The following is a 57,671-nucleotide window of genomic DNA, read 5'->3' as shown; positions in this document are numbered from 1 at the left end:
GGCGCGATTGCCGACCACCCAGAACAGCCCATCGGCAAGGCTGACCGTTCCCGATACCAACAGCAAGCTACAAGCAAAGATCAAACGCATCATGGCTGTGCTCCCTGCCATGCAGGTAGACCTGCGGCGGCGCCGGCAATAGTCCTTGCGACATTGCGCTTTTGATCGTGGTTAATCTCCACGCGCCGCAACCGCTCGAAAGATGATCGAAATATCCGTTACTGTTTGAGCACGATCTCGTCGGAAAACCGCTGCACACTTTTCCGGATCGTGCTCTAGATGTCGCGGCCTTCGACCTTCTCGGTCAAGGCCTTCACCTGCTCGGGGATCTTCTCGAGGTGCGGATTGACGGCGAGCGCCTTGCGATAGGCCTCGAGCGCGCGCTTCTCGTCGCCGACGTCCTGCATGATCATGCCGAGCCCTGCGAGCGCGCCGAAATGACGCGGCTCGCGGATCAGCACCTCGCGGATGTCGGCGAGCGAGCGGGCGTAGTCGTTCTGCATGTAATAGAGCGTGGCGCGCCGGTTCCAGGCTTCGATGTAGTCGGGCCGGAGCTTGATCACGGCATCGAGCAGCTTGATCGCGACGTCGATCTTCTGCGCATCGACCGCCGCCTTGGCCCGCGCCATCAGGAGTGCCGCGGTGTCGCTCGGGGTCTGCAGCCAGATCGCCCAAATCCGCGCCTCGACATGCCTGGCGCTGACGTCATCGGGGGCGGCCTTCAGCGCACCGAACAGGAAATCGAGATTCTTGGTGCGGTCGGCCTTGGGCAGCTTGGCCGGCGCCTCGGGCAGCTTCTTCTGCTGCTTCGCCGGCGGGGCCGGATCACCCTGCGCCAGCGCCGGCGCGAGGCCGGCAGCGCCTAAAGCCAAAGCCAGGCACAGCGTGCGGGCAAAAGGGAATCTCATGGTCATGGTGAAAGTGTAAACGCGCAAAGCCGCCCTTGCAAAGCAAAGGCGGCGTCAAACTCGTGTGAGACCGTGGTCTTGCGGGGCGCGCGAAGGCAGCCGCGAGGGCAATCAGCCTTTAGCTGATCAGCCCTGGCGCGCCTTGAAGCGGCGCTGCACCTTGTTGATCACATAGACCCGGCCCTTGCGGCGGACCAGGCGGTTGGCGCGATGGCGACCGCGCAGCGACTTCAGCGAGTTACGGACCTTCATGGCAGAATCCTGAACGTTCGAAAGGCCGTGTTCGGCACTACCGTTTCGGCACGCGCGAATGTGGCAAAATGAGATCTTTCCCGCTGGCGGACCGGCCGCCCGGGACGGGGCGGTTCTTAAGGCATGGCGGGAGGTCATGTCAATGTTAACTGCCGGGTTCCATCAAGGCAATTCAGCGAAAACAACCCCATGCACAGTAGAAGCGGCCGGATCGGACCGATTCCAGCTGCCCATGGCCGAGCCAGGCAAAGACTTTCGCAGGTTGCGGTTTTGCCAGCCGTAACGCCTTGCCAAATTCGTTATATCATATAATCAATTTGGCAACCCGTCGGGAGGAAACCAATGCCCAAGCTGAAGCTGCCTGATATCGACAAGGTCGTCGCCATCGACATCCACACCCACGCCGAGGAGCCCTGCGGCACCCATCCCGACGACGGCTATGACGATTTCCAGGCCCAGATGGCCGAGTATTTCAAGTCGCCACACAAGCATCCGCCGACCGTGCCGGAGACCGCGGCCTACTACCGCTCCAAGAACATTGCCGCGGTGATCTTCCCGGTCGATGCCGAGCGCGAGACCGGCTTCCGCCGTTACAAGAACGAGGAGATGCTGGAGATCGCCTCCGACCATCTCGACGTCCTCATCCCCTTCGTCTCGATCGACCCGCACAAGGGCAAGTTGGGGGTGCGCGAGGCGCGCAAGCTGATCGAAGAGTACGGCGTCCGCGGCTTCAAATTCCACCCGACCATGCAGGGCTTCTACGCCAACGACCGCATGGCCTATCCGCTCTACGAAGAGATCAACAATGGCGGCGCGATCGCGCTGTTCCACACCGGCCAGACCGGCGTCGGCTCCGGCATGCCCGGCGGCATGGGCATGCGGCTGAAATATTCCAACCCGATGTACATGGACGACGTCGCGGCCGACTTCCCCGACCTCAAGATCATCCTCGCCCATCCCTCCTTCCCCTGGCAGGAAGAGGCGCTGTCGGTCGCGACCCACAAGCCGAACGTCTATATCGACCTCTCCGGCTGGTCGCCGAAATATTTCCCGCCGATCCTGGTGCGCTACATCAACTCGATCCTGCAGGACAAGATGCTGTTCGGCTCGGACTGGCCCGTCATCACGCCGGACCGCTGGCTGTCGGATTTTTCCAAGATCGACATCCGCGACGAGATCCGGCCGAAGGTGCTGAAGGCCAACGCAAGGAAGATCCTGGGGATCTGAGGCGCGGACTGATCAACGCAATGAGGGCTCCGATCCCTTCGATCGAAGCCCTCACATTCAGATGCTCAAACCTCAGACCTGCGCCAGGCCGCCATCGAGGTGAGGCTTAGATGCCCGACCGGCCTAACCGCCGATGCCGGTGTTGATGGCCCCCGTGTAGGTGAGCGGATAAGCACCGCCAGCAGAGATGTCGAGTTGATCATCCGGCAACGCGTCGGTCATCGTAGCGACCGGCGTCTTCGCCTTGGCAGGCTCGCCGGACTGGGTGGTTTCCGGAAGCGCCCCATTTGCCTCAGACTTCTGTTCGACCATTTACAGCTCCTGGATCTGATCTCGATTGCTGCGACGAATGTCGGCCGCCGCCTTGGATGGGTCTGAGCAGGGACCTGAAGGTTCAAGGTCCTGCCCGGCACGTCGACATCTTTCCGAGCGGATCGGCCCCGAAAGCGGTCACGTTCCAGTGAAGGAATTTAGCCCTATTTGCCCCTCAACCACAAGGAAAGTCGGTCGATAGCTTCGATGGGATTGCTTGCGCTGGATACCGGCTTGAAAACGCAGGTCCTTTGAGGCCAAATCGGATGGGGCGGTCTGGGTCCGCTGGGGGGGCTGCATGAGGGGCGGGATCAATCGGATCTTCCGGGAGGCCGCGATCGAGCGGTTGTCCCATCCCGAGCAGCTCGATCATGTGGTCAGCATCACGCGTCCCTACGACTGGGTGGCTAGCCTGGCGCTCGCTGTTGGCGTCGCCGTGCTGCTGGCCTGGAGCGTGCTGGGCCGCATTCCGACGCGGGTATCCGGCGAGGGCATCCTGCTCAGCAGCGGGGGCCGATTGGTAGACGCCGTATCGGCTGTCAGGGGACGGCTCGCTTCGATCGATGTCCAGATCGGCGACGAGGTTCGACGAGACCAGGAAATCGCGCGTGTCGTGCAGCCGGACGTCGAGCTGCGGCTGCAGCAGGCGCGGGACGTGCTGAAGGAGCGCGAGCGCGAACATACCGACCTGATTGCGGCGATCTCGCGCGAGATCGAGGCCAAGCAAGGCAATTACGCAGCGCAGGAGGCCGGGCTGCAAGAGATCACCGCCGTTGCCGAGCGGCGTGCGGCCTATCTGGTCGATGAGGTCGCCAAGCTCGAGCCCGCCGCAGCCGGCGGCTATGTCACGCGGAAGTACCTCGAGGATCGCCGCGTCGAGCTCAACGCGGCCCGCGAACGCATCACCGATTCCAAGAACGAGATCCTGAAACTGAATGCGCAGCGGCTCGAGCTGCAGAGCCAGCGCGAGCGCGATCGGTTGCAATCGGAATTCAGGGTGAACGACGCCAGACGCACGGTCGAGCAGCTTGTCGGCGAACTCGAACGCGGATCACGCATCCTCAGCCCTGCAGACGGCCGGGTGGTGGAGGTCAAGGTATCCGATGCCATCGTGCTGGCCGTGGGCACGCCGGTCGTCCAGATCGAGACCGCGAGTCCGACGCTGGAGGCGACGATCTATATGCCGCCGGACTGGGGCAAGTCGATCCAACCGGGAATGGAGGTCCGGATTGAGCCGAATCCCGTCAAGCGCGAGGAGTACGGGGCCATTGTGGGGCGCGTCGCCGCGGTCTCCGACTTCCCGGTTACGCCCGAGGGAATGGCTGCCGACCTCCACAACGATACGCTGGTGAAACGCTTCTCCGAGAAGGGTGCACCCTATGCCATGCGCGTGGCGCTGGAGCGCGACGGCTCTACGTCGAGCGGCTATCGATGGACCTCGGGCAAGGGCCCGCCGCTGCTCCTGTCCAGCGGCACCTTGGCGCGTGCCGAGGTCACGACGCGGGAGCAGCCCCCCATCAATCTCCTATTCCCGACGGTCAAGCGGTTGACCGGGATCGGCGGCTAGGACTGCGCATGAGCGCATCATCCTCACCATCGCACCGATCCGACCAAGGCGCGTGGCTTGGCTTGGGCAACCTGCTCAACAGCTTGGCTCCCCGGATACGCCGGCGCTGGATCACGCCGACCGTTCTGCAGATGGAGGCCCTGGAATGTGGAGCAGCATCGCTGGCGATGGTGCTGGCACATTACGGCCGCTGGGTGCCACTCGAAACCCTGCGGGTCGCGTGCGGCGTAACCCGCGACGGCAGCAAAGCCAACAACGTCTTGAAAGCGGCGCGGAGTTTCGGGCTCTCGGCGAAGGGCTTTCGCAAGGAGCCGGAAACGCTCAACGAACTGCCGATGCCGGCGATCCTGTTCTGGAACTTCAATCATTTCGTGGTGCTGGAGCGGATCGACTCCAAGTTTGCTTACATCAACGATCCCGCGGCCGGGCGCTGCAGGGTCGATCGCGCGGAGTTCAATCTCGCTTTCACCGGCGTCGTGCTGGCGATGGAGCCAGGCCCGGATTTTCGCAAAGGTGGCGCGAAGCCGAATTTTCTTGCGATGCTTTGGGACAGGCTGAGGGGATCCCAGCGTGCTGTGATCCTGCTGGTCGGCCTCAGCATGAGCTTGGTGATCCCGACGATCCTGATCCCCACCTTCGCCAAGATATTCGTCGACCACGTTCTGATCATGCATGTGGAAGGATGGTTCAGGCCGCTTCTGATCGGCCTCGCCCTGACGGCGCTTGGCCGCGCTCTGATCACGGCCTTCCAACAGTCGCTGCTGCTGAGACTCCAGACCAAGCTGACCGTGACCATGGTGGGAAAGCTGCTATGGCACCTGTTGAATCTTCCCATGGAATTCTTCAATCAGCGCCATGCGGGGGAGATCGGCAGCCGCGTCGGAGCGAGTGAAGAGATCGCGGAGCTGGTCTCGGGCGGGCTCGCAACCAGCGCGCTCAACCTGGTCTCCGCGGTCTTCATCGCAGCCGCTATGGCGCTGTACGACCCGATTCTGGCAGCAATCAGCATCGCCATAGCGCTCGTGAACGTGCTGGTGCTTGCGCTGGTTGGGCGCGAGCGTGAAAGGCTCAACCGCAAACTGACGATCGACAAGGCGAAGTTGACCGCGAACACGATCGAGATGGTTCGCTCGATCGAAACGATCAAGGCCGGCGGCCTCGAGAACGATGCATTCGCCCGCTGGACCGGCTTCCAGGCCAAGGTCCTCAATTCCGAACGCGACCTTGGTCTTTATTCCAATCTTCTGGAGATCTGCCCCGCCTTTCTGACTGGCTTGTCCAGCGCGATCGTGCTCGGGATCGGCGGTCTTCGCATCATGGATGGCGCCCTGACGATCGGCGGGTTGGTCGCCCTGCAAGCCCTGCTGCTGAGCCTGGTCGAGCCGATCAATGCGTTGGTGCAACAGACCTCCGCCTTCCTGGCGATCAAGGCCAACCTGTTCCGGGTTGACGATGTCTTCAACTATGCGGCGCAGCCGATCGTGGCGATGGACCTCAAGCCACCGGACAGGCCAGCCAAGCTTTCCGGGCAAATCAGGCTGGTCGACGTGTCGTTTGGCTATTCCCCGCTGGAGCCGCCGCTGATCGATGCGCTCTCGCTTCAGCTCGAACCCGGCCGCCGAATTGCGTTTGTCGGTGCATCAGGCAGCGGTAAATCCACGATCGGCCGCCTGATCGGCGGCCTTTATCGGCCCTGGACGGGTGAAATCCTCATCGACGGCTGGCCGATTGATCGCATTCCCCAACAAGTGTTTGCCGGCTCGGTGGCTTATGTGGACCAGGATATCCTGCTGTTCGAGGGCACCGCGCGCAGCAATCTGACGCTGTGGGACGACACCATTGCGCAGGCGAGCCTGTCGCGCGCCGTCAAGGATGCCTCCATCCACGAGGAGCTCTCGGTGCGGCCCGGCAATTACGACTGTCAGGTGGCCGAGGATGGCCGCAATTTCAGCGGCGGCCAGCGCCAGCGGCTCGAGATCGCACGAGCCCTCGCGGGTAATCCGTCCATCCTCGTGCTTGACGAGGCGACTTCAGCACTCGATCCGAGTGTCGAGAGAATGATCGACGACAATCTGCGCCGGCGCGCGTGCACGTGCATCATCATCGCGCACCGGCTCAGCACGATCCGCGACTGCGACGAGATTCTCGTGATGAGCGGGGGTCGTGTGGTGCAGCGTGGTACGCACCGGGATCTGCTTGCCGAGGGCGGCGAATATGTTCGTCTGCTGGCTGCCGAATGACCAGCGCCTTCCGACCATCGCATCTGGAAGGCGCGGAGATCGACGCAGCCCGGGCGGACCGGTTGGCCCTCGATAGTCACCAGCCGTTGTCGATCGGCCAGTCTGATCAAGCCTTTCTGGTCGCGCGGGGTCACGTCGATCTTTTTGCGGTGATGCCGGTGGGTGACGGTTCGCCGCCGCGCCGCTGGCACTTGCTTCGAGTCGCCGGCGGCGGTCTCATCCTAGGGCTGCCTGCTTCAGCCCATGCGGCGCGCCGGCTCGAGATCGTTGCGATCGGCGGCGCCGACACGGAGGTGATCCCGTGCTCTCGTGGCGACATCACCGACCGAACGATGCTCGAAGAATGGTCGGCGCTGCTGCTGGCGACGGTCGCGACGCTCCCCGACAATGTCGCCGCCACCCACGTCGATGTCAGCGTCACAAGCGAGCTGGCAGGCGGCGAGACGCTGCGTATGTCGGGCCGGCAAGTCGGATGGATCAGCATCGAAGAAGGCGCTGTCCGGGTCATCGGCCTGCAACAAGCGATCACCCCGCTCGACCCGCCCTCTCCGCTATCTCCTGGTACGTGGCTGGTGGCCGAGGCCCCGACGAAATTGCGCGTGAGAGACGGAGCATCACTCGCACTTGCAGAGATGCAAGCCGGGATCGATACCTTGCACAGGCTGGTCGTGGCCGAACTCGCTCGCAAATTCGATAACGAATGGGCGGCCGATATGGCGCGGCTGGAGCGGCGAGCCGTCGAGCAGGAATCGCGCGCCGAAACCGCGATGGGCCGCCTGGTCGGCCTGGTCGATCCCGACGCCGTACCGCCCGAGGACCTCGCCGACCGGGGCGATCGCGTGCTGTTGGCCTGCCGAGCCGTGGCAGACGCGCTGGGGGTGGAGCTTGCACCCGGTGTCAAGCGCCTTCCTGGCGCCGACGATCTCACGACTGTGCTCAAACTCGCTGAGGCGTCGGGGCTTCGTAGCCGGCGCCTGCTGCTTCGGGCCGACTGGTGGACCAACAGCGCCGGACCGTTTATCGCATTTCTCGGCGAAGAGCGCCGCGCGGTGGTGATCCTGCCGGGCTATCGAGGCGGTCATCTCCTGGTCGATCCCACGTCCGGGACGCGCAAGCCGCTAACGGGGAACATGATTGCAGACCTCGCGCCGGAGGCGGTGATGTTCTACCCGTCACTGCCGGCGCGCTCGCTCGCCCTCCGCGATCTCGTGTTCCTGGTGGCGCCCTTGGCTCGGGCCGACCTGTCGCGAATTGTCATGGCGGCGGTCGGCCTTGGACTGCTTGCGATGGCAGCTCCGATGGTAACCAAGGTCCTGGTCGACTCCGTGCTGCCGCGCGCCGAGGCCGACCAGTTGCTGGTCTGCGCGGCAGCGCTCCTTGTCGTGACGCTGGTGAGCGCGGGCTTCCAATTCATGCAGGGGGCTGCAGTGCAGCGGCTCGAGAGCCGGTTCGACTGGATGATGCAGGCGGCCATTGCCGACCGGCTGTTGCGGATGCCACTCGCGTTCTTCCGGAGCTATTCGGCCGGCGACCTTGCAGATCGTGCGCTGGGAATCGAAGCGATCAGGGCGATCGTCACCTCCCGATCCATACGTGCATTGTTGGCACTGGCTTCGTTTGTGTTCGGCTTCTCCGTGATGCTCTACCTCGATGCGCCACTCGGCTTGTTCGCCGCGGCGCTCGTCCTGGTTCGTCTCGCCGTTATCGCGGGCTTCAGCTATGCCCGACTGAAACACGAGAGGGCGAGCTTCGGCCACAGGGGCTGGCTGGGGGGCGCGATCGTGCAATTCGTGACGGGCATCGCCAAGCTGCGGATCGCCAATGCAACGACCAATGCCTTGAATGTCTGGGTCGAACGCTTCAGTCTCCACAAACGGCATTTCATGGCATCCCAGCGTGCAGCAAACGCGCTCAGGAGTATTGAAGCCGGCTTTCCTGCCGTCGCAACGCTGCTGATTTTTGCGGGGTCCGAGCAGCTTGCGGCGAACAGCCCGATGCATGAGCTCGGCACTTTCCTTGCGTTCTACGCCGCATTCGGAATTGCACTCGGTTCTGTCGGCGAATGGGGACAGGCCGTGGCCCAATTCGTCACCGTCATTCCCCGCATCGAGCGGTTGCGCCCGATCCTCGCAACACCGATCGAAGTATCTGAAGACGCAACGGCTCCGGGCGAGATCGAGGGCGCAATCGAATTCGCCGACGTGTCCTTCCGCTACGGTTCAGCTGGGCCACCCGTCCTGGATGGCATCAGCCTGAGCGTCGCGCGTGGCGAATATGTCGCCATCGTAGGTCCTTCGGGGAGCGGGAAGTCGACCCTGTTCCGGCTTCTGCTCGGGTTCGAAAAGCCCCATTCGGGGGTGATCTTCGTGGACGGTAAGTCGATCGAGACCATCGACCTCAGTTCATTGCGGCGCCAGGTCGGCGTCGTGCTTCAGAATTCCAAGCTGTCCTCAGGCAATCTCTACGAGAACATCTGCGGTGGCATCCACCTGCCGATCGACCGGGTCTGGGATATTGCGCGGTCCGCGGGGCTCGACCGCGATATCGAAGCCATGCCGATGGGCATGCATACCTTCGTCGCCGAAGGCATCAACACGCTGTCCGGCGGCCAGCGCCAGCGCCTGCTGATCGCGCGGGCGCTGGCTCACAATCCGCGCCTGTTGCTGATGGACGAGGCGACCAGCGCGCTGGACAACCGCAGCCAAGCCATCGTGACTGCTTCCATCGAGCGCCTCAACATCACGAGAATCGTCATCGCGCACCGGCTCAGCACGGTGCAGTCTGCCGATCGCATCGTCGTGCTGGACAAGGGCAGGATCGTGCAGTCCGGCAGCTTCGATGAACTGATGGGCAAGCCTGGCCTGTTTGCCGAATTCGCCCGCCGCCAGCTGCTGCAGGAGGACTGATCATGCGCAAGGTCCTTTTCATGTTTGGGGTGCTGAACGATTCCGACGTCGAATGGATGGTGCGGTCCGGCCAGCGGCGGACGATCCGCGGCGGAGAGGTGGTCATTCAGGAAGGCGTGCCGGTCGGATCGATCATCCTCGTGCTCCAGGGACGCATGGGGGTCGAGATTCAGGGGGGCGGTGAAATTGCCCAGATCGAGGCGGGAGACATCGTTGGAGAAATGTCGCTGGTCGATTCCGCGCCACCCTCGGCGACGGTCCTCGCGAAGGTCGACGCTCTGACGTTGTTTATCGACAAGGCAATATTGCAGCAGAAGCTGGCCAGCGATGCTTCCTTCGCAAGCCGCTTCTATCGTGCTCTCGCCATACTGCTCTCCGACCGGCTGCGCGCAACCGAACGCCGGATGGCGTACGGCAAGGACGTGGATCTTGCGAACGAGAACGCCCGCCTGCAGGACGAGCTGGACCCTGAGGTGCTGGATCGCCTTGCGATGGCGGGCGAACGGTTCGATCGCCTTCGCAAGCTGGTCGAGGAAGGCGAGATCAGAAAGCCCCATCGCTAAGAAGCAGCAGGCGGAGCGATCGAAGCCCTCACGTTCATGCGCTCAGGGCCTCAGACTTGCGCCAGGCCTCCGTCGACGAATGGGTCCCGGATCGGCGCGCCCCTGGGGGCGCTTGTCCGGGGCGACAGCGGAGTACGAGGCGACCGCGGAGCTCGACGCCGCGCGGGTGTTCGCCATGAGGCTCCAGCCGTCAGGCGATGGGTTTCGCCCTAGCCTTGGGATACAACCAGGCGAATTCTTCACCGTTGCTGCATCGGCTTCTGTCTCGCGCAGACGAATTGATCGCAAATGTCCAGGACCAGAGCATCATCCGCCATGTCGAGGCTGAGTAGCTAAGGTCGCGGCGATGGCTGCGGCGACGGTGTCACGGCAGGTTGCGGCGCGGCTGGAGCGGAAGGTTGCTGCTGCGGTGACGTGACCGGCAACGAATCGCCGCCGCCGTGCGGCACGCACGTCCCAACGTTGCTGAGCAGCCGTTTGGCTTCGATATCGCGGGCCTTCCTGTAATCGCTGCGCCGGTCGATCCTTGCCGCAGCCGTGCGATCCCACGCTTCGAACGCGTCGGCATAGTGCTGCCGCATCTGCTCCTCGGCGGACAGGCAGTCGCTGAACTTGTCGAACACCAGATCGGTGTTGACGGGTGAGACGCCGCCGACCAAGACGACCAACATCCATTTCATCGCGCCAGCCTAGGTTCGTGCCCGCCAAGGGGAACGGAGAGGCGTCGGCAAAGTTCCGAGCCGGGCCAGGTGCTTTCCGTTCAGAAGCAGATGCCAGCCCGCTCACAAGCCGCCAATCATTCCTGCAGCGACCTCCGCTGCTCTTTGGTAAGCTGATGATATACGCGCTCCCGCAAGCGGGGGTCTTGTGATGGCAAAGCCCGGAAGGACAGCCCATGCCCACCAAAACCGTCGTGTTTGACGCCTACGGGACGCTCTACGACATCCAGTCGGTCGCTGAGATCACCGAGGATGCGTTTCCCGGCTATGGCGAGATCATCACGCAGGTCTGGCGGATCAAGCAGCTCGAATACACCTGGCTGCGCTCGCTGATGCGGCGCTACCAGGATTTTTCTGCCGTCACGCGCGACTCGCTGGCCTATACGCTGCGCGTGATGGGGCTGTCCTACGAGGGCGAGGCGTTCGAGCGCATCATCGACAAATATCTGCATCTCGATCTCTATGCCGATGCGACCGACGCGCTCACGGCGCTGAAACCGCGAAAGCTGGCCATCCTCTCCAATGGCAGTCCGGACATGCTGAACGCGCTGGTGCGCAACACCGGGCTCGACCGCCTGCTCGACGCCACCATCAGCGTCGATGCCAAGAAGAACTTCAAGCCGAGCCCGGAGGCCTATGAGCTGATCGGCGAGGCGCTCGGCACTGCGCCTGGCGAGGTGCTGTTCGTCTCCTCCAATCCCTGGGACGTCGCCGGCGCGAAGGCGTTCGGGCTCAATGTGGCCTGGATCGAGCGGGTGACGCCGGAGGCGATGGCCCTGACTTGCGTCGAGACCGAACTCGTGGCACCGCTGACCATGTTCAAGGCGATCCGCACCCAGATGGACGAGCTCGGCTTTGCGCCGGATCATCGCGTCCGCTCCCTCTCGGAGCTGGCTGGGATCATCCAAGGATGACCCCGGGGATCGCCTAGGCATCGCCGCCCGCCCCCTTAAGTCTGGAATGAGCTGACTGGAATGAGCCTTCAATCCGTTCGTGCCTTCTTCGCTGAGAAAGCCCCCGACATCTCCGTCATGGAATCCCCGATCAGCTCGGCGACGGTGCAGCTGGCCGCCGAAGCCTATGGCGTCGAGCCCGGCATGATCGCCAAGACGCTGTCCTTGCGCGTCGGCGAGCGCGTCATCCTGATCGTGGCCGCCGGCACCTCGCGGATGGACAACAAGAAGGTGAAGGCGCAGTTCGGCGGCAAGCCCAAGATGCTGGGGCTGGAAGAGGTCGCCGACATCACCGGGCACGAGGTCGGCGGCGTCTGTCCGTTCGGGCTGAAATCGCCGCTGCCGGTCTATTGTGACATTTCGCTGAAGGCGTTCGACGTGGTGGTGCCGGCCGCAGGCTCGACCCACAGCGCCGTGCGCATCACGCCGGACCGATTGGCCGAGCTGACTGCGGCCGAATGGGTCGATGTCTGCGAGCACAGGCCGTAAGGCGCCGGCTGCGATGCCTGATGCTTTTGCCGGTCAGGGAGGCTAGTGTAAGGACCATGCCCGACGAGAAGGTGAAACGACGACTGACCACCGTGCTGTGCGCTGACGTGTACGGCTATTCCCGCCTCATGGAAGCGGACGAGAGGGGCACGCTGGAGACGCTCCGCCGCTACCGCACGGCGATTGCGCGATTGGTCGAGCGCCATGACGGCCGCATCGTCAACACCTGGGGCGATGCCGTGATCGCCGAGTTCGCCAGCGTCGTCGAGGCCGTGCAATGCGCGATCGAGATCCAGCAGGAGATTTCCCATCAGGAATCAACCCCGCCGCCGTTGAACCCGATGCAGTTTCGCATCGGCATCAATCTCGGCGATGTGATGGTGGATGGCACTGACATCTATGGCGACGGGGTCAATATCGCGTCGCGCCTGCAAGAGCTCGCCGAACCCGGCGGCGTCGTGATCTCGAGCTCCGTCTACGATCAGGTGCACAACAAATTATCTGTCGGCTTCGACTGTCTCGGCCAGCGACCCCTGAAGAACATTGCACCCCTGACCAGCTATCGGTTGACCATCGGCAGCCATACCGCCGGGCAAGCGAGCTATCCGATCAAGGACAGTCCGCTACCCGGGGGGACCGCCGGTGCCCCGCTGATGGGCCGCGAACGCGAGCCATCCTCATCGAGGAACGCCGTTTCGGACTGGCTAGCAAGGCTGCCCCGTCCGGTCGCAGCGGCGCTCACGGTCTCGGCCTTCCTGATTGCAATCAATCTATTCACCGGCGCGCACAAGATCTGGTTCCATTGGCCAGTCACGGTCATCCTCTTCGGCGCGGCCTTGCGGATGGCGCTCGGACCTCGACCTCAATCGGACAGACGGGAAGAGCGCTGAACGCGACGATGCGATGCGCATCGTCGCGCGTAACCGCTAACCTGCGCTAGTCGTCGTCATCGTCATAGGGCCGCGGCTGCACCTGCTGAGGGGGCGGCGGCGCATTGTTGTAGCGCGGCGCAGGCGCGACGCGATTGCGCGGAACGGGCTGTTGCGACGGCATCTGGTTATTGGATTCGAACACGGCACGGCAGCCATTGGAGAGCTGTGGCGTGTTCTGTCGTAAGCACGCGGTGATACGGCTTACATCCGGAATCTGGTCGCTGCACAGGCGCCAGACGTCAGGCGTGCAGGCCATCTGCTGCTCCATGGTTCCACGATATTCTTCGGCGGATGCTGCGCTCTGCGCGACGATGCCGCCGATCGCAAGCGCCACACCCAGCGCAATCCGCTGTGTTCGCATGGTTCCGATCCTTCCAACTCGCTCGATTTGTCTTCAATCAATGAGGCGCGGACAGGTTCTGGACCAACAACAAAATGTGAAAACGCGGCAGGAACCTATTCCACCCTGCCGATCTTCTTCACCGCCGCGATCAGCCGTGCGCTGTCGCTCGCCACGAAGTCGGCGAACGCAGGCGCATCCTGATAGGCGACGAGGCTGCCCGACGCCTCGAATGTCCTGAGCACGTCAGGGTTCGTCATCACCTGCGCCATGGCTTCGCGCAGGCGCGTCGCGGCCGGCGCCGGCAGCGCGCTCTGTGCAAACAGCCCGGCCCAGATGTACATCTCGACATCGGTGTAGCCGAGCTCCTGGAAGGTCGGCACATCGGGGAAGCTCGCGATGCGCTGCGCGCCGCAATTGGCGAGCACACGCAGCTTGCCGTCGTCGACCTGCGGCTTCAGCGTGCCCGGCGCCGCCGCGATCGCCTGCACGGTGCCGCTGAGCAGCGCGGTCAGCGCGGGGCCCGCACCGCGGAACGGCACGTGCAGCAATTTGATGTCGGCGCTGTTTGCGAACATCTCCATTGCGACATGCAGCGTGCCATAGGGACCGGACGAACCGTAGGTGATCTGGCCGGGGCGTTTCTTCGCGTCCTCGACGAACTCCTGCGCCGTCTTCCAAGGTGCCGAGGTCGGCACCGCGAGCAGCGTCGGATCGGCCAGCACGCGCGCGATCGGCATGAACTGCGACATCTCGTAGGCGACGGGCCGGTCGAACAGCCTGTCGGCCTCGGGCAGCACCGCGAGCGAGGACAATGTCATCAGCAGCGTGTAGCCATCGGGCTCGGCGCGCGCGGCCGCGGCATTGCCGACCGATCCGCCGGCGCCTCCGGCGCGGTTGTCGACGATCACGGACTTGCCGAGAATCCGCTCCAGCGCCTGCGCGACGGGGCGGGCCGCAAGATCGGCCTGGCCACCGGCGGGAAACGGGACGATCATGGTGATGTTGCGGACAGGGTAGGTTTGCGCAAAGGCCGCTTCCGGTAATGCGATCCGCAACAACGGCAATGCGGCAGCGGCACGCAAGACGTCACGTCGATCCATACGTCGATTCATGCGTCGATTCATGGCAGCCCCCCTGTTTTCTTGTTTCGCTGCCAGCCTAGCGTGATGGTCCGCAAGAACAAGCCGTTTACGAAGTGTTAGCCATGTTCGGCCCCGTCAGGAACACATCCCCCGACCCTCCGTTTCCTTTGGAGACGATCTTGCCAAGGAGTGCGCCATGGGAAAACTCGCGACCATCGACGTCGCCCTCGACGAGATGCTGGTGAATCTGGCGGCGATCGTGCTGCGGCTTTCAAAGCCCGAGATGACGCGAACGCCGGAAGCGCGCCGCGCCCTGACGCAATCCGTGCATCAATACGCCGTGTGCGCCGCGCGCTCGACCGACCCGCGCGTGCATGAGATGAAGACGGAGCTCGAGAAGACGCTGAAGCCAAGCCTGCGGATCGTGGCGATCGACGGGGTGAAGGTGTCTTGATTGGGCCCGGTCATTGCGAGCGCAGCGAAGCAATCCAGAGTGTCTCCGCGGAGGTATCCTGGATTGCTTCGTCGCTTCGCTCCTCGCAATGACGGAGATCGTTGAAGCGGTTCGCTCTAAACCTTCACCTTCCCGCGCGGCCGGCGCTTGCACGTGCCCGGCAGGTTGGCCGCAAGGAAATCGCCGAGCGCTTCGACGCGGGCGGGGCGCGGGCCGCCGGGTGGGGTGACGAGGTGCACGGCGCCTTCGGCCTGCTTCCAGTCCTTCAGGATCACTTCGACGGCGCCGGACGAAATCGCTTCACCGACGATGAATTCGGGCAGCTCTGCGATGCCGAGGCCGGCGATGAGCGAGGGCATCACCGCTTCGCCATTATTGACGCGCAGCAGGCCGCCGGGGCGCACGCTGGCCTGCTCGCCGGCGGAATTGGTGTAGTGCCAGATATTGGGCGTGGAGAGATAAGCGTAAGCGAAGCATTTGTGCTGGGCGAGATGCATCGGATGCGTCGGCCGGCCGTGTTTCTTCAGATAGGACGGCGCCGCCACAGTGAAGCGCGGCATGGTGAAGAGCCGCCGCGCGATCAGCGAGGAATCCGGCAGACGCGCGATCCGCACCGCCATGTCGAAGCCTTCGCCGATCAGATCGACCGTCGCATCGCTCAGGTGAAGATCGACCGAGACCTCAGGATAAGTCTCGAAGAACTCCGGCAACAACGGCGCCACCGCCTTGATGCCGAACGTCATGGGCACCGCGAGCCGCACCAGGCCGCGCGGCGCGACCGATTGCGCCAGCGCCTCGTTCTCCGCCGCTTCACCATCGGCCAGCAGCCGCGTGGCGCGATCGGCGAGCTTGTGGCCGGCATCGGTCAGCGCCAGGCGCCGCGAGGTACGGTTGAACAGGCGGGCCCCTAGCCGCTCCTCCAGGCGGGTGACCGCCTTGGACACCGTGGCCTTGGACGTCGAAAGCTCGCTCGCCGCCCCGGCAAACGACCGTAATTCCACGACTTTTGCGAAAATCGCGAGCGCCTCGAAATCGGGGAGTTTGGCCATGGCAGGGTCCGTCTGGGATATTAATGGAAACAATGTGTTTCGACAGTTTCTATTTCTATACCACAGGCGGAGGCTTATCCAAGGGTCATCAGAAATTCAGGACTGGAGAAATCCAATGACCAAGAAGCTTTCAGGCAAGGTTGCCCTCGTCACCGGCGGTTCGCGCGGCATCGGCGCGGCCTCGGCCCGCGCTCTCGCCGATGAAGGCGCTGACGTCGCGATCAGCTATGTCGCTTCGCCGGAGAAGGCCGAGGCCGTCGTCACCGAGCTGAAGGCCCGCGGCGTCAAGGCCCGCGCCTTCAAGGCCGATCAAGCCTCGGCCAAGGACGTGACGAAGCTCGTCAACGACGTCGCAAAGGAGTTCGGCCATCTCGACATCCTCGTCAACAATGCAGGCGTTGCCGCCGGCGGCGCGACCGACGATGCGAAGGCCGACACCGGCGCTCTGGAGCGGCAGGACCAGGTCAACGTTCACGGCGTGATCGCGGCGATCCGCGCCGCCTCGCAATTGATGGGTGAAGGCGGCCGCATCGTCACCGTCGGCTCCATGCTCGCCGACCGTGCTACATTCCCGGGTCTTGCCGACTACGTTGCCACCAAGGCTGCCGTGGTTGGCTACACCAAGGGTGCGGCACGCGACCTCGGCCCGCGCGGCATTACCGTCAACGTGGTGCAGCCCGGCTCGATCAACACCGACATGAACCCTGATGACGACCGCGATTTCGCGGAAGCCCAGCGCAAGCAGCACGCGCTGCAGCGCTTCGGCCGCCCCGAGGAAGTCGCCGCCGGCATCGTCTTCCTCGCAAGCCCCGAAGCCTCCTTCGTCACCGGCACGGTGCTCAATGTCGACGGCGGATTTGGCGCATAGCGCCAAACCCCGTCCATCAAAGGAAACACTCCCATGATCGAACTCAGACCTTTCAACAAACTTGGCGGCGCCGATCACGGCTGGCTGAAAGCCAAACATCATTTCTCCTTCGCCAGTCACTATGACCCGAACAACATGGGCCACGGCGCCTTGCGGGTGTGGAACGACGACGAGATCGCGCCGAACACCGGCTTTCCCGCCCATCCGCACGCCAACATGGAGATCATCACCTATGTCCGCGAAGGCGCGATCACCCATCAGGACAGCCTCGGCAACGAGGGCCGCACTGAAGCGGGCGACGTGCAGGTGATGAGCGCCGGCAGCGGCATCCGCCACTCCGAGTACAATCTCGAGCCGACCAGGACGCGGATCTTCCAGATCTGGATCGAGCCGACGTCGCGCGGCGGACAGCCGACCTGGGGCTCGAAGCCGTTTCCTAGGGCGGATCGCTCCGGCAAGCTCGTCACCATCGCGAGCGGCGTCGCAGGCGACACTGATGCGCTGCCGATCCGCGCCGATGCGCGGGTGCTCGCCACCACGCTGAAGGCCGGCGAGAGCGCGGAGTACGAACCGCAGCAGGCGCGGCATCTCTATCTCGTGCCCGCCGCAGGTGCGGTCGAGATCAACGGCGTGCGCGTCAACGCCCGCGACGGCGCCGCGATCCGCGACGAAAGCAAGCTGACGATCACGGCGCTCGAAGATTCCGAGCTCGTGCTCGTCGACGCCGCGTAACCACATCGCTTGCCGTCATTCCGGGATGGCGCAAAGCGCCAGACCCGGAATCTCGAGGTTCCGGGTTCGATGCTTTGCATCGCCCCGGAACGACGGAGAGATCAAAAACACCTCAAAGGAGACCACCATGACCAAAGTTCTCGTCCTGTATTATTCCGCCTATGGCCATATCGAAGCGATGGCCAATGCCGTCGCGGAGGGCGCGCGCGAGGCCGGCGCCACCGTCGACATCAAGCGCGTACCTGAGCTCGTGCCGGCCGAGGTCGCGAAGGCCTCGTACTACAAGGTCGACCAGGCCGCGCCCGTCGCCAAGATCGAAGATCTTGCCAACTATGATGCGATCATCATCGGCACCGGCACCCGCTTCGGTCGCATGACCTCGCAGATGGCGAACTTCCTCGACCAGGCCGGCGGGCTCTGGGCCAAGGGCGCGCTGCACGGCAAGGTCGGCGGCGCCTTCACGTCGTCAGCGACCCAGCATGGCGGCCAGGAGACGACGCTGTTCTCTATCATCACCAACCTGCTGCATTTCGGCATGGTGATCGTCGGCATGAACTACGGCTTTGCCGGCCAGATGAAGCTCGACGAAGTCACCGGCGGCGCGCCCTACGGCGCCACCACGATCACCGGCGGCGACGGCAGCCGCCAGCCCAGCGCCAACGAGCTCGCCGGCGCGCGTTATCAGGGCCGCCAGATCGCGGACACCGCAAAAAAGCTGCACGGTTAAGCTTAAACGCACCGACCGGCTGCATGGCAGATGCGACGCGGGCGGCATTCTCCAGGGAGAATGCCGCCCCATCTATGTGCGTAGAAACGACAGCGCTTACGACACGCAGGATTTACGAGACGCAGGATTTACGAAAGACATGGCTTTCGAACTTCTCCTGATTGCACAAATGATCCGCAGACCGGCCCAGGCGCTCGCGCGCCGCTGGTATTGCCGCAGCCTGTTCCGCGCCTCGCGCGGCCGCTTTCACTGCGCGGAGTGCGCGGGATCGTGAGACGCGATCACTGTTTCGTTGCAGACGACGATACGGTGACGCCATAGACCCAAACGCTATCGTCGGCTCCATTTTTAAAACGTCTCATCACCCGTTGAACGGGCCACAGCAGAGCTCCGTCCTTCAATCGAACGGCAATATTGATTTCAGCTTGGGGATCATTGTCGTCACCCTGCCATTGGCCATCATTCAGACGGCGAATGACCTCGCCAACATACGCGCCAACTGCAAACAGGCGCGCTCCCAGTTGCTGTGACAGGAGACCCCGGGGCCGGGGCTGCCCATTGACCGCTTGCTCTTCAAAGAACCGGTCAACTTGCTTGAGGCTTTCGAGGGAGAAATCCGCTGTATAGCCCGACTGTGAGAGTGCTCTTGAAATCTGTTCGGCCGACGCAAGAGCATCGTTCACGATTTTCGATTCGTTGGCCATGGTCGTTGCCTTGCGATTTTCAGGTACCTGCTGTCCTAAAGATACGGTGGATAGCGTCATTGCAATCGACACCATCGCTAACAGGCGCCCATGAAGTCTGTTGATTCGTTTGCTTCATTTCACGTGCCACCAACATCCAGACACTTGCAGGTGCGTTTCCTAAGCCCGCGTGATGTCGCCGTGCGGCGGGATGCTGACCGCCGGCGCAGATGCTGGCGCCGTTGAGAGCCACCAGCCGTCGCCGGCGAACCAGCAGGTGTCGTCGGGCGCATCTTCTCGCCGCAACGACTGCACGCCTTCCCAGCCTTTCGCGAAGGCCTCGGCCAGCCGCCGTGCGATCTCCGCATCCTGAAGCCCCGCGCAGCCGATGAACTGGGCCCGGCTCAGGAATTTGGCGGGCCAGGCCGCGCCCTGCTCCGGGCGTGTGATCATCAGCATGCCGCCGAGCACGCCGGCCGGGGCTAGCGGAAACACCAGCCGGCCGCCAGGCCGCAACGCCTCCAGCCATTCCACGGCCGGCTGCGCCGCGCCGGCGCAGACATAGACCACGTCAACATCTGGCAGATCGGCGGCAACGCCCGAACGCTCGCGCAGCTCGACATTGGCGATGTCCTTCAAATTCTCACGCGCGAGCGCCGCCAAGCGTTCGTCGATCTCATAGGCATAGACGCGGCCATTGGGGCCGGCGAGTTCGGCGAGGATCGCCGTGTAATAACCCGTGCCCGCGCCGATCTGGAGCACAGTCTCGCCTTCCCTGACCGCGCAGCCGCTCAGCCAATGCGCGTGCGCGCCGGGCATGCCGATGTTGATGCCCCGCGCCGGATCCAGTGCCAGCAGCGTGTTCTGATAGAGGAAGACCGGATCGTCATCGGGCGTCACGACATAGGGATGACCGCCCAATGCGATCGACCACGGGCCGGGCCCGGCGAAGGGTTCGCGCCTCACATTGCGAAAGGCCTGTTCGAGGCGAGGATCCGTGGCCTTGGCCGCGCTGCAGATCAATTGTGCAAAGAACGCGCGATATTTGGTCGAACGATCGTCCATGTCGCCTCCTCGCTGAGGCGGTCACGATAGCACAACGAATGCGATATACGAGTGACCGCTGCAACCAGAGACGGTTCATCGCGTCTTTCTCAGCGCGTCTTTTTCAGCGCGTCTTGCCCATGGCCCGCGCCACCAAGGCTGCGAGCCTTGGATGACGGCGCACTCCCTGCGCGGCATGGTCGCGAAAGACAAAGGGCAGTCCGCGCCATGACAGCGCGACACTGACATTGGTCAGCGGCACCGGCTCGGCGCCGAAGCGGCGCTTGTAGTCGTGATTACCGATGCTGAGATCGAAGCGCCGCACGCCCTGCGCATGCAGCGCCGCCATGGTGCGCTCGGTCACGAGCAGCCCCGGTGAGCAATTCGCCCATTGCTTGCCGGCATGGCCGATGCGCAGCAAATAATAGGTCGCGCCGTATCTGACGCCGAACGTCGTCGCCACGATGCCCTCGTCGCAGACCAGCGCCGAAACCACCGCAAAACCTTCCGCAACGCCTTGCCGCGCGACATCACGGTAGAAGCGGGCATGGACCGCATCGTTGAGAACGAACCGCGAGCCGAGCTGCTGCATCCGCTCCTGCTGCTGCACATCGATGACGTCGAGCAGTTCGTGCGCGCGCGCAACGTCGGTGGCGATCTCGAAGCGGGCGCCGGCATGGCGGCTGAACACGCGCCAGCAGCGCGGCATCTGCATGCGCTTGATCGAGGCCTGATAGTCCGCATAATCGTCGCCGGTCAGCACGAGATTGCCGTTGAGCGAGCAGGAGCCGGAGCGGCCGAGCGACACCAGCGGGTTCGGCTTGGCGCCGACATAGGACGGCATCTTCTTGAAGCGAAGCAGGTCGAAACGATCAGGCAGGGCGCGCAAGCCATCGACCAGCGCCGCGCTGATCGCCTCTGCGCCGGCCGCATCGAAACTCGCATCGCAAGCAATGATCGGAGCGTTGTTGTCGGAAACATCGAGATCGGCAAACTCGACGACACGGATGCCGCGCCTGGTGTGGCTGAACATCGGCACCAGCGCGATGTCCCTGCCGGTCGCCGTGTCGGTGATGACGGCGATCAGCGGCGCGACGCCGTGAAACGCCCCGTACCAGGCGCCCAGCCAGTAACCATGCTGAAACGCGGTGCGATGGCCGGCGTTCAGGCGCAATGCAGCCTGTCGCCAGTCACGCAGGAAATCGACCGAGATTCCCGACACGCTGGATAGCCGACCGTCTAGTTGCTCGACGCTGAGGAACGCCATTTGCGGGGCATACAATTACTGAACACAACCAGATAGATTATGTTTTGTCGCAGACCACAAGTTACGTCGCTGCTTATCGTTAAGCCGATACCGTCAGTTGCGCCGGCGCCGTCGCGCGTGTGCCGATATGGAACGTGCAGCTGCGACAAGTTGTCAGCGTTCGGGTTCCCCTTGCGTGATGCATTGGAACCGGGCCAGGAAGTGCAGCCCTGCGACCGCGAGCGCGAACATGAACCAGACCGGATTCTGCCGCTCGACCAGGAAGGTTTCAGTCACCCCGAAATACAGGCCGAACATCCAGATGGTCAGGAACAGCTTGCCCAGTGCGGTGCTGCGATTGTGGGCCTGGACCTCCTGGAAATTGCGCAGCGGCGCAAGCACGAAGATGAGGATGACGAGCACCAGGCCCGGCAGGCCGATGGTGACGGCCAGATCGAGATAGCTGTTATGGCTGTGCGCCGCGGTCACCGCCCATTCCGAGCCCTGGACGGTCTTCCCCTCCGCCGCGCCGTCCCAGAACGCCGCATAGCCATGACCGGTGATCGGCTTTTCCGCAACGGCTGCGAGTGCAAACTCCCAGACCTCGGCACGGCCGGTGAAGCTGGGATCGATCGGAAGCACCCGTGTGATGCTGCCCAGCACCGGGCTCACGACGCTGCCGACGGTCAGCAGGTTCATCACGATCAGCGGCGCAAAGCAGATGATCCGCTTCAGCCACAGGCTCCTGGTGACATAAACCAGCGACGCCAGGGCGTAGATGGCAAGGCAGAGCACCGTGGACGTCTTGCCGCCGGTGAAGATCAGGAAGATGCCGGCCAGCAGCGCGATCGCCGGCCCCAGCACGAAAGACCCCACGGCCGACAGGTAAATGCCGACATAGACCAGAATGGACATCACCGGCGAGGCGATGTTCTTGTGGCCGAAGCTGCCGCGCCAGTCGCCGGCAAGCTGCGGCTCGGTGATGTCGAGCGCGGTGTGGATCGCATAGTGCGGGGCAAGGATGACGCCGAGATAGCACGTCACCAGCAGCGCCAGCGCAGCACCACCGATGCACAGATTGAAGCTCCGCTGCGTCGGTGGCAGCAGCGGCAGCAGCACGGCCAGCGTGGTGGCGCTGCCCGCGAGCACGAAGCGCTGGATCGAGATCTCGCGGCTCTCGGAGAATGCGAGGTTGATCAGCATCCAGCCGATCAGGCAGAGATGCAGCGGCTTGACCAAGCTTTTGAGCGAAGGCGCGTCGGTCGTGAAGGTGAGCAGCACCGCGACGGCGGCCAGCAATCCGAACGAGATGTAGGTCGACGCCAATCGCCCGCTGACAACAGTGGCGACGTCGGGATTGCGCAAGTCGGGAAACGGATCGAGCGTGATCAGGACCAGCAGCAGGGCGGCGACGGCAACAAGGCAGCGCGCCACGTTGACGACGTTGAACCTCGCCAGCACGTCGCGCAGCGCATGGCCGAGCGAGCGGGCCTCGACGTCAGTCATGTCTGCGGCGCTGCGATCCATGCCTCGAGGCCTGACGGGACGATGGGGGACCCCAGGGGGTCTACCCCATCCCCGTTAACCATCCGTCAACCAGCATGCCCGAGACGGCAGGAACCCGGCTCTGCCGCGCGACGCTGCGCGCGATCTCGTAATATTGCAGCGCGCGCTGCTCCAGCGTCAGATGATCGAGGATATAGCCGCGCGGATCGAACTTGCCCGCGGTGCAGGCGGCCCAGAAATCGGCCCAACGGTCCTCGAAGCCGGCGCGGTCGCTGAATTTGAGCCCGCAGCGATCGTCCCAATAGGGCACCGAGGAGACAGGTCCGAACTGCACGCGGTGCGGATAATAGTCGGGATCCCGCCACGGGCCACCCGGGTCCCAGGCAAACACCGGCACGCCGCAGGACAGCGCCTGCTGATAGGCGATGCCCTGACTCTCGTTCTGGCACAGGAAGATCATCGCGCGCGAATGCGCCAGCGCCGACCGGTAGTCCTCCTCCTTGTAGCTGCCGTAGCGCAGCTCGATGAAGGAGCGGCCTTCCTGTCTCAGCCGCGCGCGAACCGGCTCGACCAGGTCGGGCACGTGGCGCTCGCGATCCAGGCTGACCTTGTCGTAGATCAGGACGTCGACGGCCTTTTCGCGCGGCCGCGACGGCGCCCACTGTTCGGTGTCGATGCCGACAGGCCATGCTTCCGTCTCCGGCCAATGCGGCCGGTACATGTCGGCATACCACGGACCGGGCACCAGGAATTTTCTGACCGGGAGCCGCTTGAACAGGTTGGGATCGTCGAGCGGATGATTGAAGGCGCAAACTCCGAGCAGGATCGGGTTCTTCCACGCGAACTTGTCGAGCAGGAAGGCACGACCGATGATGCAGGCGACTTCGTCGGGGTGCTGGGCGATGTAGCCGTAATCGTTGACGCGGTAGCGGATGCCGAGGCGATCGAGCCCGGCGCAGAGATTGAGGAACACGCGCAGCTGGCCGCTCATGCGCGGCTCGCCGTACAGCATCTTGCGCGCCATCCGACGCAGATGGCGGTCGCCGGGAAACCAGCGATCGTCCTTGTCCTCAAAGAACAGGTTGAGGATCATGTCATCTGGATCGTAGTCGAATGTCTTTGCGGGCACTTGCATCCATCCGCGGCGTCAGGGCCCCGCATTCTCGCATGAGACCCGCTGCCAAACCTCTCGAAAGCTGCGACAGACTTAACGCCACAGGTTTAACGCTAATCTACGAAACCGACGCTGCGCGGGCCTTCGCAACAACGATTTGATCGTTATGTGGGTATCATCCGCGACGGTCGCGCGACGCGGCCCTGGTTAACAGATCCTTAAACACGACGAGCCCACGCCTTGCCCCTCGCCGATGCCACGCTCGACCTACCGACTGCCGCGCCAGCGGCGGTGGATGCGCGCCCGGCGTCGCCTGCGGTGTCCGTCGTCATCCCCGCGAAGAATGCCGCGGCCTATATCGGCGAAACCATCGATAGCGCGCTCGCGCAGGGCGACGTCATCGAGATCATCGTCGTCGACGACGGCTCGACCGACGGCACCGAGGCCATCGTCGGCGCCTTCAGCGATCCGCGCCTGCGCCTGATGCGCAACGATTCCAGCGGCGTGTCGGCCGCGCGCAACTTAGGGGCCCGCAATGCGCGCGGTGACTGGCTAGTCTTCCTCGATGCGGATGATCGGCTGCGGCCCGAGGCCGTGACGACCTTGCTGGCGGCGGCCAGGACCGCGCCGCGGGCGGTCCTGGTCTATGGCGACTACAACACCATCGACAGCAACGGACGAACGATCGGCCGGCGCGATCTGCTGAAGGGACGCCTCAAGCCCTCAGGCAACGTGCTCGAGCGGCTCACCAGCGGCAATTTCATCGTCAATGGCGGCATCATGCTGGTCCGCACCGATGCTTTCCGCGCCGCCGGCGGCTTCGACGTTTCACTGCGCTATTGCGAGGACTGGCACTGCTGGTGCCGGCTCGCCGCAACAGGCGAGTTCGCCTATGTGCCCAAGCTTCTGCTCGATTATCGGTTGCACACGGCCAATACGATGAATGCGGCCGTGCGGACGCCGCAGGACTTCTTCCCGGCGGTGGAGCGCGTGTTCGATGACGAACTCATCCTCGGCAAGCTGCCGTCAGGCACGGCCGCGCGGCTGCGGCAAGCGGCCGAGATCCATCTCGTCACCTATGCCGCGACGCAGGCCGTCCGCTTCGGGCGCCATCGCGAGGCGCTTGCCTATCTCGGCATGGTCGGGCAGCGATCGCTCAAGGCGATGCCGCGGTCCGCGATCAAGATCGCGCTTTCCTATGTCGGTATCTAGCGACTGACGCGTCAGGAAACGATCTTCGAAGCCTCGTAAGGCTTCGGGTTGTAGCCAAAAGCCGCAAGCGCAGATCCGACAGCCATCAGGACGGGATGCATCGCGACCACGGCTTTCGCTGACGTCAGCAGTCGAGCGGAGCGAACCAGCGATAGTGGCAACCGCGCCAGCGCCTGCGCGAACAAGCGCGCCCGCGCTGCCGTACCGCGCGCGGCCTTGACGTGCACACGGTAATTGATCACGCCGATGCGCAGGCTGCGCCTGGCGATCCAGCCAAAGCTCGTGCGGTTATGCGACACGGTCTCGGCGATCACGGCTTCCGCGGTCCAGTGGAAGACCATGCCGGCGTCGCGGCCACGATTGAAGAAGTCGCAATCGCCGCCGCCGAGAAAATTGAATTGCAGATCGAAGGCGGGGCTACCGAGCCGCTCGAACGCCGCACGCGTGATCAGGCAATTGCCGCAGCCGTAGATCAGCGGCACGGCACCGGTGTAATCGTAGGCAGGACAGAAGGCGGGATGGCGCGCCAGCCAGGGCTGGCTGTCATCGTCAAACACCGGCAGCACCGGTCCGCCGACAATGTCGGCGCCAGTCGCTTCCGCCGTGCGAACCATCAGCTCGAGCCAATCGGGCGAAGCGATCTCGTCGTCGTCGATCATCAGGAAGCGGGTCGCGGCGGGGAACACCGCCTGCGCCGTCTCGAACGCGGCGTTGATCGCCTGGCAATTGCCCTGCCGCTTCTCGACCAGACAGATGCCCTGGAGTTTGCCGTCGGCGAGATATTCCGCCGCCACCGGAGCGCTCGCGCGTGCCGCGGCATCGTTCTCGACCATGACCACCGCGAAGGAGCGCGGAGTGCGCTGATTGACCAGTGAATCCAGCGTCAGCCGCAGGTGGTCGGGCCGGCGGAAGCAGGGAATGCAGACGACGATGCCGACCGAGAGGTCGATGACGCGCGAACTCGCCGCGATCTCCCTGTTGGGATCGCGCACGGCATCAGAGATCCGGCTGGCGGACAAATCTGTCGGGATCAGCGTCATTGCGCTCTCAATGCCTCAGATATGTTGAGAAAGCCCTGCGTCCACTGTCCCGCGACGGCACGGCCGCACGGGACAGATGCGTCCCGGAATGAGCGGCCTGCCCGCGTGATCGAAATGCACCGCGACAACGATGTCGCGGCGGTGAGGCGTCCTATCATGCGCTTGACCGTTTTCGCGTGTTTCCCGGCGAATTCCTTCGCGCGTGACACTGCAATTCGCAGTCCACCCCGCGCCATCAGCGCTGGGATGGACGATGCCGTAGTTAACGTGGGGTCCGATTAACTCGCCTGTAAGCACCGTGACCGGTGATGCCCCGCGGCATCAGATTTGCTCTTCGGGGTCGAGAGATTTTTCCTGTAAATTTAAGTCGAACAAGCGCGGTTGGAAAATATGAGCAAGTCGGCCACGATCGAGTTCGTCCGCCACGGCGACGATCACATCACCCAGCGACAGGCCTGAAGCCGTGCGCGCGCAACCTGGCCATCACGCTGCGATGCTGGACGCGCGCGCGCCGCTGGATGGGCACGGTAACGAACTGTTAATCACTGGGAGGCTGCCGACACCGGAGCGGCACAAGGACGCGGCAAATGGCGGCCAGCGCTTAAACGCTTTGTTTGCCATTTCGGTGAATAGTCCCTCAATGAGTATGGTTAATTTTCCTTGTTGCGTTGATTGCGCGCCTATATCCCCGGTGCGAGGCGTAAAGCGAAGACTAACCCCTCAGCCCGCGACCGTTGGAATGAAAGCTGGGGACTATGCTTGACTATAACCAGCCGATTGATCGGGCCAGAAATCCGACCGCGTCGGAAGCCCCGCAGCGAAAATCAGAGACCGGCTTCAGCGTGCTGGAGCTCGCCAATTTGCTGTGGCGGCGCAAGATTGCAATTGCCTCCGCGGCGCTCATCGGCGCGTGCCTCGCCGTCGCCGTCGGCAAGAGCCTGACACCTCGCTACACCGCAACCGCCCAGCTTTATGTCGATCCGCGCGAACTCCAGCTCGTCGATCGCGAGCTCACGCCGCGCGCCCAGGACGTCTCCGGCATGTCCATGCTGGTGGAGAGCCAGGCGCGCCTGATCACCTCCAACAACGTGCTGCTGCAGGTGATCCAGCAGGCGGGTCTCGACAAGGATCCGGAATTCGGCGGTGGCAGCAGCCAGACTCTTGCCTCCTCGCTGCTTGGCCTGATCGGCCTGCAGCTCCACGCGCCCACGGCTGCGGAAACCAAGGAGGTGCAGCTCGCCGCGCTCGACGCGCTGAACAAGCACATCACGATCCGCAAGACCGACAAGAGCTTCATCGTCGACATCGAGGTCTGGTCCACCGATCCGGCGAAGGCGGCGATGCTCGCCAACACGCTGACCAACGCCTACCTCACGGAGTCGCGCAACTCCCAGGCCCTGGCGGCACGGCGCGCGACCAGCGAATTGTCGGGCCGCCTGAAGGAGCTGCGCGAGCGGCTGCGCAATGCCGAGACCGCGCTCGCCACCTACAAGGCCCAAAACAATTTCGTCGGCACCCAGGATTCGCTGATCTCCGATCAGCAGCTCTCTTCCAGCAACCAGCGGCTGTCCGCGGCCCGCGCGGCGACGATGGACGCGCAGGCGCGGCTGGACCAGATCGAGGCGAACAAGCGGACCGCCGCCGATGCGGGCGCCATCCCCGAAGCGCTGCAATCGCCGACGATCGCAAACCTGCGCGCGCAATATGCCGATGCCCGCAAGAAATATGCTGAGCAGACCGCCGAGCTCGGCCCGCGCCACCCGGCGTTGCGGCAGACCGAGAAGCAGGTCGAGGACCTCAAGCGCACCATCAGCGAAGAGATCGACCGTTTCGCGCTGTCGGCCAAGAACGACCTGACCCGCGCCCGCGACTACGAAGCCTCGCTCAATCGTGCGCTGGAGGTGCAGAAGCGGCAGAGCCTGCAGCTCAGCCAGGCGGCCGTGCGCCTGCGCGAGCTCGAGCGCGAGGCCGACGCCAGTCGCGACGTCTATCAGTCCTTCCTCAAGCGCTCGCGCGAGACCGAGGAACAGGAGACCCTGAACACCTCGGCGGCCCGCGTCATCGGCGAGGCCACGGTGCCGCAGCGCCGCTCGTTCCCGCCGGGCATGAGTCTATTCGCGATGATCGGCTTCATGTTCGGTGGGCTTGCCGCCGCCTTCTGGTTCGTCGCGGCCGAGCATCTGATCAGCGGTGCGACCGCACCCGAACCGAGCCGCCGCGAGCGCAAACCTGAGCCTGACGTTGCGAAGCCCCAGGTCGAAGCCGCCGCGCCTCCAACCGTGCTTGCGCTGGTCGAGAAGCCACTGATCGCCCGGCTGCAGGAGGCGGACGTGATCCGCACGCTTGGCGCCATTCTCGCAACCGGCAGTGGCGTCGACCTGACCCGCCTCGGCTGGCCGACGCTTCGTCCCGGATTCCCGTTGACGACGCTGCTCAACGCGCTGCGCGACATGCGCGCGGCGATGGCGCGCCGCACCGACGGCAAGACGATGCCGGTGATCGCGCTCGTCGGGGCCGGCCCGACCTCGGCGCGTAGCGTGACCGCGCTGAATTTCGCGCTCGCCGCCGCGCGCGACGGCAGCCGCGTGCTGATGATCGATGCCGATCATCAAGCGCACGCACTCTCGAGCAAGGTCAAACATCCGGGCAAGGCCGAAGCCGGCAAGGTGGGCTGGCTCTCGATCGGCGGCAGGGCCACGCGCGAGATCAAGACCGTGAACGGCATCTCGGTGCTGCCGGCGACCGAGACCGATGCCGGCAAGGCCGCCGACGCCATACGCAAGGCCATCGCGCAGGCGCGCGCGGCCGGCGGTTATGACCTCGTCATTCTCGACGGCCCCGCGATGCCGCTCTCGGCCGCCGGCCGCAAGCTGCTCGACGGCACCGACGCGCTGGTGGCGGTGCTGCCGACCAGCCTCGATATCAACGACAGCATGGAAGAGATCCTGACCGCGCTCGGTTCCGCTCAGCGCAAGCTCGTCGGCGTCGTGCTCGACGAGCTCACCCCGGCAACCCAAACGCGCCAGCGAGGCAAACAATATGCTTGAGCGCCGCGTCAATCTTGAAGGTCGGGCCGCAACCGCCGAAGTGCCCCGGATCACCGTCGGTGGCCTGCGCATGGCCGCACTCGACCTGGAAGCAACCGCCGACTTCATGATCGAGGCGACCGATCAACGTCACCGCATCAGCCGCCCGCTGTTCCTGACCTCTGCCAATGGCGAGGTGCTGGCGCGCTGCTCGACCGAGCCGCAGACCGAGCGCCTGTTCCGCGCCGCCGATCTGATCAATGCCGACGGCCAGCCGCTGGTGGCAGCCTCGAAGCTGCAGTCCTGGTTTCCGTTGCCCGAGCGCGTTGCCACGACCGACCTGTTCCATGTCGTCGCGCGCAAGGCGGAGGTGAGCGGTCGCACCTTCTACATGCTCGGCGCCAGCGAGGAGGAGAACGCCGCGGCCGTCAGGCGCGTCCAGAACATGTATCCGAGGCTCAAGATCGTCGGGCACAGCCATGGCTATCTCCATGGCGAGGCGCTGCGCGCCAAGGTCGACGAGATCAACGCGCTTGCGCCCGATTTCCTGTGGGTCGCGCTCGGCGTGCCCAACGAGCAGGCTTTTGTCGAGGAATACACGCCGCTGCTGACCAATGTCGGCGTCATCAAGACGTCGGGCGGCCTGTTCAACTTCCTGTCGGGCAGCCGCTCCCGCGCGCCGCGATGGATGCAGAGGGCCGGGCTTGAATGGGCCTGGCGGACCTGGCTCGAGCCGCGCCGCCTGTTCTGGCGCTATCTGACCACCAATCCGCGCGCGATCTATCTTCTGTTCAGCCGCAACCGGCCATTCAATCGCCGAGACGCATAGCGCCCCGCAGGTCGCGCTGAGCAGCCGTCAGACGACGGCGCGCTTCAACACCAGTCCCGCGTCGTCCACGACCGGATCCGTCTCCGGCTGGATCGGCGGCGAGACCGCCAGCTCCATCGGCCGCAACAGCTCGGCCATCTGCTTCGCCGGCAGCGGCTTGGAGATCAGGAAGCCCTGCATCTCGTCGCAGCCATGGGTGCGCAGGAAAGCCTCCTGCTCGGCGTTCTCGACGCCCTCGGCCACCACGGTCATGCCGAGCGCCTTGCCCATACTGATGATCGCCTGCGCGATCGCCTGATCCTCCGAATCCTGCGGCAGGTCGCGCACGAAAGAGCGGTCGATCTTGATGGTGTCGATCGGGAAATGCTTCATCAGCGACATCGACGAATAGCCGGTGCCGAAATCGTCGATTGCCAAGCGGATGCCGCGGCTCTGGATGGCGTCGAGCACCTTGAGCGCACGACCGACATTGCGCATCATCATGCTCTCGGTGACTTCCAGCTGGAGCAGCACCGGCGACATGCCGGAGGCCGCCAGGGCTTCGTCGACGTCCTGCAACAGATGCTCGTCCGCGAACTGCCGCGGCGACAGGTTCACCGCCATCGACAGCGGCAGCAGGCCGCGCCGCTGCCAGGCCATCGCCTGCGCGCAGGCTTCGTTCAGCACCCAGCGGCCGATCGGCACGATCAAGCCGGTTTCTTCCGCAAGCGGGATGAACTGCGCCGGCGAGACGCTGCCGAGATCTGGATGATTCCAGCGGAGCAGCGCTTCCACACCGGTGATCTGCCCCGTCTCCATGTCGACCTTGGGCTGATAGTGCAGCGAGAACTGCTCGCGCTCCAGCGCGCGGCGCAGCGCGCTTTCGAGCGACAGCCGTTCGATCGACTGCGTCTTCACTTCCTTGGAGAAGAAGCGATAGCCGTTCTTGCCGTCTTCCTTGGCGAGATACATCGCCATGTCGGCATTCTTGGTCAGCGTCTGTGCATCGGCACCGTTGGCCGGATACATCGCGATACCAATCGACGCCGTGGTGTGGCACTCGTGGCCGGCGAGCTCCATGGGCTCGGCGAGCACGGCGAGCAACTCGGTCGCGATGCACTGGACATCGTCAATCTGGCCGCACTGATCAAGGATCACCACGAACTCGTCGCCGCCGAGCCGCGCCACCACGTCGCTCGCCCGCAGCGCATTGCGCAAGCGGTTCGCGACCTCGAGCAGAAGCAGGTCGCCTGCCTCGTGCCCGAGCGAATCGTTTATGACCTTGAATCGGTCGAGATCGATGAACAGCAATGCGAAATGGTGATCGCGGCGCTGGGCTTCGTCGATCGCTCCGCGCAGCAGCCCGTTGAAGGTCTCCCGATTCGGCAGGTCGGTGAGGCTGTCATGCGATGCGAGGTATTCGATCCGCTCGTCGGCCTCATGCTTCTCGTCGGCGCGATCGAAGTTCTCCATCGCAAAGGAGACGTTGTCGGCAAGGCGCTGCAACAGCTCGACGAACTCCGGCGTGAAGGTGGCCGGCTCGGTCGACATGTAGATCATGACGCCGACGGCCTGATCGTGCGCGACGAGCGGGAATGCCGCGCCCGACCGCGCGCCGTCGCCGCGGACGACGGCGTGGAAGGCCCGAACGCGATCGTCATTGAGATAGTCGTTGCTGATGCATGGCTGGCGGGTGCGGAACGCGGTGCCGCTCATCCCGCGCCCTTCGGGACGATCGGGGTCGATGGAGAGGCGGACGTTGCGCGTCGTATCCGACGACGGTCCGGCGCTCGCCACGATCTCGAGCTGGTCGCTGTCGGCGCCGGCGAGCGCGATCGTCGTCGAGGTGAACTTGGCGCCGTTCGATGCGGCGAGGCAGACGAGGTCGAACAGCTCGGCCCGCGATTTCGCGCGCATGATGGCTTCGTTGGTGGCGCTCAGCGCCGCAAACATGCGCGTCAGGCGCTCCTTCTGCGCCTCGGTGCGGGCCTTTTCCTCGGCGCGATCGAAATTGTCGAGCGCGAAGGACACGTTCTCGGCCAGACGGTCCAGGAGCTGGATGAGGTCGGGCGTGAACGTGTCTTCCTCCGGCGCCAGAAACAACAGGATGCCGATCGGCTCCTGGCCCTCGCGCAGTAAGGGGAAGCTTGCAGCGGCCCGCGTCCCATCCTCGATCGCCTTGGAATGCCAATGCGCCGACCGCGGATCGTTCAGATAATCGTTGATGACGCTTGGTCGGCGGGTACGCAGCGAAATCCCGATGATTCCCTGACCCTCCGGATGATCGGCGGAAACGCAACAGGTGCGCCCAGTCATCCTTTCCTGGAGGCGCCCTTTCACCGCGACGACGCGGACGCATTCCCTGGCATCATCGAGAATGCCGATGGTGGCCGAGGCAAACACGTCACCGAGCACGGCCGCCTGACAGGCGACGTCAAACAGCTCCTCGCGGGTCTCGGCGCGCATGATGGCTTCGTTGGTGGCGCTCAATGCCGCGAACATGCCGCTCAGACGGTCTCGCTGCTTATCGGCCTTCGCCTTCTCCTCGGCGCGGTCGAGATTTGCGATGGCGAATGACACGTTGCGCGCAAGACGTTCCAGCAATTCGACCAGCTCGGGCGTAAACGTGCCGATCTCGAGCGAATTGAACACGAACACGCCCTCAGTGCGGTCGCCGTTGAGAAGCGGCAGCACAGCGGAGGATTTGACGCCGGTGCGGCGCGCGCTGTCGTGCCACGGCTTGAGCCGCTCATCGGACAGCAGGTCGTTGGTCAGGCACGGCTTTCCGGTGCGGAAACACGTGCCGGTCAGGCCTCGTCCTTCCGGCACCTTGTCCGTCGTTGCGAATTTGAGGCTGCGCACTTCGTCGGAATTCGGTCCCGCAGAGGCGACGACACGCAGCAGCTCCGAGGCTGGCTCGGCAAGCGCAATCGTCGCCGACCCGAACTTGCCGCCCTGCACGGATGCTTCGCATACGAGATTGAACAGCTCGGCGCGCGACGTTGCCCGGATGATCGCCTCATTGGTGGCGCTCAGCGCGGCATACATGCGCGCCAGGCGTTCCTCCTCGCGCGCGATCTCCGCCTTCTCCTCGTCGCGATCGAAATTCTGGAGCGCAAAGCATACGTTCTCGGTCATACGCAGCAACAGCGCGACGATGCCATCGTCTTTCGCCCAGGACTTGCTGACGAAAAAGAACATCACGCCAACGCTGGTTCCGCGCTTGATCAGCGGCGCGGCGACGCACGCGACCGTCCCCGCATTGATGTTCGCCTGCTCCCAAGTCGTTCCCCTGGTTCGACCGACGAGGTCGTCTTCGACCATCGCCTTCTGCGTCCGGAAGACCTGACCGGAGATGCCGCGACCGTAAGGATTGTCGGGATCGATCGAGTAGTGCGCCTGCTTGATCAGATCGAGATTTTGCCCGGTTGCGGCCACCGGCGTGAGCCAGTGCGAATTTTGCTCGCGCAGCAGGACGAAAGTCGCGAGCGACTTGCCGCCGTGCACGGAGGCGTCACAGACCAGCTGATAGAGCTCGCGCTCGGATTTGGCGCGCAGGATCGCTTCGTTGGTGGCACTGAGCGCGCCGAACATGCGGTTGAGCCGCCGCGTCGCACGCTCGCTGGTCTGCCGCGCGGTCTCGCGCGCGAAGTGATCCAATGCGTAGGAAACGTTGGCCGACATGCGCTCGAACAGCGACACCATCTGCTCATTGAGCGAGTTGGCTTCGCTGCGGGTCACATAGAGCACGCCGACGCTCTTGCCGTTGCAGAGCAGCGGCAGCGCCGCAGCCGCACCGATATGGGCACTGGCCGCGCCTGCGCGCCACGCCAGCGACCGCGGATCGTTCAGATAGTCGTTGCTGATGCACAGCTTCTGATTACGAAATGCCTCGCCACCGACGCCCGACCCTTCGGGTGTGCCGGCGTCCGTGGTGATCGTGAGCGAGCTCAGCCGTGGAATGTCGTCGCCGCAACCGGCGGCGAAACGAAGCCGCTGACCGTCCGGCTCGACCAGGAACACGGCGACGGCCAAAAAGTCGCCACTCGAAAACCCGGCGTCGCAGACCTTCTGGTACAGCTCGTCCGGCGATTTCGCGTAGAGAATCGCTTCATTGATGGCGCTCAACGCCGCAAAGGTGCGCGCGAGTGTCGTCGGCACGGTCTCAGCTCCCGGGGCATTTCTGCCGCTTTATCCCAGGCCACGTTATGAACGGGGATCGCCTAAGTGGTCGTTATTGCGGCAGGGAAACCGCCGATCAGAGTGAACGAGCTGCGAACGACCAGCGAAAAACCTCCGGAAATACCGCCGCGCGGGAGGTCGCTTCGACGAAAGGCGTGCCCTGTTTACGAATTTGCAGCCCTGTATTGGTTTACGGGAGATTGATATCGCACGCCCGCTTTGAGACGATGGCGTCCAACAAGCAGCCCGTTAAGGGCACGAAAGCCGAGGGAACGCCATGCCCGTCGTCAAGGCCGACCGCCTCACGCGCATCAGCGCTGCGCTGCTTCGGGCCGCCGGTGCCTCCGAGGAAGAAGCCGATGCCGTTGCCGTCGGCTGCGTCAACGCCAATCTCGCCGGGCATGACTCTCACGGCGTGATCGCGGTTCCCACCTACATCGACCGCATCAAGGCCGGGCACATCGTCCCCGGGGCGAACTGGACCATCGTGCAGGAATCGCCGACCACCACCGTGATCGACGGTCATTGGGGCTTTGGTTTCCACGTCAACGCGAAAGCGATGGCGCTGACGATCGAGAAGGCGAAGACAGCGAATGTTGCAGCCTGCACCGTGTTCCGGCAAAGCCATGTCGGCCGTCTCGCTGCCTATCCGCTGATGGCGATGCGCGAGGGCATGATCGGGATTGCCACCGCCGATTCCGGCCGTTCGCCAAAGCATGTCGCGCCGTTCGGCGGCAAGGAGGCGCGACTCGGCACCAACCCGATCTCGATCGCAGTGCCGTCCGATCTCGAGACGCCGTTCTATCTGGACATGGCGACCTCGGCGGTTGCCGCCGGCAAGATCCAGCTCGCGGTTGCCCGCGGCGATGAAATTCCCACGGGGTGGATCATCGATGCCGAGGGTCGACACACCACCGATCCCACCCAATATCGCAAGGGCGGCGCGCTGCTGCCGCTGGGCGGCACCGAGGGCTACAAGGGCAGCGGTCTTGCCGCGATGGTCGAGGTGCTCTGCGGGCTGCTCACCGGTCTCGGCTTCGGCGTCGAGCCGACGGGACGGCATAATGACGGGTGCTTCATGGCGGTGTTCAACGTCGCCGCCTTCCGCCCGCTGAAGGAATTCAAGCGCGAGGTCGCGGAGTTCGCGCGCTATCTGAAATCGACGCCGCCGTCCGAGGGCAGCAAGGGCGTCTACTATCCCGGCGAGCTCGAAGGTGTGCGCGAGCAGCAGCGCCTGCGCGATGGCATCGAAGTCGAGGACGCGACCTGGGAGAAGCTGCGCGCGCTGGCGCGTGACTACAGGCTCGACACCGTCCTCGATCTGGCCTGACGGCATCAGGAGAACAGCAGCATGTTCAGGCAGATGGTCCTGGTCGGCTTCCTACAGGCGCAGAACTGCACGAACTTGCCGAGTTCGTGGCGGCATCCGGATTCGCGCAGCGACTCCATGTCGGCGGACTATTACCAGGAAATCGCGAGAATTCTCGAAGCCGGCAAGTTCCACATGGCATTCTTCGACGATCGTCTCGCCATGCCGGACCGCTACGGCAACGATCACGCCCACACCGTCGAATACGGCATTCGCTGCGTGAAGATGGATCCGCTGATCGTGCTGACCACGATGGGCATGGTCACCGACAAGCTCGGCTTGGGCGCCACATGCTCGACCACCTATTACGAACCGTTCGACGTTGCGCGCCGCTTTGCCACGCTCGATCTGATGTCGGGCGGCCGCGCCGGCTGGAACGTCGTGACCTCGCTCAATGACGGCGAGGCGCTCAACATGGGGCGGGACTCCCATCCCGAACACGATTCCCGCTACGACAAGGCCGATGAGTTCATGGAGGTGGTGCTCGGCCATTGGGACACATGGGAAGACGGCGCGCTGATCATGGACAAAAAGAGCGGCCGCTTTGCCGATCCAGCCAAGGTAAAGCGGCTGGATCACAAGGGCGCAAACTTCAAGTCGCGCGGTCCATTTACCGTGCCGCGTTCGGACCAGGGCCATCCTGTCATCATCCAGGCCGGTGCATCCGGCCGCGGCCAGCGCTTTGCCGGACGATGGGGCGAGGTGATCTTCACCGCCGCGCGCAATCTTCAGGGCGCCAAGGACGGCTATGCGGCCGTGCGCAACGAGGCCGCCAAGGCCGGCCGCGATCCAGACCAGATGTTCCTCTGCAATCTGACAACGCCGGTCTGCGCTGCGACCAAGGCGGAGGCCGAGGACAAGATGGCGCTGATCAACAAGCTGCCGCTGGAAATCGACGCGCTGTCGCTGCTCGCCGAAGCGCTCAATTACGACTTCGCTTCCAAGGATCTCGACGCGCCGCTGACGACGGACGACCTCAAGAGCATGCAGGGCATCCTGGGCATCCGTGACGGCGTGCTGAAGACTTCGGGCAAGAGCAATCCGAGCGCGCGCGACTTCGTCACCTTCTCCGGCCGCGGCCAGGTGCACGATGCCATGGTCGGCGGCCCCAAGGAGATCGCGGACAAGCTTGAAGAGATGTTCGTCGAGCGCGGTTGCGACGGCTTTGTCATTGCGGCCACTTATGTGCCCGGCTCCTATGCCGATTTCGTCCAGCATGTGGTGCCGGAGCTGCAGCGGCGCGGCCTGTTCCAGAACGACTACCGCGGCAAGACGCTTCGGGAGAATCTCGGACTGAAGCGGCCCGCCGCCGGCGCGTGGAAAGTGCAGCCGCGCAATGCTGCGGAATAATAACGAGGACACAATATGCGCTGGCTGAAATTCACCGCCTCTGGCAAGACGTCGTGGGGCATCATCGAACGCGACCAGGTGATTGCGGTTGACGGCGATCCCTTTGGCCAGTGGCAGCGCACCTCGCGCACGCACCCGCTGGCCGAGGTCAAGATCGAGCTCCCGCTGATCCCGCGCACCTTCTACTGCGTCGGGCTGAATTATCTGAAGCACCTCAAGGAAGCCGCCGACAAGGCCGGCACGGTGCCGGCCGTGCCTGACAGGCCCGAAATCGGCTATCGCGCCCAGAATGCGCTGATCGCGCATGACGAGGATGTCGTGATTCCGTCGTTCGCGACGGAGAAGATCCACTACGAGGGCGAGCTCGTGGTCGTCATCGGCAAGAAGGCGAAGCATCTTACCGAACGGAACGCGATGGATTGCGTGTTCGGCTATACCATCGGCAACGACGTCAGCGAGCGCTCATGGCAGAAGGCCGATCGCAGCCTGTGGCGCTCCAAGAATGCCGACACGTTCAAGCCGATGGGGCCGTGGATCGAGACCGAGGCCGATCTCGACAAGATGGAAACGGTTGTCCGGGTCAATGGCAAGGAGACCAACCGCTTCCACACGAACGACATGATTTTTGGCGTGGTGCCGTTCCTGGTCGAGCTGACCAAGTATTTTACTTTGTGGCCGGGTGATGTGATCTGGATGGGCACCGATGGTGCCTCGCCCGATATCAAGCACGGCGACGTCGTGGAAATCGACATCACGGGCGTCGGCACATTGCGGAGCAGGTTTGTGCGGGAGGGGCGGTAGCGATCCCGTAGCACAGGTGCCGTAGGGCAGGCAAAGGCGCTCTTCGCCGTGCCCACCATCTCTCTCGGTCGCTAAAAAGCGTGGGCACGCTTTGCTTTACCTACCCTACGAGACTACGAGACTTCCCGTGTATCAAAACGGCAGCGCCACGCTGGTCTTGATCTCCTTCAGCACCACATTGCTGCGGACGTAGCGGATGCCGGGAATGCGGAACATGAACTCATCGAGAAAGCGGTTGTAGGCCGCCATGTCCTGCACGACGACGCGCAAATGATAATCGGCATCACCCGTGGTCGCAAAACACTCCAGCACTTCGCGGCGCGTGGTGACGCGCGAGACGAACTCGTCGACGAACTTGGCGTCGTGCCGCTCCAGCGAAACATGGAGGATGGCCGACATCGCAAAGCCCGCCTGCTCGCGCGCGACGAGCGCGGCATAGCCGCGGATGACGCCGCTCTCCTCGAGCGCGCGCACCCGGCGCCAGCAGGCCGAGGTCGACATGCCAACCTCATCCGCGAGCTGCTGGTTGGTGGCGCGACCATCCTTCTGGAGATGGGCGAGAATCCTGGTGTCATGGTCTTCGATCATCGATGGCCCTCAAATCGATAGATCTTACCAAATCTCAGGCTAGCTGGCAAAAATCTACCGTTTCTTGGGTTGTTCGGGGATAAATAGGTAAGACCTACCAGGGCCCCGGGCCTAACCTTCGCTATCGGCAGGACGCCGCGCGAGGTCCACCATGGACGCCATTCCGTCACTCGACGCTTACGAACTCTCCGACCGTTACGATCGCGCCGAGGGCCGCGTCTTTCTCACGGGCACACAGGCGATCGTCCGCATCGCGCTCGATCAGGTGCGACGCGATCGGGCGGCTGGACTCAACACCGCCGGTTTCATCTCCGGCTATCGCGGCTCGCCGCTTGGCGGCATCGATCTCGAACTCTGGCGTATCCAGGAACGCCTCGAGCGCGATCGCATCGAGTTTCTTCCCGCGGTGAACGAGGACCTCGCGGCGACCGCCGTGCTCGGCTCGCAGCAGGTCGAGACGCAAGCCGATCGCGAGGTCGATGGCGTGTTCGGGCTGTGGTACGGCAAGGGCCCCGGCGTCGATCGCTCCGGCGATGCACTCAAGCACGGCAATGCCTACGGCTCCTCGCCGCATGGCGGCGTGCTGGTGGTCGCCGGCGACGACCATGGCTGCGTCTCCTCCTCCATGCCGCACCAGTCCGACGTCGCCTTCATGAGCTGGTTCATGCCGACGCTGCACCCTGCAAGCGTCGACGAATATCTCGCGTTCGGCGAGTATGGTTACGCGCTGAGCCGCTTCTCCGGCATGTGGGTCGGCTTCAAGGCGATCTCGGAGATCGTGGAATCAGGCGCCTCCGTCGTCCTGCGCCCGCCCCGCGCCTTCCGCACGCCCGACTTCACACCGCCGCCTGATGGACTGCACTATCGCTGGCCCGACCTGCCGGGCCCGCAGATCGAGGAGCGGCTGGAGGCGAAGAAGCACGCGGTCTACGCCTTTGCCAAGGCCAATCCGATCGATCGCCACATCTACGACATTCCCAACGCCACCTACGGCATCGTCACCACGGGCAAGGCGCATCTCGATCTGATGGAAGCGCTGCGGCTGATGGGCCTCGACGAGGCCGCCTGCCGCAGCATCGGCATCGACATCTACAAGGTCGGCATGGTCTGGCCGCTGGCGCTCCACGACGCTATGGACTTCGTGAAGGGCAAGCGCGAGATCCTCGTGGTCGAGGAGAAGCGCGGAATCATCGAGAGCCAGTTCAAGGAGTATTTTTACGACTATCCGGGCAGCAAGCCCGAGCGCATGGTCGGCAAGCACGACGAAACCGGCGCACGGCTGATCTCCTGGATCGGCGAGATGTCGCCACGTGCGCTGGCATCCGTTCTGGCGCGCCGGCTCGATCCGATGTTTCCGGGGCTCAATCTCGCCGCGCGCGCCGCCGCGCTGCTGCCGGAAGCCGAACGCACCATCAGTGTCGCGGGCGCAGCGCGCACGCCCTATTTCTGCTCGGGCTGCCCCCACAACACCTCGACGAAAGTGCCCGAGGGATCGAAGGCGCTGGCCGGCATCGGCTGCCACTTCATGGCGAGCTGGATGGATCGCGAGACCTCCTCGCTGATCCAGATGGGCGGCGAGGGCGTGAACTGGGCGGCGTCGTCGCGATTTACCGGCCGCAAGCACGTGTTCCAGAATCTCGGCGAAGGCACCTATTATCATTCCGGCTCGATGGCGATCCGTCAGGCGATCGCGGCAAAGGCCAACATCACCTACAAGATCCTGTTCAACGACGCCGTCGCCATGACCGGCGGCCAGCCGGTCGACGGCCCCGTCAGCGTGCATGCCATCGCGCACAGCGTCCGCGCCGAGGGCGTGGCGCGCATCGCGCTGGTGTCGGATGAGCCGTCGCAGTTTTCACCCGCAGACCTGCCCAGTGGCGTCACCATCCACCCCCGCGAGGAGATGGACGCCGTGCAGCGCGAGCTGCGCGACGTCTCCGGCGTCTCGGTGCTGATCTATCAACAGACCTGCGCCACCGAGAAACGGCGCCGACGCAAGCGCGGGCAGATGGCCGATCCCAAGCGCTTTGCCTATATCAACGATCTCGTCTGCGAAGGCTGCGGCGACTGCTCGGTCGAGTCCAATTGCCTCAGCGTCGAGCCGAAGGAGACGCCGTTCGGCCGCAAGCGCCAGATCAATCTGTCGGCCTGCAACAAGGATTTTTCCTGCCTCAACGGCTTCTGCCCGAGCTTCGTCACCGTCGAAGGCGCGACGCGACGGAAGAAGAGCGCCAGCCAGATTGATGCGATCGGCCGTTCGGCGACGCTCGCCCTGCCCGCCCCCGCAACACTGGATCGTCCCTACGATCTGCTCGTGACCGGCGTCGGCGGCACCGGCGTGATCACCGTCGGCGCGCTGATCGGCATGGCCGCGCATCTGGAGCGCCGCGGCGTCTCGGTACTGGACTTCACCGGCTTTGCGCAGAAATTCGGTCCCGTGCTGAGCTACATCCGTCTTGCCGCCTCACCCGAAGCGCTGCATCAGGTCCGTATCGACCAGGGCGCTGCCGACGCGTTGATCGGCTGTGACCTTGTCGTCAGCTCGTCGCCGAAGGCATCCGGCACCTACCGCCGCGGCACGCGCGCTGCTGTCAACACCGCGGAGATGCCGACAGGCGATGTCGTCCGCTTCCGCGACGCCGACCTCGCCTCGCCCGCCCGTCTGCGTGCGATCCGGCAGGTCATCGGCAACGACAATCTGGACACCATCAACACCAACGCGCTGGCCGAGCGCCTGCTCGGCGATGCCGTCTATGCCAATATCATCATGCTCGGCTTTGCCTGGCAGCGCGGCATCGTGCCGGTCTCGCTATCAGCGCTGCTGCGCGCGATCGAGCTGAACGGCGTCGCGGTCGACCGCAACAAACAGGCTTTCGCGTGGGGCCGCATCGCCGCCGCCGATCCCGAGTTCCTGCCGAAAGCGAATGAAGCGCCAAAAGCCGAGACGCTCGACGAGCTCATCATCAGGCGCTCCGATTTCCTCGCTGCCTACCAGGATGACGCCCACGCGGCGCGTTATCGGGCGCTTGTCGCCAAGGTCCGCAGCGCCGAAGCCGGGTTCGACAGTGAGGCGCTGACCGAGGCAGTCGCCCGCGCTCTGTTCAAGCTGATGGCCTACAAGGACGAGTATGAGGTTGCGCGTCTGCACATGAGAAGCGGCTTCCTCGACGAGCTGAAGCGCGAATTCGAGGACGGATTCAGCGTGCAGTATCATCTCGCGCCGCCGTTCCTCACCTCAGGCCACGATGCACGCGGCCGCCCGCGCAAGCGCGCCTTCGGGCAGTGGATCCAGATGCCGCTCGCGGTATTGGCGCGGCTCAAGGTGCTGCGCGGAACGCCGTTCGATCCGTTCGGCTACACCGCTGAGCGGCGCACAGAGCGAGAGCTGATTGCCTGGTATGAGGGCGTCATCACGCAAATATTGGGCAAGATCGACGCGGCCCATCTGCCCGAGCTCGTCGCCATCGCCAGGGCCCCGATGGAGATCCGTGGCTACGGGCCGGTCAAAGACATCGCCATCGCGAAGGTGAAACCCGAGGTCGAGCAGTTGCTCGCCCGTCTCGCCGCATCTTCGCCGGTAAAGATGCGCGCCACGGGTTGACGCGACGCCACCGAGGCTTCAGCCTTGCGGATTGAAGCGGCTCCCTCTTGGAGCCCTGCAATCGGGTGGCTCATCATGGATTTCGACCAGATAACCCTGACCGAGGCCGCGGCGGAGCTCGCGGCCGGAAAAATCACGAGCCATGCAATCACCTCTGCGGCACTCGCCCGCGCCAAAGCAAATGGCGACCTGAACGCGTTCATCACCCTGGATGAAGAAGGGGCTCTGAAAGCCGCAGTCGCGTTCGATACGCGGGGCGCAGGCGCCGGGAGCAAGCCGCTTGGCGGCGTTCCTGTTGTGATCAAGGACAATATCGAAGTCGCGGGATTGCCCTGCACCGCTGGAACGCCGGCGCTGAAAAGCTTCATTCCGAGCGTTGACGCCCCCGTGGTGGCGAAGCTGCGCGCCGCGGGCGCCGTCATCATCGGCAAGACCAGTATGCACGAGCTTGCATTCGGCATCTCCGGTTACAACACCGCGTTCAAGACCGGCGCCGAATATGGCGTGCGCAACGCTTATGACCACGGCCTGATCGCCGGCGGCTCCTCCTCGGGAACGGGCGCCGCGATCGGCGCGCGGATCGTGGCGGGCGGACTTGGCACCGACACCGGCGGCTCCGTGCGCGTGCCTGCCGCGCTGAACGGCTGTGCCTCGCTGCGGCCGACCGTCGGCCGCTATCAGCAGGCCGGCATCGCGCCGATCTCGCACACCCGCGACACCGCCGGCCCGATGGCGGCCACCATGGCTGACGTCGCGCTCCTCGATCGCGTCATCGCTGGCGGCGATGCCGTGCAGCCCGCCGATCTTAGGCAGGTCCGCCTCGGCCTTGTGAAGAGCATGCTGGCCAACCTCGACGGCGATACGGAAGCCGCGTTCCATGGAGCGCTCGGCCGATTGAAAGCGCAAGGCGTGACCGTGGTCGACATCGAGATGCCGGAGCTTGCCCAGCTCAACGGCCAGGTCGGATTTCCCGTCGCGCTTTATGAGGCCTATGACGACATGGTCGCCTATCTCAAGCGCACCGGCACGGGCGTGACCATCGAGGCGATGGTCGCGCAAATCGCGAGCCCTGACGTCAAGGGCACTTATGAGGGCCTGGTGCTGCCGCGCAAATTGCCGGCGCCCGACGGCAGCTTGGTCGATGCGAAGCCGGTCTATGATCATGCGATCAATATTGCGCGGCCCGCGCTCCAGGCGCTGTATGCGCGGACATTTGCCAGCAACAAGCTCGACGCCATCGCCTTCCCGACCACGCCGCGGGTTGCGATTGCCTCCAATCCGGAGTCGAGCAGTCTCGAAAACTTTGGACTGTTCATCCAGAACACCGATCCCGGCAGCAATGCCGGGATTCCCGGCATTCAGATTCCGGTTGCGCTGGGTGCGACCAGCAGGCTTCCGATCGGACTTGAATTGGACGGACCGTCAGGCAGCGACGAGCGGCTGCTCGCGATCGGCGTGGCACTTGATTCTGTGTTTGGACGACTGCCGCCACCGCGCTGACGCTCTCGTAGGGTGGGCAAAGCGCAAGCGTGCCCACGCCTGTGGCGATTGACAAGAGATCGTGGGCACGGCGCAAGAGCGCCTTTGCCCACCCTACGAAACTGCCGCTGTTGGACCAACAGCATCCACATCGTCATTGCGAGCGCAGCGAAGCAATCCAGAGTCTTTCCACGGATGCATTTCTGGATTGCTTCGCTGCGCTCGCAATGACGGGAGCTGTCACCCGTCGGCTAAGCCTCACGAATACGGATTGATCAGCTTCTGCTGCTCGGCGCTGTGATGCACGAGCATGTCAATGAAGGTCCTGACCTTCGCCGACAGATGATGGCGATGCGGATAGACCGCGTTCATCGACATCTCGACAGGCCGGTATTCCGGCAAGAGGCGCACCAGCCGCCCGGCATCGAGATCATCGCTCACCAGAAACCCCGCGAGCAGGCCGATGCCGGCGCCCTCGATCACCATCCGCCTGAGCGCCTCGCCGCTGTTGGTGACGAGGCTGCCTGAAATGCGCACCGAAGCGGGCGCGCCCTTGCGATCGAAGAAGCGCCACTCATCACCATGGGGATAGTTGAGGTGGCGGCCGCAGTTATGCTCGGTGAGCTCGGCGAGCTGCTGCACGCGGCCGTGCTTTTCGAGATAATCGTGCGAGCAGCACAACACGTGGCGCCATGTGGCGAGGCTGCGAACGATCAGGCTGGAATCCGGCGGCGGCGTCATGCGAAGCGCGACGTCATAGCCCTCCTCGATCAGATCGACATTGGCTTCGCCCATGCGCAGGTCGACTTTCACCTCCGGATAGGTCGAGAGCAGTTTGGCCACGACGCCCGCCACAAAGGGCACCATATGGGTGGCGGAATGAATCCGCAGCGTGCCGCGTGGCACCGATTGCAACGCGCCGGCGATGTCGTCGGCCTGCTCGATGTCGGCGAGGATCTGGATGCAGCGGTCGTAATAGGCCTTGCCGATCTCGGTGACGCTGACCTTGCGCGTGGTGCGGTTGAGCAGGCGCGCACCGAGCCGCTCCTCCAGTGCCTGGATGTGGTTGCTCACCATGGTCGTGGACATGTCGAGCTTGCGGGCGGCGGCGGAGAACCCGCCGGTATCAACGACCCGGACAAAAGCGGTCAGGCTGGTCAGCCGGTCCATGAGCGCCTCGGATTATGCAGCGTGGGTGGACAATCATTTTGCTTTTTGGCGGATTATCACAAGGGCCGGGACAGCGCATCTTCCGCCCAGACAACAGCGCCCCTTCGGGACGGGACGCCCCAGGGACTCCGGAGGATGCCATGTCGGACGCAGCTTACACCACTGAAAAAACTGATAAAATCAGCCTGAAGCCATCCCGCAAGGCGATCAAGCGGGCGGCCCTCGCGCTGGCGCTGGTTCTCGGCGTCGCTGCGGCCGGCGACTTTGGCTACAATTACCTGACCACCGGCCGCTACCTCGAGACGACCGATGACGCCTATGTGAAGGCGGATTCCACCATCATCGCCCCCAAGGTCTCCGGCTACATCGCAAAGGTGCTGGTCGGCGACAACGAGAAGGTCCGGGCCGGCCAGGTGCTGGCCAGGATCGACGACCGCGACTTCAAGGCCGCGCTGGGCCAGGCCCGCGCGGATGTCGCAGCCGCCGAAGCCTCGGTCCGCAACCTCGATGCCCAGCTCGAGCTGCAACAGCCTGTCATCGAGCAGAGCACCGCCGACGTTGCCGCGGCCGATGCCAATCTGAAATTCGCGCAGGAGGAGCGCGCCCGCTACGACGATCTCATGAAGTCGGGCTCCGGCACGATCCAGCGCGCGCAGCAGACCGACGCGGCGCTCCGCGCCAGCAACGCGCAATTGCAGCACGCCAAGTCGGGACTGCTCGCCGCACAGCGCAAGGTCGATGTGCTGACCACACAGCGTGCGCAGGCCACCGCGCAGCTCGATCGCGCTCGCGCCGTCGCCGACCAGGCCGAGCTGAACCTGTCCTATACCGAGATCACTGCGCCCGTTGACGGCACGGTGGGCGCGCGGTCCTTGCGCGTCGGCCAGTACGTGCAGGCCGGCACGCAATTGATGGCGGTGGTTCCGCTCGACGCGGTCTATGTAGTCGCGAATTTCAAGGAGACCCAGCTCACGCATGTGCGTGCGGGCCAGCCTGTCGAACTGATCGTCGACAGCTTTCGCAATCGCACGCTGCACGGCCATGTCGACAGCCTTTCGCCGGCCAGCGGGCTTGAATTCGCGCTGCTGCCGCCGGACAATGCCACCGGCAATTTCACCAAGATCGTGCAGCGTGTGCCCGTGAAGATCGTGCTCGACGATCACAGCCTCACCGGCCTGCTACGGCCCGGCATGTCGGCGGTGCCGACGGTCGATACCAAGGCGGCCGTGGTGGCCGAGCGCGAGACGAGCAAGCGCGTCGCCGACAACGCGCCGCGCGCGAACGGCGGCTGACACGTGCAGGCCCGGCAGGATTATAAAATCCTACCGGATGATCCTTCCCGAACTTCCCTGATTATCGAACCCATCCGCCTGATGCATCCTGTCTCCACATCAGAGACGAGGCTTCCATGAGCACGCTTCAACCGACCGTCAACGACGCTGCCAGCCTTCCCGCTCCCGCTGCACCCACTGCGCCCGCCGTATCGGCCAAAACCTGGATCGCGGTGGTCGGAGCCACGCTCGGCGCCTTCATGGCGGTGCTGAATATCCAGATCGTCAACGCCTCGCTCGCCGACATCCAGGGCGCGATCGGCGCCGGCATCGACGACGGCGGCTGGATCTCGACGTCCTATCTGATCGCCGAGATCGTGGTGATCCCGCTGTCCGGCTGGCTCGCGCAGGTGTTCTCGATCCGGATCTATTTGCTCACCAACGCGATCTTGTTTCTGGTGTTTTCCGCAGCCTGCGCGCTGGCACAAGACCTGCCGCAGATGATCGTTCTCCGCGCCGTGCAGGGCTTTAGCGGCGGCGTGCTGATTCCAATGGCGTTCACGCTCATCATCACGCTCCTGCCGAAGGCGAAGCAGCCGATCGGACTTGCGCTGTTTGCGGTCTCCGCGACATTTGCGCCCGCGATCGGCCCGACCATTGGCGGTTATCTCACCGAGAATTGGGGCTGGCAGTACATCTTCTACGTCAACCTGGTGCCCGGCACGCTGATGATCGCGATGCTCTGGTTCTCGCTGGAATCCAAGCCGATGAAGCTGTCACTGCTCCGCAAGGGCGACTGGCCGGGCATCATCACCATGGCGATCGGCCTCTCCGCGCTTCAGACCGTGCTGGAAGAAGGCAACAAGGACGATTGGTTCGGCTCGCCCTTCATCGTGAGACTGTCGGTAATCGCTGCCGTGGCGCTGACCGCGTTCCTGATCGTCGAACTCACGGTGAAGAAGCCGCTCCTCAATTTGCGTCTGTTGGTTCGCCGCAATTTCGGCTTCGGCATCCTCGCCAACTTCCTGCTGGGCATCGCGCTATATGGTTCGGTGTTCATCTTGCCCGTCTATCTGTCGCGCATCCAGGGCTACAATTCCGAACAGATCGGCATGGTTCTGGCGTGGACCGGCCTGCCACAGCTGTTGTTGATCCCGCTTGTGCCGCGGCTGATGCAGCGTTTCGATGCCCGGATCATTATCGCCATCGGCTTCGCGCTGTTTGCCGCCTCCAACTTCATGAACATCTACATGACGAATGATTACGCCACGGATCAGCTGTTCTGGCCCAACGTCGTTCGCGCCATTGGACAGGCCTTTGTGTTCGCGCCGCTCTCGGCCGTCGCCACCGCCGGGATCGAACCGGAGAATGCCGGCTCCGCGTCGGGCCTATTCAACATGATGCGCAATCTCGGCGGTGCGATCGGCATTGCCGTGCTGCAAACGCTCCTGACCAAGCGCGAGCAATATCACTCCAACGTGCTGACGCAATCGGTCTCGGTTTTCGAGCAGGCCACACGCACGCGGCTGGAGCAGCTCACGCAGTATTTCATCAATCACGGCGTGCTCGACCGTGCCGACGCCACGCATCGCGCCTATGTCGCGATCGGCCATATCGTGCAGAAGCAGGCCTTTATCCTCGCCTTCAGCGACACCTTCTATCTGCTCGGCCTGGCGCTGATCGTAGCCTTCATCGCCTCCCTCTTCCTGAAGAATCCCGGCCACGTCTCGGCCGGGGGAGCCCACTGATCCCTAACCCAGCAAAAGGAGAACGACCATGAAACCCCGCATGAACTTTTACCAGGCTGCCCCCGATACGATGAAGGCGCTGATGGCGCTGGAAGAGCAGATCCAGTCGACCGGACTCGAGAAGTCTCTGATCGAGCTCGTCAAGATCCGGGCCTCGCAGATCAACGGCTGCGCCTTCTGCATCAACATGCACACCGAGGATGCCCGCAAGCGCGGCGAGACCGAGCAACGCATCTATCTGCTCAATGCCTGGCGTGAATCCCCTGTCTATACCGACCGCGAGCGTGCCGCACTTGATTGGACCGAGTCGGTGACGCTGATCTCCGAGACGCGTGCGCCCGACGATGTCTACGAACAGGTCCGCGCGCAGTTCTCGGACGCGGAGACGGTGAACCTGACCGCGCTGATCGGCGCCATCAATGCCTGGAATAGGCTGGCGATCGCGTTCCGCGCGGTGCATCCGGTGAAGGTGAAAGCGTCGGTGGCGTAGGCTACGTCGACGGTCTCGTAGGGTGGGCAAAGCGAAGCGTGCCCACCTTCTGCCAGCGAAAAGAGAGGACGTGGGCACGGCGCAAGGGCGCCTTTGCCCACCCTACGGCAGCGGAAGATACCGCCTAGACCGCCGTCGCCTTGGCGAACTCCACATAGATCTCGCGCAACCGCGTCGCCATCGGGCCGGGCTTGCCATCGCCGATCGTCTTGCCGTCGACGGCGACCACCGGCTGCACGAAGGCGGATGCGCTGGTGATGAACGCTTCCTTCGCGGCGAGCGCTTCTTCCACCGTGAAGGAGCGCTCCTCGACGCGGAGCTGGCGCTCTTCGGCGAGCGCGACCACGGCCTTGCGGGTGCAGCCCGGCAGGATCGCGTTGGAATTCTTGCGGGTGACGATGACGTCGTCCTTGGTGAGGATGAAGGCGGACGACGAGCCGCCCTCGGTGACGTAACCATCCTCCAGCATCCAGGCCTCGCCGGCGCCGGCTTCGGCCGCGGCCTGCTTCGCCAGCACCTGAGCCAGCAGCGCCACGCTCTTGATGTCGCGCCGTTCCCAGCGGATGTCGGGCACGGTGATCACATTGATCCCCGTCTTGGCCGAAACGGCGTTGATGATGTCCTTTTCCGAGGTGAACATCACCAGGCTCGAGACGACGTCATCCTTGGGGAACGCAAAGTCACGACCCTTGTCGGCGCCGCGCGTGACCTGGAGATAGACGAGGCCGCTCGCAAGCTTGTTGCGGGCGATCAGCTCCTTCTGGATCTCGGTAATGCGCTCAACCGTCACCGGCAATCTCAGCTTGATCTCGCCGACCGAACGCTCCAGCCGCGCCAGATGCGAGGCGTTGTCGACCAGCTTGCCGTCGAGCACGGCCGAGACCTCGTAGATGCCGTCGGCGAACAGGAAGCCGCGGTCGAGTACCGAGATCTTTGCTTCCGCGAGCGGGACGAATGAGCCGTTGACGTAGGCGATCGAATCCAAGGCGGGTCTCCTGGCGGCAATGAAGGATCTGGCGCGGTTATACGCCAATCGAGGGCGCCGAGCACCCCTCGTTTCGTCATTCCCCATTGCGCACTCGCGCAATGTGGGCATTCGCAAAGCGAATGAGCCCGGAATGACGGCTAGTGCGACAAGATCTTCGACAAGAACTTCTGCGCGCGGTCGCTGCGGGGCTTGCCGAAGAAATCGTCCTTCGGGGCGTCCTCGACGATCTCGCCGCGGTCCATGAAGATGACGCGGTTGGCGACCTTGCGCGCAAAACCCATTTCGTGGGTCACGACCATCATGGTCATGCCTTCGCGGGCGAGGTCGACCATGACGTCGAGCACCTCGCTGACCATTTCGGGATCGAGCGCCGAGGTCGGCTCGTCGAACAGCATCACGATCGGATCCATCGCGAGCGCGCGCGCAATCGCAACGCGCTGCTGCTGGCCGCCGGAGAGCTGCGCCGGGAATTTCTGCGCCTGCTCCTTCAGGCCTACGCGCTCCAGCAGTTGCATGCCCTTGGCGAGCGACTTGTCATGCGCGCGGCCCAGCACCTTCTCCTGCGCAAGGCAGAGATTGTCGATGATCTTCAGGTGCGGGAACAGCTCGAAATGCTGGAACACCATGCCGACGCGCGAGCGCAGTTTCGGCAGGTTGGTCTTGGGATCGTTGACTTTGGTGCCGTCGACGCTGATATCGCCCTTCTGGAACGGCTCCAGTGCATTGACGCATTTGATGAGGGTCGACTTGCCCGAACCGGACGGACCGCACACCACCACCACCTCGCCCTTGGCGACGCTGGTGGTGCAATCGGTCAGCACCTGGAAGGTCGGGCTGTACCATTTGTCGACGTGGCTGATTTCGATCATGACGGGCCCTAGCGAAGGATAGCGATGCGCGCCTGGAGACGGCGGACGCCGAAGGACGCGATACAGGAAATGGTGAAGTAGACGATTGCGGCAAACAGATACATCTCGACCAGACGGCCGTCACGCTGCGCGACCTTGCTGGCGGCGCCGAGGAAGTCGGTGATCGACAGCACGTAGACCAGCGAGGTGTCCTGGAACAGCACGATGGTCTGCGTGATCAGCACCGGCAGCATGTTGCGGAAGGCCTGCGGCAGCACGACGTAGCGCATGCTCTGCGCGTAGGTCAGACCGAGCGCACTGGCGGCCGCCGGCTGCCCGCGCGAGATCGACTGGATACCGGCGCGCATGATCTCGGAGAAATACGCCGCCTCGAACATGATGAAGGTGATGAGCGAGGAGGCGAACGCGCCGACGCTGATCGGGCGCGATGCGCCGGTCACCCACTGCCCGATATAGGGCACCAGGAAGTAGAACCAGAAGATCACCAGCACCAGCGGCAGCGAGCGCATGAAGTCGACATAGAGGCCGGCGATGCGCCCGAGCGTCTTGTAGCCGGACAGCCGCATCAGGGCGATGGCCGTACCGAAGACGAGGCCGCCGAACGCGGACAACGCTGTCAGCAGCACCGTGAAGCTCATGCCCTCGTAGAACAGATACGGCAGCGCGCGGATAATGACGTCGAAATCGAAATTGCTGAACACGGCGCTATTTCCCCGTGATGTAGCCGGGGATCGCGACGTAACGCTCGAGGAAGCGCATGGCGGTCACGACGACGGCGTTGACGAGGAGGTAGAGCAGCGTCGCGGCGGTGAAGGCCTCGAACACCTGGAACGAGAATTCCTGCATCGAGCGCGCCTGTCCGGTCAGCTCGAGCAGGCCGATGGTGATGGCGACCGCGGTGTTCTTGATGGTGTTGAGGAATTCCGAGGTCAGCGGCGGCAGGATGATGCGGAACGCCATCGGCAGCAGCACGTAGCGATAGCCCTGCGCCGTGGTCAGGCCGAGCGCGGTCGCGGCCATCTTCTGCCCGCGCGGCAGCGAGCCGATGCCCGCTTGCAATTGCACTGCAACGCGCGCCGACATGAAGAAGCCGATGCCGATCGCCGCCGTCCAGAACGGCGCGTTCGGCAATTGCTTCAACCACAGGCCGGCGGATTTCGGCAGCAGTTCCGGCAGCACGAAGAACCACAGGAACAGCTGCACGAGCAGCGGCATGTTCCGGAAGAACTCGACATAGCAGAAGCCGAACCAGTTCGCGCCCTTCGACGGCAACGTGCGCATCACGCCGACGACCGTACCGGTGATGAGCGCGATGATCCAGGCCAGCATCCCGGTTTCAAGGGTCAGCACCAGTCCCGACAGCAACATGTCGAGATAGGTGCCGGTCCCCATCGGGTTCGGCTGGAAAAAGATTCCCCAGTTCCAATGGTAGTTCACGTGTCCCCCGCGCGAACGCGCCAATCAAAATTGGCTCGAAAGAAGGTCTGGGCGCCTATGCAAATGTCCGGCCACTCTGGTGTCAAGAGTGGCCGGACATGATCCCGATCCTGAGATCGAGTTTATATCTTACTTATAGTCGTCCGGGATCGGCGAGTCCGAGGGTTTTGCGAACTCGTGCTTCAGCTGATCGGAGATCGGGGTGTTGAGGTTCAGACCCTTCGGCGGGATCTTGGACATGAACCACTTGTCGTAGATCTTCTGGCCTTCGCCCGAGGTGTAGAGCGCAGCGGTTGCCGCATCCACGACCTTCTTGAAGGGGGCGTCGTCCTTGCGCAGCATGATGCCATAGGGCTCGGGCTTGGAGAACGCATCCTTGGAGATGACATAGTCGGACGGCGTCTTCGAGCCGGCGACGAGGCTCGCGAGCAGGATGTCGTCCATTACGAAAGCGACCGCGCGGTCGGTCTCGACCATCAGGAAGGCTTCGGCGTGGTCCTTGGCCGGAATGATGTTGGCGCCGAGCTTCTTCTCGACGTTGGCTTCGGTGAGCTGCTTGATGTTGGTGGTGCCGGCGGTGGAGACCACCGTCTTGCCCTTGAGGTCGTCGATCGACTTCAGGCCGCTCGACTTCTTGAACACATAGCGGCTGGCGGTCAGGAAGTGGGTGTTGGTGAAGGCGACCTGCTTCTGACGCTCGGTATTGTTGGTGGTCGAGCCGCACTCGAGGTCGATGGTACCGTTCGCCATCAGCGGGATACGCGTCGCCGAGGTCACCGGGTTGAGCTTCACCTCGAGCTTGTCGAGCTTGAGCTCCTTCTTCACGGCGTCGACGATCTTGTAGCAGATGTCCATCGCGAACCCGACGGGCTTCTGGTTGTCGTCGAGATAGGAGAACGGGATCGAGGAGTCGCGGAAGCCGAGCGTGATGGCGCCGGTGTCCTTGATGTTCTTCAGCGTGCCGGTGAGTTCCTCGGCCCCAGCCTGGCTCACAGCAAAGGTCGCGACGAGCGCGAGGCCGATGTGACGGAAATGTTTCACTTTTTCTCCCCTTTCAGGATGATGCGGCCAGATGCAAGCACATCTCGGCCCGGATTAGAATGTGACTTTCGGCTGGATGCCCGCTCAGGTTAATGGCCGCGGTAATTCACCGAGATCCCAGAACAAGCCGGCCATGACCGTCAAGGCTTCTTCGGTCAATGGCAGCAGGATGTGCTCATTCGGCGCATGCTGGGAGCAGCCGGGATAGGAGTGCGGGACCCAGATCGTCGGCAGGCCCAGAACTTCCGAAAACACATCGTTGGGCAGCGAGCCGCCGAAGTTCGGCAGCACCGCCGGCGCCTTCCCGGTAGTGTTTTGGACGGAATCCGCCGCCCATTTGATCCAGGGGCTGTCGAAATCGGTGCGCGAGGCGGCAAAGCTCTGGGCCGCCCGCACCTCGACCATTGGAAAGCCCTTTGCGACGAGGTGCGCTTTGACAGCGTCGATCAGGCCATCGACCTTGGTGCCAACCACGAAACGCAGTTGCAGCACGGCATTGGCGTGGCCGGGAATGGCATTGGCCGGCTTCTCGATATTGCCCGATGACATCGCCAGCACTTCCAGCGTATTCCAGGCATAGAGCCGCTCGGCCGCGGACAGGCCGTCCTCACCCCAATTCTCTGCGAGCGCAGGCTCGTCCTCGGTCGGGACCACCTGCACATCGGCAAGATAGCTGCGGATCTGGTTGGTCAGGCGCGGGGGCTTCAGCGCGTCGAGCTGAAGCCGGCCTCGGCCGTCGACCAGCGTCGAGATCGCGCTGACCAGAATGGTCGCGGGGTTGGCGAGCACGCCGCCCCAATTGCCGGAATGATGTCCGCCATCCCGCAAGTTCACATCGAGATGGATGCGGATGCCGCCGCGGCAGCCCAGGAACAGCGTCGGCCGATCCGCCGACAGCCGCGGCCCATCGGAGGCCATGAACAGGTCGGCCTTCAGCGCGTCGCGGTTGAGGTCGCAGACCTTGCTGAGATCAGGCGAGCCGATCTCCTCGCCCATCTCGACGATGAACTTTGCATTGAAGCCAAGCTTGCCGCCGCGGGCCTCGCGCACGGCGCGAAGTGCCGCCATGTTGATGCTGTGCTGGCCCTTGTTGTCGGCTGTGCCGCGGCCATAGAGGCGGATGCCAGAAGCGGTCGTGCGCCAGGGATCGCGGCCCTCGCGCCACTCGCCTTCCATGCCGTCGACGACGTCGCCATGGCCGTAGATCAGAACGGTCGGCGCGGATGCGCTCTCGTGGTGTTCGGCGAACAGGAACGGCGACTTGCCGCTCGGGGATTCCACGATGCGGCTCTCGAAATCGAGCGCAGCGAAGGCCGGCGCCATCTCCTGTTCCAGATAGGCGCGCAGCTCCGGGCCGCGCGAGGCATTCTGGCTTTCCGTCTTATAAGCGACGCGGCGGTCGAGTTCGGCAAGGAACGCGCCGGATTTGAAGTCGTCCCGGGCGCGGGCGATGGCGTCGGCTCTGGTCATTCTTATCGTCTTCAACTTGATGGAACGAGGCAGCGTAGCGGACTACGCGGACGCTCGAAAGTGGCGGGGGCTTGCGATTTCGTTCTTGCTCTCTTGAGCTTGGCTTGCCAAGGGCTGGCGTGCCGTCGATTTTGGCCTTGCCAAGCGCAATTGGTATGCAAGAACTTCGCCAAGTTGGGGCGCACGTCTATCATTCGAAGAGCGCTCAGTACAGGGCGCCGGGGGACCAGCATGGCTAAAGAGATCAGGCTCAACGCATTTGCGATGAATTGCGTCGCGCATCAATCGCCCGGGCTGTGGACCCATCCGCGCGACCGCACCGCCGAATATAACCGCCTGCCCTACTGGATCGATCTCGCCAAGACGCTGGAACGCGGCCGCTTCGACGGGTTGTTCCTGGCCGACGTGCTTGGTGTCTACGACGTCTATGGCAATAGCCCTGACGCAGCCTTGCGCAATGCAGCACAGACGCCGTCGAACGAGCCGCTGCTGCTGCTGTCGGCGATGGCTGCGGTGACTAAAAATCTCGGGTTTGGCGTCACCAGCAATCTGTCGTTCGAGCCGCCCTACCCGTTTGCGCGGCGGATGTCGACGCTCGACCATCTCACCGAGGGTCGGATCGGCTGGAACGTCGTCACAGGCTATCTCGACAGCGCCGCGCGCGGCGCCGGAAAGGACAAGCAGACCGGGCATGACGACCGCTACGACATCGCCGACGAGTATATGGAGGTGGTCTACAAGCTCTGGGAGGGAAGCTGGGAGGACGACGCAGTGCTGCGCGATCGCAAACGCGGCATCTTCACCGATCCCAGCAAGGTTCATCGCATCAATCATGAGAGCGCGAACTACCGCATCAACAACACGATTCATCTGAGCGAGCCGTCGCCGCAACGAACGCCCGTGCTGTACCAGGCCGGCACCTCGCCGCGCGGCCGGCAGTTCGCGGCCAAGCACGCCGAATGCGTGTTCATGTCGGGACCATCGGCCAAGATCATCGCGCCGCGCGTCGCCGCGATCCGCGAGGAAGCCGCCAAGTTCGGCCGCAACCCGGCCGAGATCCTGATGTTCAACATGATGACGATCATCCTCGGCGACACCGAGGCTGAAGCGGCGGCGAAATATGCCGACTACCGCTCGCACATCAATCCGGAAGGCGCCCTCGCCTTGATGTCGGGCTGGACCGGCATCGACTTCTCCGGCTACGAGCTCGATCAGCAGGTCCGTCACGTCCAGAACGATGCCGGCCGCAGCGCGCTGGACAATGTCACCCGCGGTGACCCCGACCGCGTCTGGACCGTGCGCGACGTCATCGAGCATGTCGGCATCGGCGGCGCCGGCCCCGTTGTCGTCGGCACGCCCGAGAGCGTCGCCGACAAGATCGAGGACTGGTTCGAGAAGACCGACGTCGACGGCCTCAACGTCGCGTTTGCAATCTCGCCGGGTGATTTCGAGGATATCAGCGACATGCTGGTGCCGGAGCTGACCAAACGCGGGCGCTATAAGCCGGAATATGCGAAAGGCACGCTGCGGGAGAAACTGTTCGGCGACGGCCGCGCAAGGCTAGATGCGCCGCATCCGGCGGCGGGGTATCGGGTGGGGGAGAAGGCAGGCTAACGCCCACGCTGCAAGTTCCGTCATCCTGAGGTGCGCGCCCTTGCGCGCCTCGAAGGATGGACGGCCGAGATGCAGCCGGGCCGTCGCCCTTCGAGGGCCGCTGAAGAAGCGGCTACCTCAGGGTGACGGTGAGAGTTTTGTGCATGATGCAACCACATCGTCATTGCGAGCGAAGCGCGGCATCGTCGCACGACCGCCTACACCTTCCCATCCACCATCACCTCGATCAGCTTCGTCCCCGGCCGGTTGAACGCAGACGCCAGCGTCGCCTTCAGCTCGCTGGGATCGCTGATCTTGATCGCCTCGCAGCCGAGCGCCTTTGCGACACCGGCGAAATCAACGGGCGGATCGGCGAAATCCATGCCGACATAATTGTCGTCACCATGGAAAGCGAGCAGGCGCTGCTTGATGATGCGATAGCCGCCATTGTTGGCGATGACGACGTTGAGCGGCAGCTTGTGATGCGCGGCGGTCCACAGCGACTGGATCGAATACATGGCGCTGCCGTCGCCTGAGAAACACACGACAGGTCGATCCGGATTGGCGATGCTGGCGCCGACGGATGCCGGCAGGCCCCAGCCGATGCCGCCGGAGGCGAGGCCGTGATAGCCAAAGCGGTCGCGGTGCGGACGCAGCGCCGTGACCTGGCGGCTGGAGGTGAGGCCTTCATCGACGAGAATCGCGTGGTCGGGCATGGCCTCGACCATCTGCAGCACCAGATAGTCGGGATCAACAGGCGTCCGGCCGGCGCTCTTTCCGATCTGCTCGATCACTGCGGCACGTCGCGCGGTCCAGTTCTTCGGCGCGAGCTCGGCTAGGCGTTGTTTGGCGCGGCTCGCCAGCGCCGCCCCGCCCATCTCCTTCAGCACCGGGATCAACGCGCGCAGCGTTTCCCTCACATCCGCCTTGAGCGCGATCTCGGCGCCATAGTTCTTGGCGATCTCCCAGTCGACGAGACCGATCTGCACGATGCCGAGACCATCCGGCAGCGCATCGACTTCGCTATAGACCGACATGCGCAGCGGATCGCCGCCGAGCGCGATCAGCAGATCGTAGGGCGCCAGCGTATCGCGCGCGACTTTCTGCACGCGGGCCAGCGTGCCGACGAAGCCTGGGCTCTCCGAAAGGAAGTGCGCGCCATAGGGTGTCGAGGATTGGTAGGCAGCGGCCCCGAGCAATTCGGCGAGTTCGGCAGCTTCTTTCAGGGCGTCGCTCTTGACTACCTCGTCCATGGTGACGATGACGGGGCGCTCGGCCTTGAGCAGCCGCGCGGCAAATGCCCTCAGCGCCTCATCCGACGGTTTCGTGCGCGCGTCGATGCGGGTGGAGCGGCCGAGATCGATGCCGGCCTCGCTGTTGAGGATATCGCCCGGCAGCGAGATGAACACCGGCCCGGTCGGCGGCGTCATGGCCACCTTGGCCGCGCGGCGCACGATGCGCGGCAGGTCCTCAAGGCGCGTCACCTCGACCGCCCATTTCACCAGCGGCTCGGCCATCCGCACCAGCGGGCCATAGAGCACCGGCTCCATCAGGCCGTGCCCCTGCTCCTGCTGGCCGGCAGTCAGGATCATCGGCGTGCCCGTGAACTGGGCGTTGTAGAGCGAGCCCATCGCGTTGCCGAGGCCCGGCGCGACATGGACATTGCAGGCGACGAGCTTGCCGGAGGCGCGGCTGTAGCCGTCGGCGATTGCGACCACCAGGCTCTCCTGCATCGCCATCACATAGGTGAGATCAGGATGATCCTTCAACGCATGCATGATCGGCAGCTCGGTGGTGCCGGGGTTGCCGAACAGATGCGTGATGCCCTCGTCCTTGAGCAGCGCGAGAAAGGCGGAACGGCCGGTGATCTTGTTCTTCATGTTTCCTCCAGGAGCGGACGTTGCCGCAAGGACGAAAGACATGATGGCCGAAATTTCGAGGCGCGCAAGGAAACGCGGTCATGGCTGCCTTGCGCTGGCGAGCCGCGCTACATCTCCTCGCGCCCGAGCTCGAACGGATCCTCGCCGCTGGCGCGCTTCTTCTTTTTCGAGCGCTGCCACACCACGCCCGGAAAGCCCTTCAGGGGCACCAGCGGCTCGCCGGTGTACGCCCATTCCTGCAGCTCCTCGATGGCGATGTGATAGAGCGGCTGGCGGCCGGTGCGCTCGTTGAACAGGGCGCGCGGGATGTTGACCATATGCGGGCCGCGCGGTCGCTCGTAG

At 63.9% G+C, this 57,671-nt stretch carries 49 protein-coding genes (2 of these 49 cut by a window edge); 24 read left to right on the top strand and 25 right to left on the bottom strand.

Features of this window, described 5'->3' with window-relative positions:
• The 3 genes from Q0687_RS35580 to ykgO form a co-directional block, all read right to left on the bottom strand.
• Nucleotides 1-93 carry the start of a hypothetical protein gene (locus tag Q0687_RS35580; protein WP_298887674.1) on the bottom strand. 168 nt of this gene lie to the left of the window's left edge, so 93 of the gene's 261 nt are visible here — the first part of the coding sequence; the start codon lies at nt 91-93; its stop codon lies off the left edge, out of view.
• 182 nt (nt 94-275) lie between these two features.
• Nucleotides 276-914 carry a tetratricopeptide repeat protein gene (locus Q0687_RS35575; RefSeq protein WP_298887672.1) on the bottom strand — a complete coding sequence of 213 codons (639 nt, stop codon included), beginning with the start codon at nt 912-914 and terminating at the stop codon, nt 276-278.
• A gap of 120 nt (nt 915-1,034) precedes the next feature.
• Nucleotides 1,035-1,160 carry a type B 50S ribosomal protein L36 gene (gene ykgO, locus Q0687_RS35570; RefSeq protein WP_006611362.1) on the bottom strand — a complete coding sequence of 42 codons (126 nt, stop codon included), beginning with the start codon at nt 1,158-1,160 and terminating at the stop codon, nt 1,035-1,037.
• Nucleotides 1,161-1,502: 342 nt separating this feature from the next.
• On the opposite strand from ykgO, the gene Q0687_RS35565 reads away from it, so the two are divergent.
• The gene (locus Q0687_RS35565; RefSeq protein ID WP_298887670.1) at nt 1,503-2,387 is read left to right on the top strand and encodes an amidohydrolase family protein; all 885 of its coding nucleotides are present in this window, start codon (nt 1,503-1,505) and stop codon (nt 2,385-2,387) included.
• Between the two features lie 123 nt (nt 2,388-2,510).
• On the opposite strand, the gene Q0687_RS35560 is transcribed toward Q0687_RS35565, so the two are convergent.
• Nucleotides 2,511-2,699 (bottom strand): hypothetical protein, encoded by a 189-nt coding sequence (locus Q0687_RS35560; protein WP_298887668.1) that lies wholly within the window; start codon nt 2,697-2,699, stop codon nt 2,511-2,513.
• Nucleotides 2,700-2,997: 298 nt separating this feature from the next.
• Here Q0687_RS35560 and Q0687_RS35555 point away from each other — a divergent pair, with 298 nt between their 5' ends.
• Genes Q0687_RS35555 through Q0687_RS35540 form a run of 4 tightly spaced genes read left to right on the top strand, consistent with a single transcriptional unit; the run spans nt 2,998 to nt 9,975 of the window.
• Nucleotides 2,998-4,266, top strand: a complete 1,269-nt coding sequence (locus tag Q0687_RS35555) for an NHLP bacteriocin system secretion protein (protein WP_298887667.1) — start codon at nt 2,998-3,000, stop codon at nt 4,264-4,266.
• Nucleotides 4,267-4,274: 8 nt separating this feature from the next.
• Nucleotides 4,275-6,506, top strand: a complete 2,232-nt coding sequence (locus Q0687_RS35550; RefSeq protein ID WP_298887783.1) for an NHLP family bacteriocin export ABC transporter peptidase/permease/ATPase subunit — start codon at nt 4,275-4,277, stop codon at nt 6,504-6,506.
• A complete protein-coding gene (locus Q0687_RS35545; RefSeq protein ID WP_298887665.1) occupies nt 6,503-9,412 on the top strand; it encodes an NHLP bacteriocin export ABC transporter permease/ATPase subunit in 2,910 nt (969 codons plus the stop codon). The genes Q0687_RS35550 and Q0687_RS35545 overlap by 4 nt, the downstream gene beginning before the upstream one ends.
• Nucleotides 9,413-9,414: 2 nt before the next feature.
• The gene (locus Q0687_RS35540; RefSeq protein ID WP_298887663.1) at nt 9,415-9,975 is read left to right on the top strand and encodes a cyclic nucleotide-binding domain-containing protein; all 561 of its coding nucleotides are present in this window, start codon (nt 9,415-9,417) and stop codon (nt 9,973-9,975) included.
• 332 nt (nt 9,976-10,307) lie between these two features.
• On the opposite strand, the gene Q0687_RS35535 is transcribed toward Q0687_RS35540, so the two are convergent.
• Nucleotides 10,308-10,655 (bottom strand): hypothetical protein, encoded by a 348-nt coding sequence (locus tag Q0687_RS35535; protein WP_298887661.1) that lies wholly within the window; start codon nt 10,653-10,655, stop codon nt 10,308-10,310.
• 215 nt (nt 10,656-10,870) lie between these two features.
• Between Q0687_RS35535 and Q0687_RS35530 the strand changes: the two genes are divergently transcribed.
• The 3 genes from Q0687_RS35530 to Q0687_RS35520 are packed head-to-tail and all read left to right on the top strand — an operon-like array spanning nt 10,871 to nt 13,026.
• Complete coding sequence (locus Q0687_RS35530; RefSeq protein WP_298887659.1) at nt 10,871-11,608, top strand: haloacid dehalogenase type II; 738 nt, start codon at nt 10,871-10,873, stop codon at nt 11,606-11,608.
• 60 nt (nt 11,609-11,668) lie between these two features.
• Nucleotides 11,669-12,136 carry a YbaK/EbsC family protein gene (locus Q0687_RS35525; RefSeq protein ID WP_298887657.1) on the top strand — a complete coding sequence of 156 codons (468 nt, stop codon included), beginning with the start codon at nt 11,669-11,671 and terminating at the stop codon, nt 12,134-12,136.
• 56 nt (nt 12,137-12,192) lie between these two features.
• Complete coding sequence (locus tag Q0687_RS35520) at nt 12,193-13,026, top strand: adenylate/guanylate cyclase domain-containing protein (protein ID WP_298887655.1); 834 nt, start codon at nt 12,193-12,195, stop codon at nt 13,024-13,026.
• A gap of 46 nt (nt 13,027-13,072) precedes the next feature.
• Here the strand turns inward: Q0687_RS35520 and Q0687_RS35515 are convergent, their stop codons facing one another.
• Nucleotides 13,073-13,429, bottom strand: a complete 357-nt coding sequence (locus tag Q0687_RS35515) for a hypothetical protein (protein WP_298887652.1) — start codon at nt 13,427-13,429, stop codon at nt 13,073-13,075.
• Nucleotides 13,430-13,524: 95 nt separating this feature from the next.
• Nucleotides 13,525-14,511, bottom strand: coding sequence for a tripartite tricarboxylate transporter substrate binding protein (locus Q0687_RS35510; RefSeq protein WP_298887781.1), 987 nt, complete (start codon nt 14,509-14,511; stop codon nt 13,525-13,527).
• A 178-nt stretch (nt 14,512-14,689) separates the two neighbouring features.
• Between Q0687_RS35510 and Q0687_RS35505 the strand changes: the two genes are divergently transcribed.
• A complete protein-coding gene (locus Q0687_RS35505) occupies nt 14,690-14,947 on the top strand; it encodes a hypothetical protein (protein WP_298887650.1) in 258 nt (85 codons plus the stop codon).
• A 116-nt stretch (nt 14,948-15,063) separates the two neighbouring features.
• On the opposite strand, the gene Q0687_RS35500 is transcribed toward Q0687_RS35505, so the two are convergent.
• Entirely contained in the window at nt 15,064-15,996 is a 933-nt protein-coding gene (locus Q0687_RS35500; protein ID WP_298887648.1) for a LysR family transcriptional regulator, read from the bottom strand.
• A gap of 115 nt (nt 15,997-16,111) precedes the next feature.
• Here Q0687_RS35500 and Q0687_RS35495 point away from each other — a divergent pair, with 115 nt between their 5' ends.
• The 3 genes from Q0687_RS35495 to wrbA all read left to right on the top strand — a co-directional run bounded on the left by Q0687_RS35495 (nt 16,112) and on the right by wrbA (nt 18,323).
• Entirely contained in the window at nt 16,112-16,864 is a 753-nt protein-coding gene (locus Q0687_RS35495; protein WP_298887646.1) for an SDR family oxidoreductase, read from the top strand.
• A 33-nt stretch (nt 16,865-16,897) separates the two neighbouring features.
• Entirely contained in the window at nt 16,898-17,596 is a 699-nt protein-coding gene (locus tag Q0687_RS35490; RefSeq protein WP_298887643.1) for a pirin family protein, read from the top strand.
• 127 nt (nt 17,597-17,723) lie between these two features.
• Entirely contained in the window at nt 17,724-18,323 is a 600-nt protein-coding gene (wrbA, locus tag Q0687_RS35485) for an NAD(P)H:quinone oxidoreductase (protein ID WP_298887640.1), read from the top strand.
• Between the two features lie 281 nt (nt 18,324-18,604).
• On the opposite strand, the gene Q0687_RS35480 is transcribed toward wrbA, so the two are convergent.
• The 5 genes from Q0687_RS35480 to Q0687_RS35460 form a co-directional block, all read right to left on the bottom strand.
• The gene (locus tag Q0687_RS35480; protein WP_298887638.1) at nt 18,605-19,087 is read right to left on the bottom strand and encodes a hypothetical protein; all 483 of its coding nucleotides are present in this window, start codon (nt 19,085-19,087) and stop codon (nt 18,605-18,607) included.
• Between the two features lie 99 nt (nt 19,088-19,186).
• Nucleotides 19,187-20,071 carry a methyltransferase domain-containing protein gene (locus tag Q0687_RS35475; protein ID WP_298887635.1) on the bottom strand — a complete coding sequence of 295 codons (885 nt, stop codon included), beginning with the start codon at nt 20,069-20,071 and terminating at the stop codon, nt 19,187-19,189.
• A gap of 103 nt (nt 20,072-20,174) precedes the next feature.
• Nucleotides 20,175-21,317, bottom strand: a complete 1,143-nt coding sequence (locus tag Q0687_RS35470) for a GNAT family N-acetyltransferase (RefSeq protein ID WP_298887633.1) — start codon at nt 21,315-21,317, stop codon at nt 20,175-20,177.
• Nucleotides 21,318-21,470: 153 nt separating this feature from the next.
• Nucleotides 21,471-22,823, bottom strand: a complete 1,353-nt coding sequence (locus tag Q0687_RS35465; protein WP_298887631.1) for an O-antigen ligase — start codon at nt 22,821-22,823, stop codon at nt 21,471-21,473.
• A 40-nt stretch (nt 22,824-22,863) separates the two neighbouring features.
• Nucleotides 22,864-23,931: a glycosyltransferase family 1 protein gene (locus tag Q0687_RS35460; RefSeq protein WP_298887629.1), complete on the bottom strand. Its 1,068-nt coding sequence runs from the start codon at nt 23,929-23,931 to the stop codon at nt 22,864-22,866.
• Nucleotides 23,932-24,207: 276 nt separating this feature from the next.
• Here Q0687_RS35460 and Q0687_RS35455 point away from each other — a divergent pair, with 276 nt between their 5' ends.
• Nucleotides 24,208-25,128, top strand: a complete 921-nt coding sequence (locus Q0687_RS35455) for a glycosyltransferase (protein ID WP_298887778.1) — start codon at nt 24,208-24,210, stop codon at nt 25,126-25,128.
• Nucleotides 25,129-25,139: 11 nt separating this feature from the next.
• On the opposite strand, the gene Q0687_RS35450 is transcribed toward Q0687_RS35455, so the two are convergent.
• The gene (locus tag Q0687_RS35450; RefSeq protein ID WP_298887627.1) at nt 25,140-26,168 is read right to left on the bottom strand and encodes a glycosyltransferase; all 1,029 of its coding nucleotides are present in this window, start codon (nt 26,166-26,168) and stop codon (nt 25,140-25,142) included.
• Between the two features lie 755 nt (nt 26,169-26,923).
• On the opposite strand from Q0687_RS35450, the gene Q0687_RS35445 reads away from it, so the two are divergent.
• Nucleotides 26,924-29,215 carry an exopolysaccharide transport family protein gene (locus Q0687_RS35445; protein WP_298887625.1) on the top strand — a complete coding sequence of 764 codons (2,292 nt, stop codon included), beginning with the start codon at nt 26,924-26,926 and terminating at the stop codon, nt 29,213-29,215.
• Nucleotides 29,208-30,023 carry a WecB/TagA/CpsF family glycosyltransferase gene (locus tag Q0687_RS35440; RefSeq protein ID WP_298887622.1) on the top strand — a complete coding sequence of 272 codons (816 nt, stop codon included), beginning with the start codon at nt 29,208-29,210 and terminating at the stop codon, nt 30,021-30,023. Before Q0687_RS35445 ends, Q0687_RS35440 begins: the two co-directional genes overlap by 8 nt.
• Nucleotides 30,024-30,050: 27 nt before the next feature.
• Here Q0687_RS35440 and Q0687_RS35435 read toward each other — a convergent pair whose 3' ends face one another.
• Nucleotides 30,051-34,163 carry a GAF domain-containing protein gene (locus tag Q0687_RS35435; protein WP_298887620.1) on the bottom strand — a complete coding sequence of 1,371 codons (4,113 nt, stop codon included), beginning with the start codon at nt 34,161-34,163 and terminating at the stop codon, nt 30,051-30,053.
• A gap of 298 nt (nt 34,164-34,461) precedes the next feature.
• Between Q0687_RS35435 and Q0687_RS35430 the strand changes: the two genes are divergently transcribed.
• The 3 genes from Q0687_RS35430 to Q0687_RS35420 are packed head-to-tail and all read left to right on the top strand — an operon-like array spanning nt 34,462 to nt 37,704.
• Nucleotides 34,462-35,514: an Ldh family oxidoreductase gene (locus Q0687_RS35430; RefSeq protein ID WP_298887618.1), complete on the top strand. Its 1,053-nt coding sequence runs from the start codon at nt 34,462-34,464 to the stop codon at nt 35,512-35,514.
• A gap of 21 nt (nt 35,515-35,535) precedes the next feature.
• Nucleotides 35,536-36,903 carry an LLM class flavin-dependent oxidoreductase gene (locus Q0687_RS35425; protein ID WP_298887616.1) on the top strand — a complete coding sequence of 456 codons (1,368 nt, stop codon included), beginning with the start codon at nt 35,536-35,538 and terminating at the stop codon, nt 36,901-36,903.
• Nucleotides 36,904-36,918: 15 nt separating this feature from the next.
• Entirely contained in the window at nt 36,919-37,704 is a 786-nt protein-coding gene (locus Q0687_RS35420) for a fumarylacetoacetate hydrolase family protein (protein ID WP_298887614.1), read from the top strand.
• A gap of 132 nt (nt 37,705-37,836) precedes the next feature.
• On the opposite strand, the gene Q0687_RS35415 is transcribed toward Q0687_RS35420, so the two are convergent.
• Nucleotides 37,837-38,292 (bottom strand): Lrp/AsnC family transcriptional regulator, encoded by a 456-nt coding sequence (locus Q0687_RS35415; protein ID WP_298887610.1) that lies wholly within the window; start codon nt 38,290-38,292, stop codon nt 37,837-37,839.
• A 151-nt stretch (nt 38,293-38,443) separates the two neighbouring features.
• Here Q0687_RS35415 and Q0687_RS35410 point away from each other — a divergent pair, with 151 nt between their 5' ends.
• Together Q0687_RS35410 and iaaH are read left to right on the top strand one after the other, a co-directional pair.
• Nucleotides 38,444-41,893, top strand: a complete 3,450-nt coding sequence (locus Q0687_RS35410) for an indolepyruvate ferredoxin oxidoreductase family protein (RefSeq protein WP_298887608.1) — start codon at nt 38,444-38,446, stop codon at nt 41,891-41,893.
• Between the two features lie 75 nt (nt 41,894-41,968).
• On the top strand, nt 41,969-43,393 hold the full coding sequence (gene iaaH / locus Q0687_RS35405; protein ID WP_298887606.1) for an indoleacetamide hydrolase: 1,425 nt from the start codon (nt 41,969-41,971) through the stop codon (nt 43,391-43,393).
• Nucleotides 43,394-43,630: 237 nt separating this feature from the next.
• Here the strand turns inward: iaaH and Q0687_RS35400 are convergent, their stop codons facing one another.
• Nucleotides 43,631-44,542, bottom strand: a complete 912-nt coding sequence (locus tag Q0687_RS35400) for a LysR family transcriptional regulator (protein ID WP_298887605.1) — start codon at nt 44,540-44,542, stop codon at nt 43,631-43,633.
• A gap of 140 nt (nt 44,543-44,682) precedes the next feature.
• Here Q0687_RS35400 and Q0687_RS35395 point away from each other — a divergent pair, with 140 nt between their 5' ends.
• The 3 genes from Q0687_RS35395 (at nt 44,683) to Q0687_RS35385 (ending at nt 48,051) form a co-directional block, all read left to right on the top strand.
• Nucleotides 44,683-45,834, top strand: a complete 1,152-nt coding sequence (locus Q0687_RS35395; protein ID WP_298887603.1) for an HlyD family secretion protein — start codon at nt 44,683-44,685, stop codon at nt 45,832-45,834.
• A 116-nt stretch (nt 45,835-45,950) separates the two neighbouring features.
• On the top strand, nt 45,951-47,561 hold the full coding sequence (locus Q0687_RS35390) for an MDR family MFS transporter (RefSeq protein ID WP_298887599.1): 1,611 nt from the start codon (nt 45,951-45,953) through the stop codon (nt 47,559-47,561).
• A gap of 28 nt (nt 47,562-47,589) precedes the next feature.
• Nucleotides 47,590-48,051, top strand: coding sequence for a carboxymuconolactone decarboxylase family protein (locus Q0687_RS35385; protein ID WP_298887596.1), 462 nt, complete (start codon nt 47,590-47,592; stop codon nt 48,049-48,051).
• 124 nt (nt 48,052-48,175) lie between these two features.
• On the opposite strand, the gene Q0687_RS35380 is transcribed toward Q0687_RS35385, so the two are convergent.
• The 6 genes from Q0687_RS35380 to Q0687_RS35355 all read right to left on the bottom strand — a co-directional run bounded on the left by Q0687_RS35380 (nt 48,176) and on the right by Q0687_RS35355 (nt 53,856).
• A complete protein-coding gene (locus Q0687_RS35380) occupies nt 48,176-49,036 on the bottom strand; it encodes a D-amino-acid transaminase (protein WP_298887593.1) in 861 nt (286 codons plus the stop codon).
• Between the two features lie 140 nt (nt 49,037-49,176).
• Entirely contained in the window at nt 49,177-49,908 is a 732-nt protein-coding gene (locus tag Q0687_RS35375; protein ID WP_298887590.1) for an amino acid ABC transporter ATP-binding protein, read from the bottom strand.
• Nucleotides 49,909-49,916: 8 nt separating this feature from the next.
• A complete protein-coding gene (locus tag Q0687_RS35370) occupies nt 49,917-50,609 on the bottom strand; it encodes an ABC transporter permease subunit (RefSeq protein ID WP_298887588.1) in 693 nt (230 codons plus the stop codon).
• 4 nt (nt 50,610-50,613) lie between these two features.
• Nucleotides 50,614-51,345, bottom strand: coding sequence for an amino acid ABC transporter permease (locus tag Q0687_RS35365; protein WP_298887587.1), 732 nt, complete (start codon nt 51,343-51,345; stop codon nt 50,614-50,616).
• A gap of 129 nt (nt 51,346-51,474) precedes the next feature.
• Complete coding sequence (locus tag Q0687_RS35360; RefSeq protein ID WP_298887585.1) at nt 51,475-52,386, bottom strand: amino acid ABC transporter substrate-binding protein; 912 nt, start codon at nt 52,384-52,386, stop codon at nt 51,475-51,477.
• 84 nt (nt 52,387-52,470) lie between these two features.
• The gene (locus Q0687_RS35355; protein WP_298887583.1) at nt 52,471-53,856 is read right to left on the bottom strand and encodes a M20 family metallopeptidase; all 1,386 of its coding nucleotides are present in this window, start codon (nt 53,854-53,856) and stop codon (nt 52,471-52,473) included.
• A 231-nt stretch (nt 53,857-54,087) separates the two neighbouring features.
• Here Q0687_RS35355 and Q0687_RS35350 point away from each other — a divergent pair, with 231 nt between their 5' ends.
• Entirely contained in the window at nt 54,088-55,470 is a 1,383-nt protein-coding gene (locus tag Q0687_RS35350) for an LLM class flavin-dependent oxidoreductase (RefSeq protein ID WP_298887581.1), read from the top strand.
• Between the two features lie 197 nt (nt 55,471-55,667).
• Here the strand turns inward: Q0687_RS35350 and Q0687_RS35345 are convergent, their stop codons facing one another.
• The gene (locus tag Q0687_RS35345) at nt 55,668-57,329 is read right to left on the bottom strand and encodes a thiamine pyrophosphate-binding protein (RefSeq protein ID WP_298887579.1); all 1,662 of its coding nucleotides are present in this window, start codon (nt 57,327-57,329) and stop codon (nt 55,668-55,670) included.
• A 107-nt stretch (nt 57,330-57,436) separates the two neighbouring features.
• Nucleotides 57,437-57,671 carry the 3' end of a GFA family protein gene (locus Q0687_RS35340; protein ID WP_298887577.1) on the bottom strand. It continues 269 nt past the right edge of the window, so the window shows 235 of its 504 coding nt (coding positions 270-504); its start codon lies beyond the right edge, outside the window — the gene reads right to left on this strand; its stop codon occupies nt 57,437-57,439.

The sequence above is a fragment of the uncultured Bradyrhizobium sp. genome (genome assembly GCF_936928535.1).
GTDB lineage: Bacteria > Pseudomonadota > Alphaproteobacteria > Rhizobiales > Xanthobacteraceae > Bradyrhizobium.
The sequence above is the reverse complement of the archived record's forward strand: the minus strand, read 5'-3'. Positions and strand labels throughout refer to the sequence as shown.

Excerpts from the sequence above, each read along its gene's own strand:
- Q0687_RS35575 (WP_298887672.1), bottom strand. The coding sequence starts at position 914 with ATGACCATGAGATTCCCTTTTGCCCGCACGCTGTGCCTGGCTTTGGCT.
- ykgO (WP_006611362.1), bottom strand. The coding sequence starts at position 1,160 with ATGAAGGTCCGTAACTCGCTGAAGTCGCTGCGCGGTCGCCATCGCGCC.
- Q0687_RS35565 (WP_298887670.1), top strand. The coding sequence starts at position 1,503 with ATGCCCAAGCTGAAGCTGCCTGATATCGACAAGGTCGTCGCCATCGAC.
- Q0687_RS35560 (WP_298887668.1), bottom strand. The coding sequence starts at position 2,699 with ATGGTCGAACAGAAGTCTGAGGCAAATGGGGCGCTTCCGGAAACCACC.
- Q0687_RS35555 (WP_298887667.1), top strand. The coding sequence starts at position 2,998 with ATGAGGGGCGGGATCAATCGGATCTTCCGGGAGGCCGCGATCGAGCGG.
- Q0687_RS35550 (WP_298887783.1), top strand. The coding sequence starts at position 4,275 with ATGAGCGCATCATCCTCACCATCGCACCGATCCGACCAAGGCGCGTGG.
- Q0687_RS35545 (WP_298887665.1), top strand. The coding sequence starts at position 6,503 with ATGACCAGCGCCTTCCGACCATCGCATCTGGAAGGCGCGGAGATCGAC.
- Q0687_RS35540 (WP_298887663.1), top strand. The coding sequence starts at position 9,415 with ATGCGCAAGGTCCTTTTCATGTTTGGGGTGCTGAACGATTCCGACGTC.
- Q0687_RS35535 (WP_298887661.1), bottom strand. The coding sequence starts at position 10,655 with ATGAAATGGATGTTGGTCGTCTTGGTCGGCGGCGTCTCACCCGTCAAC.
- Q0687_RS35530 (WP_298887659.1), top strand. The coding sequence starts at position 10,871 with ATGCCCACCAAAACCGTCGTGTTTGACGCCTACGGGACGCTCTACGAC.
- Q0687_RS35525 (WP_298887657.1), top strand. The coding sequence starts at position 11,669 with ATGAGCCTTCAATCCGTTCGTGCCTTCTTCGCTGAGAAAGCCCCCGAC.
- Q0687_RS35520 (WP_298887655.1), top strand. The coding sequence starts at position 12,193 with ATGCCCGACGAGAAGGTGAAACGACGACTGACCACCGTGCTGTGCGCT.
- Q0687_RS35515 (WP_298887652.1), bottom strand. The coding sequence starts at position 13,429 with ATGCGAACACAGCGGATTGCGCTGGGTGTGGCGCTTGCGATCGGCGGC.
- Q0687_RS35510 (WP_298887781.1), bottom strand. The coding sequence starts at position 14,511 with ATGGATCGACGTGACGTCTTGCGTGCCGCTGCCGCATTGCCGTTGTTG.
- Q0687_RS35505 (WP_298887650.1), top strand. The coding sequence starts at position 14,690 with ATGGGAAAACTCGCGACCATCGACGTCGCCCTCGACGAGATGCTGGTG.
- Q0687_RS35500 (WP_298887648.1), bottom strand. The coding sequence starts at position 15,996 with ATGGCCAAACTCCCCGATTTCGAGGCGCTCGCGATTTTCGCAAAAGTC.
- Q0687_RS35495 (WP_298887646.1), top strand. The coding sequence starts at position 16,112 with ATGACCAAGAAGCTTTCAGGCAAGGTTGCCCTCGTCACCGGCGGTTCG.
- Q0687_RS35490 (WP_298887643.1), top strand. The coding sequence starts at position 16,898 with ATGATCGAACTCAGACCTTTCAACAAACTTGGCGGCGCCGATCACGGC.
- wrbA (WP_298887640.1), top strand. The coding sequence starts at position 17,724 with ATGACCAAAGTTCTCGTCCTGTATTATTCCGCCTATGGCCATATCGAA.
- Q0687_RS35480 (WP_298887638.1), bottom strand. The coding sequence starts at position 19,087 with ATGACGCTATCCACCGTATCTTTAGGACAGCAGGTACCTGAAAATCGC.
- Q0687_RS35475 (WP_298887635.1), bottom strand. The coding sequence starts at position 20,071 with ATGGACGATCGTTCGACCAAATATCGCGCGTTCTTTGCACAATTGATC.
- Q0687_RS35470 (WP_298887633.1), bottom strand. The coding sequence starts at position 21,317 with ATGGCGTTCCTCAGCGTCGAGCAACTAGACGGTCGGCTATCCAGCGTG.
- Q0687_RS35465 (WP_298887631.1), bottom strand. The coding sequence starts at position 22,823 with ATGGATCGCAGCGCCGCAGACATGACTGACGTCGAGGCCCGCTCGCTC.
- Q0687_RS35450 (WP_298887627.1), bottom strand. The coding sequence starts at position 26,168 with ATGACGCTGATCCCGACAGATTTGTCCGCCAGCCGGATCTCTGATGCC.
- Q0687_RS35445 (WP_298887625.1), top strand. The coding sequence starts at position 26,924 with ATGCTTGACTATAACCAGCCGATTGATCGGGCCAGAAATCCGACCGCG.
- Q0687_RS35440 (WP_298887622.1), top strand. The coding sequence starts at position 29,208 with ATGCTTGAGCGCCGCGTCAATCTTGAAGGTCGGGCCGCAACCGCCGAA.
- Q0687_RS35430 (WP_298887618.1), top strand. The coding sequence starts at position 34,462 with ATGCCCGTCGTCAAGGCCGACCGCCTCACGCGCATCAGCGCTGCGCTG.
- Q0687_RS35425 (WP_298887616.1), top strand. The coding sequence starts at position 35,536 with ATGTTCAGGCAGATGGTCCTGGTCGGCTTCCTACAGGCGCAGAACTGC.
- Q0687_RS35420 (WP_298887614.1), top strand. The coding sequence starts at position 36,919 with ATGCGCTGGCTGAAATTCACCGCCTCTGGCAAGACGTCGTGGGGCATC.
- Q0687_RS35415 (WP_298887610.1), bottom strand. The coding sequence starts at position 38,292 with ATGATCGAAGACCATGACACCAGGATTCTCGCCCATCTCCAGAAGGAT.
- Q0687_RS35410 (WP_298887608.1), top strand. The coding sequence starts at position 38,444 with ATGGACGCCATTCCGTCACTCGACGCTTACGAACTCTCCGACCGTTAC.
- iaaH (WP_298887606.1), top strand. The coding sequence starts at position 41,969 with ATGGATTTCGACCAGATAACCCTGACCGAGGCCGCGGCGGAGCTCGCG.
- Q0687_RS35400 (WP_298887605.1), bottom strand. The coding sequence starts at position 44,542 with ATGGACCGGCTGACCAGCCTGACCGCTTTTGTCCGGGTCGTTGATACC.
- Q0687_RS35395 (WP_298887603.1), top strand. The coding sequence starts at position 44,683 with ATGTCGGACGCAGCTTACACCACTGAAAAAACTGATAAAATCAGCCTG.
- Q0687_RS35390 (WP_298887599.1), top strand. The coding sequence starts at position 45,951 with ATGAGCACGCTTCAACCGACCGTCAACGACGCTGCCAGCCTTCCCGCT.
- Q0687_RS35385 (WP_298887596.1), top strand. The coding sequence starts at position 47,590 with ATGAAACCCCGCATGAACTTTTACCAGGCTGCCCCCGATACGATGAAG.
- Q0687_RS35375 (WP_298887590.1), bottom strand. The coding sequence starts at position 49,908 with ATGATCGAAATCAGCCACGTCGACAAATGGTACAGCCCGACCTTCCAG.
- Q0687_RS35355 (WP_298887583.1), bottom strand. The coding sequence starts at position 53,856 with ATGACCAGAGCCGACGCCATCGCCCGCGCCCGGGACGACTTCAAATCC.
- Q0687_RS35350 (WP_298887581.1), top strand. The coding sequence starts at position 54,088 with ATGGCTAAAGAGATCAGGCTCAACGCATTTGCGATGAATTGCGTCGCG.
- Q0687_RS35345 (WP_298887579.1), bottom strand. The coding sequence starts at position 57,329 with ATGAAGAACAAGATCACCGGCCGTTCCGCCTTTCTCGCGCTGCTCAAG.